This window comes from Halomonas sp. ISL-56, from assembly GCF_018612805.1.
Taxonomy (GTDB): domain Bacteria; phylum Pseudomonadota; class Gammaproteobacteria; order Pseudomonadales; family Halomonadaceae; genus Vreelandella.
Window position 1 is genome coordinate 1 of the sequence record NZ_JAGGRO010000004.1, and the last position, 57,671, is coordinate 57,671.

At 56.1% G+C, this 57,671-nt stretch carries 51 protein-coding genes and 2 tRNA genes (1 of these 53 running past the window's edge); 27 read left to right on the plus strand and 26 right to left on the minus strand.

Annotated features, from left to right (window positions below; genetic code table 11):
• Nucleotides 1-200 precede the first annotated feature (200 nt).
• The gene (gene tyrS, locus J7J49_RS02080) at nucleotides 201-1,400 is read right to left on the minus strand and encodes a tyrosine--tRNA ligase (protein WP_215089848.1); all 1,200 of its coding nucleotides are present in this window, start codon (nucleotides 1,398-1,400) and stop codon (nucleotides 201-203) included.
• Nucleotides 1,401-1,552: 152 nt separating this feature from the next.
• Between tyrS and J7J49_RS02085 the strand changes: the two genes are divergently transcribed.
• Complete coding sequence (locus tag J7J49_RS02085) at nucleotides 1,553-2,692, plus strand: anhydro-N-acetylmuramic acid kinase (RefSeq protein ID WP_215089850.1); 1,140 nt, start codon at nucleotides 1,553-1,555, stop codon at nucleotides 2,690-2,692.
• Nucleotides 2,693-2,738: 46 nt separating this feature from the next.
• Here J7J49_RS02085 and J7J49_RS02090 read toward each other — a convergent pair whose 3' ends face one another.
• The gene (locus J7J49_RS02090) at nucleotides 2,739-3,773 is read right to left on the minus strand and encodes a type IV pilus twitching motility protein PilT (protein ID WP_215089852.1); all 1,035 of its coding nucleotides are present in this window, start codon (nucleotides 3,771-3,773) and stop codon (nucleotides 2,739-2,741) included.
• A gap of 32 nt (nucleotides 3,774-3,805) precedes the next feature.
• Here J7J49_RS02090 and J7J49_RS02095 point away from each other — a divergent pair, with 32 nt between their 5' ends.
• The 6 genes from J7J49_RS02095 (at nucleotide 3,806) to J7J49_RS02120 (ending at nucleotide 8,424) form a co-directional block, all read left to right on the plus strand.
• A complete protein-coding gene (locus J7J49_RS02095; protein WP_215089854.1) occupies nucleotides 3,806-4,522 on the plus strand; it encodes a YggS family pyridoxal phosphate-dependent enzyme in 717 nt (238 codons plus the stop codon).
• Between the two features lie 64 nt (nucleotides 4,523-4,586).
• Complete coding sequence (gene proC / locus J7J49_RS02100; RefSeq protein WP_215089856.1) at nucleotides 4,587-5,411, plus strand: pyrroline-5-carboxylate reductase; 825 nt, start codon at nucleotides 4,587-4,589, stop codon at nucleotides 5,409-5,411.
• Between the two features lie 57 nt (nucleotides 5,412-5,468).
• Nucleotides 5,469-6,062 (plus strand): YggT family protein, encoded by a 594-nt coding sequence (locus J7J49_RS02105; RefSeq protein ID WP_215089858.1) that lies wholly within the window; start codon nucleotides 5,469-5,471, stop codon nucleotides 6,060-6,062.
• A gap of 68 nt (nucleotides 6,063-6,130) precedes the next feature.
• Entirely contained in the window at nucleotides 6,131-7,342 is a 1,212-nt protein-coding gene (gene metX, locus J7J49_RS02110; RefSeq protein ID WP_215089860.1) for a homoserine O-succinyltransferase MetX, read from the plus strand.
• Complete coding sequence (metW, locus tag J7J49_RS02115) at nucleotides 7,342-7,935, plus strand: methionine biosynthesis protein MetW (RefSeq protein ID WP_215090243.1); 594 nt, start codon at nucleotides 7,342-7,344, stop codon at nucleotides 7,933-7,935. Before metX ends, metW begins: the two co-directional genes overlap by 1 nt.
• 27 nt (nucleotides 7,936-7,962) lie before the next feature.
• Nucleotides 7,963-8,424: a DUF4426 domain-containing protein gene (locus tag J7J49_RS02120; RefSeq protein WP_064234898.1), complete on the plus strand. Its 462-nt coding sequence runs from the start codon at nucleotides 7,963-7,965 to the stop codon at nucleotides 8,422-8,424.
• A gap of 7 nt (nucleotides 8,425-8,431) precedes the next feature.
• Here the strand turns inward: J7J49_RS02120 and sfsA are convergent, their stop codons facing one another.
• Nucleotides 8,432-9,175: a DNA/RNA nuclease SfsA gene (gene sfsA / locus J7J49_RS02125; RefSeq protein ID WP_215089862.1), complete on the minus strand. Its 744-nt coding sequence runs from the start codon at nucleotides 9,173-9,175 to the stop codon at nucleotides 8,432-8,434.
• Complete coding sequence (locus tag J7J49_RS02130) at nucleotides 9,175-10,335, minus strand: aminotransferase class I/II-fold pyridoxal phosphate-dependent enzyme (protein ID WP_215089864.1); 1,161 nt, start codon at nucleotides 10,333-10,335, stop codon at nucleotides 9,175-9,177. Before J7J49_RS02130 ends, sfsA begins: the two co-directional genes overlap by 1 nt.
• A 231-nt stretch (nucleotides 10,336-10,566) precedes the next feature.
• On the opposite strand from J7J49_RS02130, the gene dksA reads away from it, so the two are divergent.
• The 14 genes from dksA (at nucleotide 10,567) to J7J49_RS02200 (ending at nucleotide 26,793) form a co-directional block, all read left to right on the plus strand.
• The gene (gene dksA, locus J7J49_RS02135; RefSeq protein ID WP_007111809.1) at nucleotides 10,567-11,004 is read left to right on the plus strand and encodes an RNA polymerase-binding protein DksA; all 438 of its coding nucleotides are present in this window, start codon (nucleotides 10,567-10,569) and stop codon (nucleotides 11,002-11,004) included.
• Nucleotides 11,005-11,091: 87 nt separating this feature from the next.
• Complete coding sequence (gene gluQRS, locus J7J49_RS02140) at nucleotides 11,092-12,003, plus strand: tRNA glutamyl-Q(34) synthetase GluQRS (protein ID WP_215089866.1); 912 nt, start codon at nucleotides 11,092-11,094, stop codon at nucleotides 12,001-12,003.
• A gap of 1 nt (nucleotide 12,004) precedes the next feature.
• Entirely contained in the window at nucleotides 12,005-12,181 is a 177-nt protein-coding gene (locus J7J49_RS02145) for a hypothetical protein (RefSeq protein ID WP_165603383.1), read from the plus strand.
• Between the two features lies 1 nt (nucleotide 12,182).
• The gene (locus J7J49_RS02150) at nucleotides 12,183-15,131 is read left to right on the plus strand and encodes an ATP-binding protein (protein ID WP_215090244.1); all 2,949 of its coding nucleotides are present in this window, start codon (nucleotides 12,183-12,185) and stop codon (nucleotides 15,129-15,131) included.
• Entirely contained in the window at nucleotides 15,109-16,497 is a 1,389-nt protein-coding gene (locus tag J7J49_RS02155) for a sigma-54-dependent transcriptional regulator (protein WP_064234902.1), read from the plus strand. Before J7J49_RS02150 ends, J7J49_RS02155 begins: the two co-directional genes overlap by 23 nt.
• Nucleotides 16,498-17,392: 895 nt before the next feature.
• Nucleotides 17,393-18,775 (plus strand): polynucleotide adenylyltransferase PcnB, encoded by a 1,383-nt coding sequence (pcnB, locus tag J7J49_RS02160; RefSeq protein ID WP_215089868.1) that lies wholly within the window; start codon nucleotides 17,393-17,395, stop codon nucleotides 18,773-18,775.
• Nucleotides 18,775-19,269 (plus strand): 2-amino-4-hydroxy-6-hydroxymethyldihydropteridine diphosphokinase, encoded by a 495-nt coding sequence (gene folK / locus J7J49_RS02165; RefSeq protein ID WP_064234904.1) that lies wholly within the window; start codon nucleotides 18,775-18,777, stop codon nucleotides 19,267-19,269. The genes pcnB and folK overlap by 1 nt, the downstream gene beginning before the upstream one ends.
• Before the next feature lie 446 nt (nucleotides 19,270-19,715).
• Nucleotides 19,716-21,083: an RNA-guided endonuclease IscB gene (iscB, locus tag J7J49_RS02170; protein ID WP_215089870.1), complete on the plus strand. Its 1,368-nt coding sequence runs from the start codon at nucleotides 19,716-19,718 to the stop codon at nucleotides 21,081-21,083.
• A gap of 72 nt (nucleotides 21,084-21,155) precedes the next feature.
• Complete coding sequence (panB, locus tag J7J49_RS02175; RefSeq protein ID WP_064234905.1) at nucleotides 21,156-21,947, plus strand: 3-methyl-2-oxobutanoate hydroxymethyltransferase; 792 nt, start codon at nucleotides 21,156-21,158, stop codon at nucleotides 21,945-21,947.
• Nucleotides 21,948-22,019: 72 nt separating this feature from the next.
• Nucleotides 22,020-22,892, plus strand: coding sequence for a pantoate--beta-alanine ligase (gene panC / locus J7J49_RS02180; RefSeq protein ID WP_064234906.1), 873 nt, complete (start codon nucleotides 22,020-22,022; stop codon nucleotides 22,890-22,892).
• 29 nt (nucleotides 22,893-22,921) lie between these two features.
• Entirely contained in the window at nucleotides 22,922-23,302 is a 381-nt protein-coding gene (gene panD / locus J7J49_RS02185) for an aspartate 1-decarboxylase (protein WP_215089872.1), read from the plus strand.
• Between the two features lie 220 nt (nucleotides 23,303-23,522).
• Nucleotides 23,523-24,701 (plus strand): acetyl-CoA C-acetyltransferase, encoded by a 1,179-nt coding sequence (locus J7J49_RS02190; protein WP_215089874.1) that lies wholly within the window; start codon nucleotides 23,523-23,525, stop codon nucleotides 24,699-24,701.
• A 350-nt stretch (nucleotides 24,702-25,051) separates the two neighbouring features.
• The gene (locus tag J7J49_RS02195; protein WP_215089876.1) at nucleotides 25,052-25,837 is read left to right on the plus strand and encodes a hypothetical protein; all 786 of its coding nucleotides are present in this window, start codon (nucleotides 25,052-25,054) and stop codon (nucleotides 25,835-25,837) included.
• Between the two features lie 38 nt (nucleotides 25,838-25,875).
• A complete protein-coding gene (locus J7J49_RS02200; protein ID WP_215089878.1) occupies nucleotides 25,876-26,793 on the plus strand; it encodes a hypothetical protein in 918 nt (305 codons plus the stop codon).
• Between the two features lie 10 nt (nucleotides 26,794-26,803).
• Here J7J49_RS02200 and J7J49_RS02205 read toward each other — a convergent pair whose 3' ends face one another.
• The 16 genes from J7J49_RS02205 to rlmE all read right to left on the minus strand — a co-directional run bounded on the left by J7J49_RS02205 (nucleotide 26,804) and on the right by rlmE (nucleotide 44,167).
• Nucleotides 26,804-27,973, minus strand: a complete 1,170-nt coding sequence (locus tag J7J49_RS02205) for an MFS transporter (RefSeq protein ID WP_215089881.1) — start codon at nucleotides 27,971-27,973, stop codon at nucleotides 26,804-26,806.
• Between the two features lie 122 nt (nucleotides 27,974-28,095).
• Nucleotides 28,096-30,264, minus strand: a complete 2,169-nt coding sequence (gene pnp / locus J7J49_RS02210) for a polyribonucleotide nucleotidyltransferase (protein ID WP_064234913.1) — start codon at nucleotides 30,262-30,264, stop codon at nucleotides 28,096-28,098.
• Between the two features lie 177 nt (nucleotides 30,265-30,441).
• Nucleotides 30,442-30,711, minus strand: a complete 270-nt coding sequence (gene rpsO / locus J7J49_RS02215) for a 30S ribosomal protein S15 (protein WP_007111823.1) — start codon at nucleotides 30,709-30,711, stop codon at nucleotides 30,442-30,444.
• Nucleotides 30,712-30,869: 158 nt separating this feature from the next.
• On the minus strand, nucleotides 30,870-31,790 hold the full coding sequence (gene truB, locus J7J49_RS02220; protein WP_215089883.1) for a tRNA pseudouridine(55) synthase TruB: 921 nt from the start codon (nucleotides 31,788-31,790) through the stop codon (nucleotides 30,870-30,872).
• Nucleotides 31,790-32,251 (minus strand): 30S ribosome-binding factor RbfA, encoded by a 462-nt coding sequence (gene rbfA / locus J7J49_RS02225; protein WP_215089885.1) that lies wholly within the window; start codon nucleotides 32,249-32,251, stop codon nucleotides 31,790-31,792. Before rbfA ends, truB begins: the two co-directional genes overlap by 1 nt.
• A gap of 18 nt (nucleotides 32,252-32,269) precedes the next feature.
• Nucleotides 32,270-34,864, minus strand: coding sequence for a translation initiation factor IF-2 (gene infB, locus J7J49_RS02230; RefSeq protein ID WP_064234919.1), 2,595 nt, complete (start codon nucleotides 34,862-34,864; stop codon nucleotides 32,270-32,272).
• 27 nt (nucleotides 34,865-34,891) lie between these two features.
• Complete coding sequence (nusA, locus tag J7J49_RS02235) at nucleotides 34,892-36,406, minus strand: transcription termination factor NusA (RefSeq protein ID WP_064234921.1); 1,515 nt, start codon at nucleotides 36,404-36,406, stop codon at nucleotides 34,892-34,894.
• A gap of 72 nt (nucleotides 36,407-36,478) precedes the next feature.
• Nucleotides 36,479-36,940: a ribosome maturation factor RimP gene (gene rimP, locus J7J49_RS02240; protein WP_007111828.1), complete on the minus strand. Its 462-nt coding sequence runs from the start codon at nucleotides 36,938-36,940 to the stop codon at nucleotides 36,479-36,481.
• 316 nt (nucleotides 36,941-37,256) lie between these two features.
• Nucleotides 37,257-37,333, minus strand: a tRNA-Met gene (locus tag J7J49_RS02245).
• A gap of 193 nt (nucleotides 37,334-37,526) precedes the next feature.
• Nucleotides 37,527-37,613 (minus strand) — tRNA-Leu (locus tag J7J49_RS02250).
• Nucleotides 37,614-37,660: 47 nt separating this feature from the next.
• Nucleotides 37,661-38,020, minus strand: a complete 360-nt coding sequence (secG, locus tag J7J49_RS02255; RefSeq protein ID WP_064234924.1) for a preprotein translocase subunit SecG — start codon at nucleotides 38,018-38,020, stop codon at nucleotides 37,661-37,663.
• Nucleotides 38,021-38,024: 4 nt separating this feature from the next.
• Nucleotides 38,025-38,774 carry a triose-phosphate isomerase gene (gene tpiA / locus J7J49_RS02260; protein WP_064234926.1) on the minus strand — a complete coding sequence of 250 codons (750 nt, stop codon included), beginning with the start codon at nucleotides 38,772-38,774 and terminating at the stop codon, nucleotides 38,025-38,027.
• Nucleotides 38,775-38,895: 121 nt separating this feature from the next.
• Entirely contained in the window at nucleotides 38,896-40,245 is a 1,350-nt protein-coding gene (glmM, locus tag J7J49_RS02265) for a phosphoglucosamine mutase (RefSeq protein WP_064234928.1), read from the minus strand.
• Nucleotides 40,242-41,156, minus strand: a complete 915-nt coding sequence (gene folP, locus J7J49_RS02270; RefSeq protein WP_064234931.1) for a dihydropteroate synthase — start codon at nucleotides 41,154-41,156, stop codon at nucleotides 40,242-40,244. The genes glmM and folP overlap by 4 nt, the downstream gene beginning before the upstream one ends.
• 105 nt (nucleotides 41,157-41,261) lie before the next feature.
• Entirely contained in the window at nucleotides 41,262-43,262 is a 2,001-nt protein-coding gene (gene ftsH / locus J7J49_RS02275) for an ATP-dependent zinc metalloprotease FtsH (RefSeq protein WP_064234933.1), read from the minus strand.
• Nucleotides 43,263-43,519: 257 nt separating this feature from the next.
• Nucleotides 43,520-44,167 (minus strand): 23S rRNA (uridine(2552)-2'-O)-methyltransferase RlmE, encoded by a 648-nt coding sequence (gene rlmE / locus J7J49_RS02280; RefSeq protein WP_215089888.1) that lies wholly within the window; start codon nucleotides 44,165-44,167, stop codon nucleotides 43,520-43,522.
• 114 nt (nucleotides 44,168-44,281) lie between these two features.
• Here rlmE and yhbY point away from each other — a divergent pair, with 114 nt between their 5' ends.
• Nucleotides 44,282-44,608 (plus strand): ribosome assembly RNA-binding protein YhbY, encoded by a 327-nt coding sequence (gene yhbY, locus J7J49_RS02285; RefSeq protein WP_064234936.1) that lies wholly within the window; start codon nucleotides 44,282-44,284, stop codon nucleotides 44,606-44,608.
• A gap of 95 nt (nucleotides 44,609-44,703) precedes the next feature.
• Here the strand turns inward: yhbY and greA are convergent, their stop codons facing one another.
• The 3 genes from greA to carA form a co-directional block, all read right to left on the minus strand.
• Nucleotides 44,704-45,180, minus strand: coding sequence for a transcription elongation factor GreA (gene greA, locus J7J49_RS02290; RefSeq protein WP_064234938.1), 477 nt, complete (start codon nucleotides 45,178-45,180; stop codon nucleotides 44,704-44,706).
• A complete protein-coding gene (carB, locus tag J7J49_RS02295) occupies nucleotides 45,177-48,407 on the minus strand; it encodes a carbamoyl-phosphate synthase large subunit (RefSeq protein WP_215089890.1) in 3,231 nt (1,076 codons plus the stop codon). The genes greA and carB overlap by 4 nt, the downstream gene beginning before the upstream one ends.
• A gap of 69 nt (nucleotides 48,408-48,476) precedes the next feature.
• A complete protein-coding gene (carA, locus tag J7J49_RS02300) occupies nucleotides 48,477-49,622 on the minus strand; it encodes a glutamine-hydrolyzing carbamoyl-phosphate synthase small subunit (RefSeq protein ID WP_215090245.1) in 1,146 nt (381 codons plus the stop codon).
• A gap of 428 nt (nucleotides 49,623-50,050) precedes the next feature.
• Here carA and J7J49_RS02305 point away from each other — a divergent pair, with 428 nt between their 5' ends.
• Complete coding sequence (locus J7J49_RS02305; protein WP_215089892.1) at nucleotides 50,051-51,457, plus strand: DNA cytosine methyltransferase; 1,407 nt, start codon at nucleotides 50,051-50,053, stop codon at nucleotides 51,455-51,457.
• Between the two features lie 83 nt (nucleotides 51,458-51,540).
• Here J7J49_RS02305 and dapB read toward each other — a convergent pair whose 3' ends face one another.
• Together dapB and J7J49_RS02315 are read right to left on the minus strand one after the other, a co-directional pair.
• Nucleotides 51,541-52,347, minus strand: coding sequence for a 4-hydroxy-tetrahydrodipicolinate reductase (dapB, locus tag J7J49_RS02310; protein WP_215089894.1), 807 nt, complete (start codon nucleotides 52,345-52,347; stop codon nucleotides 51,541-51,543).
• 121 nt (nucleotides 52,348-52,468) lie between these two features.
• Entirely contained in the window at nucleotides 52,469-52,750 is a 282-nt protein-coding gene (locus J7J49_RS02315; RefSeq protein ID WP_064234949.1) for a DUF2218 domain-containing protein, read from the minus strand.
• 264 nt (nucleotides 52,751-53,014) lie between these two features.
• Here J7J49_RS02315 and J7J49_RS02320 point away from each other — a divergent pair, with 264 nt between their 5' ends.
• The 3 genes from J7J49_RS02320 to J7J49_RS02330 are packed head-to-tail and all read left to right on the plus strand — an operon-like array spanning nucleotide 53,015 to nucleotide 55,981.
• Complete coding sequence (locus J7J49_RS02320) at nucleotides 53,015-54,148, plus strand: ABC transporter substrate-binding protein (RefSeq protein ID WP_215089896.1); 1,134 nt, start codon at nucleotides 53,015-53,017, stop codon at nucleotides 54,146-54,148.
• Complete coding sequence (locus J7J49_RS02325) at nucleotides 54,138-55,238, plus strand: FecCD family ABC transporter permease (protein WP_215089898.1); 1,101 nt, start codon at nucleotides 54,138-54,140, stop codon at nucleotides 55,236-55,238. The genes J7J49_RS02320 and J7J49_RS02325 overlap by 11 nt, the downstream gene beginning before the upstream one ends.
• A complete protein-coding gene (locus J7J49_RS02330; protein WP_215089900.1) occupies nucleotides 55,232-55,981 on the plus strand; it encodes an ABC transporter ATP-binding protein in 750 nt (249 codons plus the stop codon). Before J7J49_RS02325 ends, J7J49_RS02330 begins: the two co-directional genes overlap by 7 nt.
• Here the strand turns inward: J7J49_RS02330 and J7J49_RS02335 are convergent.
• Complete coding sequence (locus J7J49_RS02335) at nucleotides 55,959-56,870, minus strand: DMT family transporter (protein WP_215089902.1); 912 nt, start codon at nucleotides 56,868-56,870, stop codon at nucleotides 55,959-55,961. The genes J7J49_RS02330 and J7J49_RS02335 overlap by 23 nt on opposite strands.
• Before the next feature lie 195 nt (nucleotides 56,871-57,065).
• Between J7J49_RS02335 and J7J49_RS02340 the strand changes: the two genes are divergently transcribed.
• Nucleotides 57,066-57,671, plus strand: partial view of an HNH endonuclease gene (locus J7J49_RS02340; protein ID WP_215089904.1) — the 5' portion only. 342 nt of this gene lie beyond the right edge of the window; 606 of the gene's 948 nt are visible here — the first part of the coding sequence; the start codon lies at nucleotides 57,066-57,068; the stop codon falls past the right edge of the window.

The window sequence follows — 57,671 nt, forward strand, 5'->3', positions numbered from 1 at the left end:
GCGTATTCTACGCATTTCCTGATGTTTGTCAATCGCTGTTTTCTTTAGCGAGTAAAGCGAGCGATACAGCCTGCTCTAACCTCCTGACAAACCAAGGCTTTTACACCTCATGCACCGCTGGTAACGCTTGGCGTCCCCGGCAGCGGATGCGTACTTTACGGATTCGCTACCGAGTTGGCAAGGGCTTTTTGACAGAAAATTCAAATAAGCGTCACACGGGCGTAACGTTTCTTACCCGCTTGGATAACGTAGCTCTTACCTGTCGCCAGCATGGTGTCTTTGGCAACGACGTCGCCGTCGACTTTGACCCGGCCATTACCCAGCATATCTTTGGCCTGGGCGCTGTTGTTCGCAAGCTCAGCTCGATTGAGCACGGCCGCAATGGGTGCTTGTTCACTGCCTTCAAAATCGACCGTGACTTCCGGCAGGTCTTCCGGCAGTTCGCCATCGGCCAGCTGGTTACCCGCTGACTTGTGCGCATTGGCCGCCGCTTCATCGCCGTGGTAGCGGGCGATAAGTTCCCGCGCCAGCTCCATTTTGACGTCGCGCGGGTTGGCGCCCTGCTCAACGCTTTGCTTGAGCGCTTCGATCTCTTGGTTGGATTTTAAAGAGAGCAGCTCAAAGTAGCGCCACATTAAGCTATCCGGCATGGAGACCAGCTTGTTGAACATGGAACCCGGTGCTTCATCGACACCAATGTAGTTACCCAAGGACTTCGACATCTTCTGCACGCCATCTAATCCTTCCAGCAGCGGCATGGTGATGACCACTTGGGGCTCTTGGCCGAAGTGCTTTTGGATTTCGCGCCCCATTAGCAGGTTGAACTTCTGGTCGGTGCCGCCCAGCTCCACATCTGCTTCAAGCGCTACCGAGTCGTAGCCCTGGACCAGCGGGTAGAGAAATTCGTGGATGGCAATGGACTGATTGGCTTTGTAGCGCTTTTCAAAGTCGTCCCGTTCCAGCATGCGTGCGACGGTACTTTGGGCGGCCAGCTCAATCATTTTGGCGGCGGAGAGCTCGCCAAACCATTCGGCGTTAAAGCGCACCTCGGTTTTTTCAGGGTCGAGGATTTTAAACACCTGTTCCTTATAGGTTTCGGCGTTGGCTTTAACGTCCTCTTCAGTGAGCGGCTTACGCGTTACGTTTTTACCGGTGGGGTCACCAATACGACCGGTAAAGTCACCGATCAGAAAGATAACCGTATGCCCTAAGTCCTGAAACTGGCGCATTTTGGTGAGCAACACGCTGTGCCCCAAGTGCAGGTCGGGGGCCGTGGGATCAAAACCCGCTTTAATACGCAGCTTGCGGCCTGAAGCAAGCTTCTTTTTTAACTCATCCTCTACCAGGATTTCATGCGTACCGCGCGACAGCAGCGCTAAAGCCTGACCCACCTCACTCATTGCCTCTCTCCACTATAATAAGAACCGCCCATACCGGGCTCAGGTGATAAATAGTCGACGATGTTACCATGCTCGTTCGCCCTGGTTGAGCCTTGGTTTAGCCTTGTTTTAGCCCTGGCTGGATATTAGCCACGCTTTGTACGAGTTTGCTTATGAAATCACCGACCGCTTCGCCGCTTTATTATATTGGCTTGATGTCCGGCACTAGCCTGGACGGTATTGATGCGGCGCTTATCGCTATCGAAGATGACTTACCACCGCGACTATTAGCAACCCACGCCGAACCGATGCCCGATGAGCTGCATCACCTACTGTTTAAACTGTGCCATGCAGAGCAGGTAAGTTTTGCGCAGCTCGCAGCCGCGGAGCACGCATTCTGCCAATGCCAAGCCCAAGCCGTGCACCAGTTATTAGCGCCGCTCTCAGTGGGTATAGAGCAGGTCAGCGCGATAGGCAGTCATGGCCAGACTATCGAGCACGCCCCCAAAGGCCACGAGGGCGGCCCGGCCTATACCCTTCAGTTGGATAACCCTAGCTTGCTGGCAGAACTTACCGGCTGCACGGTGGTGGCCGATTTCCGTCGCCGCGACCTAGCGGCGGGAGGCCAAGCTGCACCGCTGGCACCGGCGTTCCATCAGGCGCTATTTGGTCGAGCAGACGCGCATCAGCTGGTGCTTAATTTGGGCGGCTTTGCCAACCTCACCTGGCTCTCTAGCCAGCCGAGCGACCCCGTGATCGGTTTCGATACCGGCCCCGCGAATGTTTTATTGGATAGCTGGTTTGCCTTGCACCAGGGCGGCCGCTTTGACCAGGATGGCGATTGGGCCGCTAGCGGAAAGATAGATGACGGGCTGCTAGCTCGGTTGTTATCAGAACCTTTTTTCCAGCAGCCGCCGCCAAGAAGCACAGGGCGCGAGTTATTCCACCTAGAGTGGCTACGGCAACACCTCCGCGGCCAGGAAGCGGCTGCCGATGTGCAGGCGACGCTTGCCGAACTCACCGCCGTCAGTGTTGCTCAAGGCGTAGAACAACTGCAGATCAATGACAGCCCCCTCACGCTGATCACCGCTGGCGGCGGCGCCCACAACAGCTACTTAATGCAGCGCCTTGCCTGTCACATTCCCTACGCAACGTTCACTTCGCCCGCGGCCTACGGCTGGCCTGAAGATTGGATTGAGGCAGGGGCTTTCGCCTGGCTAGCTCACCAGCGCCTGCATCACCTGCCTGGCAACCTACCCTCGGTCACCGGCGCACAGGGCCCGCGGGTGCTGGGCGGCATTTATGCCAGCTAAAAGAAGAACCTTTTACCGTATATGGCGCTTTAAGGATTACTCATCCTTAAAGCGCCAGCGTGCCCTTCGCACTTAGCTGCGCCTCTTCTAAACTCACTGTGCCCTCTTTGACTAGCTGGGTGAGCGCAGCATCGAGGGTTTGCATACCCAAACTGCCGCCGGTTTGAATGGCCGAGTACATCTGCGCCACTTTGTCCTCACGAATCAAGTTACGTACCGCCGAGGTCGCAATCAGTACTTCGTGCGCCGCTACCCGGCCACCACTCTCACGCTTTAGCAGCGTCTGCGACACCACCGCCTGGAGTGATTCCGACAGCATTGAGCGCACCATGGCTTTTTCTTCGCCGGGAAACACATCAATAATCCGATCCACTGTTTTCGCCGCTGAAGTGGTGTGCAGCGTTCCCAGCACCAGATGACCGGTTTCAGCCGCGGTCAGCGCTAGACGAATGGTCTCCAAGTCACGCAGCTCGCCAACAAGAATCACATCTGGGTCTTCGCGCAGGGCGCTACGTAACGCGTCGGCAAAACTATGGGTATCGCGGTGCACTTCGCGCTGGTTAATCAAGCAGCGCTTGCTCGCGTGAACAAACTCAACAGGATCTTCAATGGTGAGAATGTGCTCATATCGATGGTCGTTAATATAGTCGATCATCGCCGCGAGCGTGGTGCTCTTGCCTGAACCCGTTGGCCCAGTCACCAGCACCAGACCACGCGGCAGCATTGCTAAGCGTTCGAACACCTCACCAAGCCCCAAGGCTTGCATGGAGAGCACTTGATTGGGAATGGTACGAAACACCGCCCCCGCGCCGCGCGCTTGGGTAAAGGCGTTGACACGAAAGCGCGCCACCCCCGGCAGTTCAAAGGAAAAATCAATTTCCAGACGCTCTTCGTAGTCGCGCCGCTGACGATCATTCATGATGGCGTAGATCAATTTGCGCACATCGTTATTATCGATAGCGGGCACATTGAGCCGACGAATGTCGCCATCAACACGTATCATGGGCGGCAAACCCGCCGAAAGGTGCAAGTCAGAGGCATTCTGCTTTGCCGAGAATGCTAGCAGTTCGGTAATATCCATCTCTCTTCCCCGCTGCGGTAAGGTGCTTGAGTATGACAGACATCGCGCTTAACGAGTCACTCGCCAGTTCCTATGATCAGGCGCGTGAACGCCTGCGTAACGCCTTAACAAGTGCGGGGCGCTCTCAGGATGCAGCCCAGCTACTGGCAGTCAGCAAAACCAAACCGGCGGCGATGATTCGCCAAGCTTGGCTGCTGGGGCAGCGTGAATTCGGTGAAAACTATCTGCAAGAAGCGCTGAATAAGCAGACTGAGCTCGCTGATCTTGATGGCATTGTATGGCATTTCATCGGGCCGCTGCAGTCCAACAAGACCCGCTCTGCGGCCGAACACTTTGACTGGGTGCACAGCGTTGATCGGCTAAAAATTGCCAAGCGGCTAAGCGAACAGCGCCCAACGCACCTTGCCCCACTGAATATCTGCCTGCAGGTTAATATCAGCCGCGAAGAGAGCAAAGCGGGTGTGCCGCCCGAGGAGCTGGAGATATTGGCCAGGGAAGTTGCCACACTGCCTAACCTGCGCCTGCGCGGTTTAATGGCGATACCCGCCCCGGCAGAAGGTGTGGAGGCGCAGCGCCAGCCATTAGCCGCCCTGCGCAAGGCGTTTAATGCGCTGCAAAACGCCCTCCCCGAAGCGCCGCTTGATACGCTCTCGATGGGCATGAGCGACGACTTGGAAGCGGCGATACTCGAAGGCGCCACGCTGGTGCGCTTAGGTACCGCAATTTTCGGCGCCCGCCAGACGGCATAGACAAATAACGCTATGCTGCAGCCCATACATTACTGAGCCAACGTTTACTAAAGGGACACCTATCATGGCGAACAAGATTACTTTCATTGGGGCCGGCAATATGGCCAGCGCCATTATCGGCGGCCTGATCAGCAGCGGCGTTGAACCCTCGACGATTACCGCCACCGCGCCAAACGACAGCGAACTGGCAGCGATTAAACAGCGCTTAGGCATTAATACCGACACCGACAACAACGCGGCGGTGGCTGAGGCCGACGTGGTGGTGCTCGCGGTGAAGCCGCAAATCATGCGCGGCGTATGCGAAGCCCTGCACGATAGCGTTCAGTGCCAGCAGCCGTTGGTGATCTCGATTGCGGCAGGCCTGGATGCTGACACTATCGACCAGTGGCTAGGTGGTCAAAACGCCATGGTGCGCTGCATGCCTAATACGCCTTCGCTGGTCGGTTACGGCGCCAGCGGCCTCTACGCCAATGCCAAGGTCAGCGGCGCCCAGCGCGACGTGGCCACCCAGTTGATGGAAGCGGTCGGCATTGTCGAATGGGTGGAAGAGGAAGCCCTGTTAGATGCAGTGACCGCCGTTTCCGGCAGTGCCCCGGCCTACTTCTTTTTAATGTTTGAGGCCATGGAAGAAGCGGCAGTTAAGCTCGGCCTACCTGCCGCCACGGCGCGCCGCCTGGCGATTCAAACCGCGCTGGGTGCCGCCACTATGGCGCAGCAAAGTGATAAAGATCCCGCCACATTGAAACAGAACGTGATGTCGCCGGGCGGCACCACCGAGCGTGCCATTCAACATATGGAAGAGGCACAATTGCGCACCACCATTGCCGACGCTATGCAGGCCTGCGCTGACCGTGCCCAGGCAATGGCCAAGGAATTAAGCGGCCGCTAATGACAGCCATTCGGCGAGCGCCGCCGTTAAGCTACGGATCATCAAGGAGACTCTATAATGGGCAACGAACTGGGCAGTGCAGGGTTGATGCTGGTCAACACCCTGATCAATATTTATTTGTTTTTACTCATGCTGCGCTTTCTACTGCAGGCCTCGCGGGCGGATTACTACAATCCGTTAAGCCAATCGGTGGTGAAGATTACCCAGCCGGTGGTAGGCCTGTTCCAAAGCTTTTTAGGCCCTGTGGCTGGCCGCTTCGACCTCGCTACTTTAGCGGCAGGCTTTGTGTTGAAAGTGGTCAGTATCATCGCCATCTTTATGGTCATCGGTGTGGGCATGCCGCCCATTCCTGGCCTGCTCATCGCGGGTGTAGCGGCGTTGGCGAATGCGATTTTAAAAATCTACTTCTTCGCCATGATCGTGATGATTATTTTAAGCTGGGTAGCGCCTAACGCCAGCCACCCAGGCGCGCTGCTGGTGATGCAGTTGGTAGAACCGATTATGGCCCCAGTGCGCAAAGTGATTCCGTCGCTGGGTATGATCGATCTTTCGCCGATCGTGGTGTTTATCGCCATTAATCTGATCGACGGCCTGGTGGTCGGCTCCATGATTCGTGCGGCGGGCATTTCCGGCGCGCTGGTCGGGTTGTGATAATGGCCGTCAAAAGCTACCTAGCAAGATTCATTTAGTTGCACTTTTTAGCAGGACTCGCGCCTTCAATGCCTGATTCAGATACGCTTGCGTTTGCAGACCGGCCGGCGGGTTCCGTCGGCTTGGTTACCCCGCACGTAGCCCGCTTCGACACGCCACTCGCCCTTGCCTGCGGCAAAGTGCTACCTGCCTACGAGCTGATTTACGAAACCTACGGCACGCTGAACGCTGAGCGCAGCAACGCAGTGCTGATTTGCCACGCGCTTTCCGGCCATCACCACGCGGCAGGCTACCACAGCGAAGAAGATCGTAAGCCTGGCTGGTGGGATGCCCATATCGGCCCCGGCAAAGCGATCGACACTAATCGCTTTTTTGTGGTTTCGCTGAACAACCTGGGTGGCTGCCACGGCAGCACCGGGCCAGTCAGCCACAACCCTGACACCGGCCGCCAGTGGGGGCCTGATTTCCCCATGGTCACGGTAAGCGACTGGGTGGCCAGTCAAGCACGCCTTGCCGACCACTTAGGGATTGAGCGCTGGGCCGCGGCAGTAGGCGGCAGTCTGGGCGGTATGCAGGTCATGCAGTGGACAATGACTTACCCAGAGCGGGTGGCCAACGCGGTAGTGATTGCCGCCACACCGCGGCTCTCGGCGCAAAACATCGCCTTTAACGAAGTGGCTCGCCAGGCGATTCGCTCTGACCCGGAGTTCTTCGACGGCTGGTACGCCGAGCACGACACCGTGCCCAAGCGCGGGCTTAAGCTTGCGCGCATGGTGGGCCATATCACCTACCTGTCGGAAGACGCCATGGGCAGCAAGTTTGGCCGCGACCTGCGCAGCGATGATCTCAACTTCGGCTTTGACGTTGAATTCCAGGTGGAGTCCTACCTGCGCTACCAGGGCGACACCTTCTCCACGGCCTTTGATGCCAATACCTACCTGCTGATGACCAAGGCGCTGGACTACTTTGACCCTTCCGCCACCCAGGGAGGCGACTTAGCCAACGCCCTGGCCCCAGCGCAGTGCCCGTTTTTAATTGTTAGCTTTACCACTGACTGGCGCTTCCCGCCCTCGCGTTCCCGTGAGCTGGTCGATGCGCTCACCCGCGCGGGTAAAGCGGTTAGCTACGCCAACATTGACTCGCCCCATGGGCACGATGCTTTCCTACTATCCGAGCCGCGCTATGACGCCATCTTCAGCGCTTTTATGAACCGCGCTGCCCGCGAGCTTAATCTCGCCGAAGCGGGCAGAGATGAAGCGAGCCTGGAGGAAACGCCATGATGCGCGCCGATCTTGAACTGATTTACGACTGGGTGCCCGAAGGCGCGCACGTACTCGACTTGGCCTGCGGCGACGGCGAGCTGCTGGAGACGCTAGCGCGCAATAAAGGCGTGACCGGCTATGGCCTGGAAATCGACCATGAAGGGATCAATGCCTGCGTCGCCCGTAGCGTCAACGTGATTGAGCACAACCTGGATGACGGTTTAAGCAGCTTCTGCGATAACAGCTACGATCAGGTGATCATGACCCAGGCGCTACAGGCGCTTCGCCGCCCGGACAAAATGCTTGATGAAATGCTGCGCGTCGCCGAAGAGGGCATCATCACCTTCCCCAACTTCGCCTACTGGCGTCACCGCGTGCATTTGGGTCTGCGCGGCTATATGCCGGTCTCCAAATCTCTGCCCCATGCCTGGTACGACACCCCCAACATCCACCTCTCGACGTTCAACGACTTTGAGCACCTATGCCGTGAGAAGGGCTTGATGATTGTTGATCGCGCGGTAGGCGTGGGGGATCATCAAGGTCACTGGAAATCGCGGCTATGGCCCAATCTGTTTGGTGAGATTGCCATTTTCCGCGTTCGCCGCCGCTAAGCTTTACGCTAATCAGGAGGTACGACCATGCTACGCCGCCTAATGATGAGTGCCGCCCTTATCGGCATGCTCTTCGCCACTACTTTCGCCACAACGGCTGCCTACGCGGAGCAGTTTGTCAGCGTAGGTGATTACGAGATTCACTACAGCGCAGTGAACAGCAGCTTTTTAACCCCGGAGGTGGCTCAAGCGAACAATCTTCAACGCAGCGCTACCCGCGGCTTGGTCAATGTGAGTGTTCGCGAGCGCCAGGACGATGGCAGCACCCGTCCGGTTAACGCCAGCGTGCAAGGCCACGTTAGCGGCTTAACCGGCGTTCAAGAGTCGCTCAGCTTTCGCACTGTGCATGACGGCGATGCCACCTACCACCTAGCGCCTTTTACCATGCGCGAAGATGAAGGCATGCGCTTTGAGCTAAGTGTTCGCTACGACCGCAACGCGGCTCCCGAAACGGTCAACTTTATTCAGCGTTTTTATATTGATCGCTAGGCACTATTTATATAAAACTCGCGTGCCGCACCGGCAGACTGCGGTTTAACCGTACGCCAATGGGGCGCCCCTGCTCCCGCACCACCTCAATACCGTAGGCCAGCACTTCCACACCGCTGGCCGCAGCTTCCCCCAGAGCCGCTGCGTACGTCGCGTCAATATGCGCAGCGGCGGCCACGTCAGCAATGCCCTCGTGGGCGACACAAAACAGCAGCACCGCTCGCTCGCCCTGCTCCGCCAGCGCCTGAAGTGAACGCAAGTGCTTGGTGCCACGCACGCTGACCGAATCGGGGAAGTAGCCGTGGCCATCCTGCTCTTTGAGGGTGACCTGCTTCACCTCGATATACACCCGCCCCTGCTCTGGATCGTCCAGCCTAAAATCGAGCCGGGCATCGGCGACTTTCACCTCCCGGCGCAGCGTGGCGTAGCCTGCCAAGGGTGCCAACGCTCCCGCCTCCAGCGCTGCCTCCACAATGCGATTCGCGCGGCCGGTATGCACCGAGGCAAGCGCCACCTGTCCATCCGCCTGCGGCAGCTCGATAAACTCCCACGTCCAGGCAAGCTTACGCTTGGGGTTATCGCTGGGAGACAGCCACACTCGGCAGCCTGGTACATTCACCGCTTTCATCGAACCGGTATTGGGGCAATGGGCGACCACCTCGCGCCCATCGTCCAAGCGCACATCGGCCAGAAAGCGCTTGTAGCGTTTGAGTAGCGTGCCCGGCACAAGCTCGGGATAGCCGCCCAGCATCAAAGCCTGCCCACAAAGCGGGCAATCCGCGCCACCGCCTCTTCCAGACGCGCCACCTCATTGGTGAAGGCAATACGCACATGGTGCTCGCCCCCGCGCACGGCGAAATCAATGCCGGGGGTAATCGCCACGTTCTCCTCCTGCAATAAGCGTTCACAGAAGGCTTGGCTATCATGGCTGTAGCGGGAGATATCCAGCCACAGATAAAATGCCCCCTGGGGCGGCAGATCCGGCGCCAGCCCTAGGCTCGCCAAGCCTTCCAACAGCACCTGACGGCGCTCTTTGAGCGTTTCGCGGCGCTGTTCAAGAATTGCCCGGCATTCAGGCGTGAACGCCGCCAATGCCGCATGCTGTGAAGGCGTCGGCGCGGCAAGGAACATATTCTGCGCCAGTCGCGTTAACGGCTCCACCGCATGCTCAGGCGCCACCAGCCAGCCCAAGCGCCAGCCGGTCATACCAAAATACTTTGAGAAGCTGTTGACCACAAAAGCGTTGGCTGAGAGCGAGGTTGCCGATAGCGGCGCATCGTCGTAGTTGAGGCCCTGATAGATCTCATCAACGATCACCTCGCCTTCACGCTCGGCAACTGCGGCTAACACGGCAGAGAGCTGATCAACGCTCAACGTGTGGCCGGTAGGATTAGAGGGCGATGCCAGCATGGCAAGGCTGGTATCCTCGCGCCAATGCTTCGCCACCAGGTCAGCATCCAGCTGCCAGCCGCTCTCACGCCCCACGGAGATCGCATCAATCTCAGCGCCCGCCAGGGCCATAAAGTGACGGTTGCAGGGATAGTTCGGGTCAGCCATCAGCACCCGCGAGCCGCTGGCGACTAACAGCTGACTGGCCAGCAGCAGCGCCCCCGAGGCCCCTGGCGTTACTAAAATACGCGCCGGATCCACCGTGGCGTTAAAGTGCTCCGCGTAATGCCCGGCGATCGCCTCGCGCAGTGCAGGCAAGCCAGCCGCGGGCGTGTAGCGGGTATGGCCTTGAGTAAGCGCCTGTTGCCCGGCCGCGATAACCGGCGCCGGGGTGGCAAAATCCGGCTCGCCCACTTCCAGATGAATCACATCGTGGCCGGCGGCTTCCCGCGCCTGGGCCATTTCCAGCAAATGCATGACCCGAAAAGGGGCAACGTGGTCGACACGCGAATTCCAGGCCATAACGGCTCCTGTATCTAGTCATTATTGAAACTGAGCTATCAGTAAAACTGGGAAATGATTAAAAGTTAACTAAAACATGGCCCTAGTCATATTCGAGGCAAGACCATCATCGAAAAGGCACCATTATGCTTGCAACCCAGCCAATTTTCAGCTAAACAAGCATCCCTTTGGCGTGAGATCGTGACAGTTGCTCATGGTCGATCAGTAGTCACATATGTAAGGGGCAGTCCCATGCCAGTAGCAGAAAAGAAACCGGAAGCGTCCAAGTCCTTCACCCCGTATGAGCCAGCGCCGGGTGAAGAGTATATGAACGAGCAGCAGTTAGCGCACTTCCGGCAGCTGCTGTTGGATTGGAAACAGGATCTCATGGAAGAGGTGGATCGTACCGTACGCCACCTGCAGGAAGATGCGAACAACTACGCCGACCCCGCCGATCGTGCTACCCAGGAAGAGGGCTTTAGCCTGGAACTGCGCACCCGGGATCGTGAGCGTAAGCTGCTCAAGAAAATTAACGAGACGTTGGATAACATTGACGACGACGATTACGGCTTCTGCGAAGCCTGCGGCGTTGAAATCGGCATCCGGCGTTTAGAAGCTCGCCCCACCGCCACCCTCTGCGTGGATTGCAAAACCCTGGCGGAACTCAAAGAGAAACAGCTGGGCGGCTGAGCGCTAAACGCACGTTCTAATGGAACGCGGGCACCTTAGGGTGCCCGTTTTTGTTAACGAATAGGCACTTACTTGCCCGATGCCCCTATGAATGAACCTGCTCACTACCGTGGTCGCTTTGCCCCTACGCCCTCAGGCCCGCTGCACTTTGGCTCGCTGGTTGCCGCACTCGGCAGCTATTTAGATGCCCGCGCGGCCGATGGGCAGTGGCTGGTACGCATTGAAGATATCGACCCACCCCGCTGCCCTGAAGGGGCGGCGAGTACTATCCTGCACCAACTGGAAACCTTCGGCCTGGAGTGGGACGAAGCGGTTATGTGGCAGCACACCCGCAATGATGCTTACCAGCACGCCTTAGACCAGCTTATTCAGCTAGGCCTTGCTTACCCGTGCAGCTGTTCCCGTAAGCAGTGGCAGGCGTTTGATATCTACCCCGGCTGGTGCCGCGATGACGTTTGCGATGCGAATAAACCGCTGGCTTGGCGGCTGCGCAGCGACCGTGGAGAACGCCCTATCCGCTGGCAAGACCGGCTATTCGGCGAGCAGCAGTTTGACCCCGCTGAACTGGGCGATGTGGTATTAAAGCGTAAAGATGGCCTATGGGCGTACCAGCTCGCTGTGGTAGTAGACGATGCCGAACAGCAGATTAGCGATGTAGTACGCGGGCTCGACCTGCTCGACAACACCCCCTGGCAGCGCCAACTGCAGAGCGCGCTTGGGCTAGCGCAACCGCACTATTTACACTTGCCGCTCATCGTTACCGCTGAAGGCCAGAAACTCTCGAAGCAGAACCTCGCCCCCGCCCTGGCGGAAGATGACCACGGTGTACGCCAGCAGCTCTATCAGGCCTTGGAAGCACTAGATCAATCGCCCCCCCAAGACCTTGCAACAGAGCCACCGGCGACTCAGCTACACTGGGCAGTAGCGAACTGGTCACTGGCACGGCTAAGCCCAACACCACACCGGTTAACACCCCTCTTACATCCACCAGGAGATTGATATGTACGTCTATCGCATCATGCTGTTTTTGGTGTTTGGCGGTTACCTGCTCTCTCCGCTGCTGATGAATGGCTGGAGCGATCCTGACGCCGCCTGGTATCGGCCGTTTGCGATTTGGGGTGGCTTGATTGCGCTAACCCTCTGGTTAGAGCAGAAGAGGAAGCTTGATGAACGTTGAGATGTCCGTTGAGATAGTCGGCGTCCTGCTGCTGGGACTAGGCTACTTGGCGCTACTGTTTGGCTGTGGTTTTGCGGTAGAGCGCGGCTGGGTACCGGTGCACATTACCCGCCACCCGATTGTTTACACCCTTGCACTGGGCGTTTACGCCAGCGCCTGGGCGATTTACGGCAGCGTGGAAATGGCTGCCCACGCCGGGTTTGGCTACCTGGCTTACTACCTGGGCGCAGCGGGGGCGTTCTTGCTCGCCCCGGTTCTGCTGGTGCCGATCCAACGCATTACCCGCACCTATCAGTTAACTTCGCTTGCGGATCTATTTGCCTTTCGCTTTCGCTCGCGGTGGGCGGGTACGCTAGTCACCATGGTTAGTCTACTGGCGGTGCTGCCACTGCTCGGCATTCAAGTCCAAACCCTCAGCGAAGCTATCGACATACTCACCGTCAGCCAAGCGGGAGGCAGCATTGCGCTGCTCTTTTGTGCCGTTATTGCCGCCTTTGCAGTGATTTTCGGCGCCCGCCACAGTCAGGCTCATGGCCGCCACGACACCCTGCTGAGTGCTATCGCATTTGAATCCATCGTTAAGCTATTGGCCATGCTGGGGCTGGGTGCTGTAGCTCTATGGATGGTGTTTGACGGCCCTGGCGATCTACAGCTGTGGCTAGAAGGCCCCGGCGCTATCCTCCAGCAGCAAACACCCAAGCTTGACCCAGCGCAGTGGCGAACCCTGCTGCTACTGTTTTTTGCTGCAGCCTTTATGATGCCGCACCTCTTCCATATTAGCTTTGCCGAAAGCCTGTCACGACATACCCTGCTACAAGCCAGTTGGGCACTGCCGCTGTTTCTACTCTTAATGGCGCTGCCGGTGCCGCTGATCTGGTGGGCCGCTCAGTCGGTTAATCCCGACATCCCCATCGCCGCTTATGCCGCCTACCTGATGACCGAGCACTGGTGGGTGGGGGCGCTGGCGTTTATCGGCGGATTGGCCGCCGCCAGCGGCACCATGATTATGATTGCGCTAGCCCTTTCCGGCATGGTGTTGAACCATATTGTACTGGTAGCGAGGCCCCCCGAGGCGCGCAGTGACCTCTACGGCTGGCTGCTATGGCTACGCCGCGGCTTAGTCGTTGCGGTGATTATCGGTGGCTGGTTATTTTACCAGTGGGTAGGGCGCCACCACGGCTTGATCGGCCTAGGGCTTGCCGCGTTTGTCGGCATGGCCCAATGTCTGCCCGGTCTGCTGGCGCTGCTCTACTGGCCCGGCGCTAACCGTAAAGGCATGATTATTGGCCTGAGCGCAGGTGTCGGCGTATGGCTGTGGGGCCTATGGCTACCGCTGATGCTGTCGCTCCCCGTACCGACGCTACCCTTTACCCCGTTTATGCCCGCCAATGCGCCGGTTTGGTATAACGTCACGCTGCTTTCGTTAGCGGTCAATATCCTGCTGCTGATTGTGATATCGCTGTTCACGCGAATTTCTGAAGGAGAGCAGTCCGCCGCGGAAGCGTGTTCGGTAGATGCGGTGATCCGCTCGAAGCGTTTTCCGCTGGAAGCCGCGACGGCGAGTGATTTTTCTAACCATTTAGCCCAAGCGCTGGGCGATGAAGCTGCTCAGCGTGAAGTCGCCCGCGCCTTAAAGGCGCTCAACTTAACGCCCCAGGAGCGCCGCCCCTACGCATTGCGCCGCCTGCGCGACCGCATTCAAGCCAATCTCTCGGGTTTAATGGGGCCTTCGGTAGCGCGGGATATCGTGGATCGCTACCTGCCCTACCGCCACGACGACGCCCCGGAAACCGACGATATTCACTTTGTTGAAAGTCGCCTGGAAGCCTACCGTTCGCGGTTAACGGGGCTAGCCCGGGAACTCGACGGCTTGCGCCGCCACCACCGCCAAACCCTGGCCTATTTGCCCGTGGGCCTATGCGTGCTAGGCGATGACGATGAATTGCTGATGTGGAATCAGGCGCTCTCGCAGCTCTCGGGGATTAGCGGTGAAAGCGTGATCGGCTCGCGCCGCGATAGCCTGCCAGCTCCCTGGCCTAGCCTGCTGGGCAGCGTGTTAGACGCGACGCCAGGCCCGCTCTACAAGCAAGCGGTGACGCTGCATGGCAAGGATTACTTTCTGACCCTGCACAAAGCGATCCTCAGCGGCCACGACAGCCGTGGCGGCAGCGTAATTCTGATTGAAGACCATACCGAAATGAAGTGGCTGGAAGACGAACTGGTGCATGCGGCGCGTCTCGCCTCCATCGGCCAGTTGGCCGCTGGTGTTGCTCATGAAATTGGCAATCCAATTACTGGCATCTCATCGCTGGCACAAAATCTTCGTTACGACACCAACGACCCTGTGCTGCTGGAAACCGCCGATCAGATCCAGCAGTTGACCCAGCGGGTGACTAAAATCGTCAATTCATTGGTCGGCTTTGCCCACGGAGGCCGCCAAACGGTGCCGCTACCGGCCTCGCCCGTGGCGCTTGCATCGATTAGTGAAGATGCACTGCACTTGATCCACCTCGCCCGCTCGGGAGAGGATGTCACCTTAACCAATGAGACGCCCGATGACTTGGTCGTGCGTGGCGATGCTCAGCGGTTAACCCAAGTGATGGTCAACCTGCTGAGTAACGCCCGGGATGCCTGCGACCAAGGGGGAGAAGTTCATATAACCGCTGGGTGCCACCAGCAGCTCGCTTGGTGGCGGATAACCGATAATGGTCAGGGTATCGATCCACGGGTACGCGACCACCTGTTTGAGCCCTTTACCACCACTAAGCCAGCAGGCGAAGGCACTGGCCTGGGCCTTTCACTGGCTTATCAGATTATCAATGAGCACCAAGGTAAAATAGAGGTGGCCTCGCCACCGCCCGGACAGCCTCGCGGCACAGCCATTACCTTATGGCTGCCGCTTTACCAACAGGATGATCAGCCAGCCTATGCCCAGGATTCTGATTGTTGAAGATGAAGCGATTATTCGCAGCGCGTTAAAGCGCCTGCTGGAACGCCACGACTATGCGGTCAGTGAAGCAGGCAGCGCTGAGGAGGCCAGCCAGCTTGAACTCAAAGGGTTCGACCTCATCATCAGCGACCTGCGCCTGCCGGGTGAGCCAGGCACCATGCTGATCGCGGCTTCAAGCCCCGTGCCGGTGCTGATCATGACCAGCTACGCCAGCATGCGCTCTGCCGTGGAGTCGCTCAAACAGGGCGCCGTGGACTATGTTGCCAAACCCTTCGACCACGCCGAGCTGTTGGAAACCGTTGAGCGAATTCTGCACAAGCAGTCAATGCAGCAGATCCCACCGCCGGATATCACCGACGCAGGCGGTGGCCGCCAGACCATGATCGGCAACTGCGTTGCCATGCAGCAGGTCTACACCCGTATTAGTAAAACCGCCCCCGCCGATGTCACCGTGCTGGTACTTGGCGAGTCGGGCACCGGTAAGGAGCTGGTGGCACGCGCTATTCACCAGCAGAGCAAGCGCGCCAAGGCACCGCTGATCTGTGTCAACTGCGCAGCGATTCCTGAAACACTGATCGAATCCGAACTGTTTGGCCATGAGAAAGGCGCTTTTACCGGCGCCAGCGCCGCGCGCACCGGGTTAGTTGAAGCTGCCGACGGCGGGACGCTGTTTTTGGATGAAATTGGCGAACTGCCGTTGGACGCCCAAGCACGGCTGCTACGTGTGCTCCAAGAGGGCGAAATCCGTAAAATTGGTTCAGTGGAAACCCGCCACGTGAATGTCAGGCTGATTGCAGCCACCCATCGCGATCTGCGTGCGCTGTCAAAAACCGGCGAGTTCCGCCTTGATCTCTACTATCGCCTGAACGTGATGCAGATCGAGCTGCCGCCTTTGCGCGAGCGCGAGGATGACGTGCTTGAGATCGCCGATATTCTGCTCGATAAAGCATGTAAGCGTCATGAACGACCCGGTCTACGTTTATCACGTGCTGCCCGTCAAGATTTGCGCGACTACCCTTGGCCAGGCAACGTGCGCGAGTTGGAGAATGCGTTGGAACGCGGGGTCATCCTTGCCGAAGGACATCTCATCCACCCGGACGATTTAGGTCTAGCACCCATTACCGCTCGTCCTCATGCACCCTCAGCGAACACTCCCGCCACCTCTGGCAGTGCGGATAATGCCGCTGAAGACAATGAAGACGACCTTTCCTTAGAGGACTACTTTCAACATTTTGTGCTTGAGCACCAAGATCAAATGAGTGAAACCGAACTGGCTCAAAAATTGGGTATTAGCCGTAAAAATCTGTGGGAACGCCGCCAACGACTTGGCATACCACGCAAAAAGACTGCCCGGCGCCCAGGCTAAGCGCCTGGGCGCGCCCGGCTGACCCGGCCCCACGGCGACCTCTACGACCATTGTCTAATACACTGATTTAAATAAGAAATATCCCACTCTCCGCCACCCTGACACTGTTACCTTCCCACACAAAGCCGCGCACAAACGGACGCAGAAGAGGTAACACTTTCTGTGCTGCAAAGTTCCACCGCGTCCAAAAAAACGCCAACCTTCTGAAATTTATAATGTATTAAATAGGTGGCACAGCGTCTGCAGTATTACTGGGTAAGAAAAACAAACTGGGCATAGCGGTAGGTCACCAACAAAAACAACACGACCTCACCCCACCTGAGCCACAACAAAAACAACAGGGCCAGGTAGAGATAACAGTACTAACAATAACAACAGGCTTGAGTCTCATTACTTGCTTGCGTAGGCAGCACAGGCGCAGCGAACAATAACAAAAGCAGCAAGTGGCCCGATAAGGACGCGACGTACAACGTGACTTGGCATCCTAACAAAAATAATAGCTGTCAGTGTGTACACCCCGGCGCTAATAATAATTCCCCGGGGGGAGAAAAGTTCGCGGTTGGATTATTGTTTTGAATACGAGGCGGTCGGAACGATTGCGATCCTTACGCCTACCGACTGCGGTGCGTATTCAGGGCGATGTGCCATCATGAAGAAAAACAGCAGCATGGACGCTGATTAATCGCTTAACAGGGGAGGCTCTCTTAGCCTCCCCTTTCCGTGTCTGGTCACTTGAGTTTACGCAAACCAGCGTCAAATGCTTTGCAAGCCTTAGGGGGTCGGATACACTCAGGGATTAACTGTCTATGTTAGGTACTCATTTGACGCGCTTTTCACATAGCCATGTTACGCACTTGTTGATTTTTTTATGTACCCTGCGAGTTGAAATCGTCGCATGTTTAAAGGATTTACCCGTTTCCTACACAGCCCGGGGGAGCAATTGAAAACCTTGCTTGAACCCCAAGAGAGCAGCACCAGCGCCCTTACGCCGCGCACCATCCCTCGGTCCGAGCACCCTGTTTCTCGCCAGCATATTAGCGATGCCGCGTTAAAAGTGCTTTATCGCCTTAGCGGTGCAGGTTACGACGCCTATCTAGTGGGCGGCTGCATACGCGATGCGCTGCTTGGCAAAATGCCCAAAGATTTTGATGTGGCCACCAACGCCACTCCCGAGCAGGTGCGCGATCTATTTCGTAACTCGCGCCTGATTGGTCGGCGTTTTCGGATTGTCCATGTGCGCTTTGGCCGTGAGGTCATTGAGGTCACCACCTTCCGCGGCAAACCCCAAGACGAGCATGGCGATCACATTGCCCACCAGTCCGATGAAGGGTTACTGCTGCGCGACAACGTATGGGGCAATATTGAAGAGGATGCGCTACGACGCGATTTCACCGTAAATGCGCTCTACTACAATATCGCCGACTTCAGCATCACCGATTTTGCCAATGGTGCCGAGGATATTAAGACCCGCACCCTGCGCCTGATTGGCGACCCGGCGACGCGCTATCGCGAAGACCCGGTAAGGATGCTGCGGGCGGTGCGCTTTGCGGCTAAGCTCGACTTCACCCTAGACCCCGCCACCGAAGCGCCGATGTACGACCAGGCGCCATTGCTGCTGCAGATTCCGCCTGCGCGGCTATTCGATGAAGTGCTCAAGCTATTTATGTCGGGCCACGGTTTGGTCACCTTCCGGCTACTCAGCCACTACGGCCTGTTCGGCATGCTGTTTCCCGAGGCTGAAGAAGCCATGGCCGACGCTGCCTGGGCCGAAGAGCTGATTGAGCAAGCGCTTACCAATACCGACAAGCGCATCGCAGAAGAGCGTCCGGTCACTCCGGCGTTCCTGCTGGCGGCGTTCTTATGGGCACCCGTCAAACATCGCCAGGAAGCATTGGAGCAGGAGGGCATGCCCCCCATTCCCGCGCTTCAAGCGGCGGCTCAGCAGGTGGTTTCGCGTCAGTTAGAGTTCACCTCAATTCCCAAGCGTTTCGGCATCCCCATGCGGGAAATTTGGGAGCTCCAGCAGCGCCTGCCCCAGCGGCGCGGTAAAAAAGCCTTTCAAACCCGTGAACATTCGCGCTTCCGGGCGGGCTATGACCTGCTCCTGCTCCGCGAGCAGGCGGGTGAGATACCCAGTGGCTTAGGCGAGTGGTGGACGGCGTTTCAGCGCGGCGATGAGCACGAACAGCGGCGTTTGCTACAAAAAGTGGGCGGCGACCCCGCCAGCCAGGGTGATCGCCGTCGCAAGCGGCGGCGTAAACCAAGCGCGCCAGAGTAGTGAGTGCTCCTCCCCAGCTCGCCTATATCGGCTTGGGTAGCAATCTTGAGTCGCCTATTGAGCAGGTTCGCGAGGCGCTTAATGAACTGGCAATGCTGCCGCTAAGTCGACTAGTGGCAGCGTCCTCGCTCTACGCCAGCCGCCCCGTTGGGCCGCAGGATCAGCCAGACTTTATTAACGCCGTGGCGGCACTGGAAACCCGACTCTCACCGCTGGCGCTACTCGACCAACTCCAGGCGTTAGAACAGCAGCATCGCCGCCGCCGCCAGCGCCACTGGGGCCCGCGCACACTCGATCTAGACCTGCTGCTGTACGCCAACGACCTTATCGATACTCCCCGTTTACGCGTACCCCACCCGCACATGACTGCCCGGGCCTTTGTTTTAGTCCCGCTTGCTGAGATTGCCCCCTCGCTCACGCTTCTCCAACAGCCGCTATCCACCTGGCTTGAACGTGTTCAGAACCAAGGTCTGGAACGCTTACCTAACGCCTAGTGTGCGGCTAACGCTACCATTTGACACAAATCTCGACACTGACACCCCATTCAGGTAACAATTGCCGGTTAAGCCACTTCGCGCCTGCAGGGATGCAGCTTTAATAATGGTCGGCTGCCTATGTCGCAACGGCCTCACGTAAAACATGAGAGCACGCCGTCAATCACCTCCGGCTGAAGCCGGAGGCTTGTGAAAGCAAGCCCGGTTGACCAGGGAGAGCGGGCTGTACTGCCGCTACGTTGATAACAGGTCGCCAAAACTCACCAGTGGATGCTTCCTCAGTCCGCTGCTCTGAAAGATCAGGATCATGCTAGCGAAAGGTAAAGCGCCGAAGGTTCTGACCGCTGCCTCAAGGCAGGAGCCGGTTATCGACATTCCCGAGGGGAGACGGGGCGCAAGCCCCGCGACACAAGACCCGTAAGGGTACGTTTTAAGGAGGAAGTCGCTTGGCGGTTTTCGTATTGGATAAACAAAAGCGGCCGTTGATGCCCTGCAGCGAAAAACGCGCTCGGTTGCTATTGGAACGCGGTCGCGCCGTGGTGCATAAACGCTACCCGTTCACGATCCGGCTAAAAGATCGGGTGAGCGGTGACACGCAACCGCTACGCCTCAAGCTCGATCCGGGCAGTAAAACCACCGGCTTGGCGGTGGCGCGCGAGGCCGATAATGGGCAGCACGTCCTGTGCCTGTTTGAGTTGGTGCATCGAGGCTTTCAGATTAAAAAAGCGTTGCAACAACGCGCTGCCTTTCGGCGTCGGCGCCGTTCCGCTAATTTGCGCTACCGTGCCCCGCGCTTTGATAACCGCACCAAGCCGAAGGGCTGGCTGGCGCCCAGCCTGCAGCACCGGGTGGATACCCTGATGGCGTGGGTGGATAGACTGTGCAAACTTGCGCCCATCACCGCCCTGGATCAGGAGCTAGTGCGCTTTGACACGCACAAGCTAGAAAACCCCGAGATCAGCGGCGTCGAGTATCAGCAAGGTACCCTGCTAGGGTACGAGGTGCGCGAATACTTGCTGGAAAAATGGGGACGCGAGTGCGCTTATTGCGGCGCCACCGACACGCCGCTGGAAGTGGAGCATATTGAGCCACGTAGCCGAGGCGGTTCCAACCGGATCAGCAATTTGACCCTGAGCTGCCACGACTGCAATAAGGAAAAGGATCGGTTGCCGCTTGCCGACTTCTTTGCCACGTCGACAGGGTTGCGGCACCGTTTGAAAAAGCTTGGTCACACCGCCGAGGCGCGGCTTGAGCGGGTGCAGCGCCAGCAACAACGCCCACTGCGCGACGCTAGCGTGGTCAATGCCACGCGCTGGGCACTGTTTAACGCCCTCAAAGCCACCGTCTTGCCGGTGGCCGTGGACACGGGCGGTCGTACCAAATACAACCGCCAACGCCTTGGCATTCCCAAAACCCACGCCCTGGATGCGGCATGCGTCGGCCCGATAGACGCCTTGCACGATTGGCAGGTGCCAACGCTAACTATTAAAGCCACCGGGCGTGGCCGTTATCAGCGCACACGGCTCGATAGGTTCGGCTTTCGCCGGGGCGTTTTAATGCGCCAAAAGCAGGTTAAAGGCTTTCAGACCGGCGATATGGTCAAAGCCATCGTGCCAACCGGCAAGAAAGCCGGTACTCATACAGGCCGTGTCGCGGTGCGTAAAACGGGCAGCTTCAACATTCAGATGGAACAGGGTGCCGTACAAGGCATTTCGCACAACTATTGCACCGTGATCCAACGCGGTGATGGCTACGGCTATCATCTCTCACCCTCTATTAACCTGAAAGGAGAAGCGGGTCAGGCGGTGGCGTAATCCAGGTCGTGCTTCGCACGACGCGCTATCCCTCCCGGCACTCAAAGTACCGGGTATCCCGCGCAAAATCTGATGAAAACCGTCACCCTAAGCACGCTGCGGGCCTATAAGCAGGCTGGCGAGACGTTTAGCTGCCTGACCGCGTATGATGCCTCCTTTGCCCACGCGGCAAGCCAAGCAGGCATTGATGTCCTACTGGTCGGTGATTCGCTGGGCATGGTGCTACAAGGCCATAGCAGCACCCTCCCCGTCACCATTGACGATATCGTTTATCACACCCGCTGCGCGGCGCGTGGTAAAGGCCATAGCCTGCTGATGGTCGATCTGCCGTTTATGAGCAATGCCACCACCGAGCGCCTACTTGAGGATGCCGGTGCCGTGATGCGCGCGGGGGCGGAACTGGTCAAGCTGGAAGGCGAAGCGTGGATGGCCGACGGCATTCGCGAATTGACCCGCCGCGGCGTACCGGTATGTGCACACTTGGGGTTAACCCCGCAGACCGTTCATCAGCTAGGTGGCTATAAAGTGCAAGGCCGTGACGCCGCCCAGGCTGAGCGGATCATCAATGATGCCAAAGTGCTGGTGGACGCGGGTGCCTCGGTGATTCTGCTTGAGTGCGTGCCCGCTAGCCTAGGCAAAGCGGTCACCGAAGCGCTGGAGGTGCCGGTGATTGGCATTGGCGCCGGCCCGGATACCGATGGCCAGATTCTGGTGATGCACGATGTGCTGGGCGTTACACACGGCCGCACGCCGCGCTTTGTGAAAAACTTTATGGTTGAGGCGGACAGCATTCAAACTGCTTTTCAGCGCTACCATGACGCTGTCAAAACCCGCGCTTTCCCGGCTCAAGAGCATTGTTTTTAGCATCGGTTTTTAACATCGGTTTTTAAGACAGCTCGACTATCGCCCCTTTTTTGTTATTGGCACGAAACGACTATGCGCACTTTGCGAGACATTGATGAGCTACGCAGCATGCTGCGAGATTACCGCCAACGCGGCCAGCGTATTGCCCTGGTGCCCACCATGGGCAACCTGCATGCCGGGCACCTAGCGCTGGTCGCCTGCGCGCGCCAGCACGCCGATATCGTGGTCTCGAGCCTGTTCGTCAATCCCATGCAGTTTGGCCCAGGTGAAGATTTAGACGGCTATCCGCGTACCTTTGATGCCGACCAAGCGCAGCTTATCGAGGCTGGCTGCGACATCCTATTTGCTCCGGCGGTAAGCTCGCTCTACCCCAACGGCTTAGACGCCCAGACCCGAGTGCATGTGCCCGTGGTGGGCGAAGGACTGTGTGGCGGCTCGCGCCCCGGTCATTTTGACGGTGTCTCCACCGTAGTCAGCATGCTGTTTAACCTAGTGCAGCCAGACGTCGCCTGCTTTGGGGAAAAGGATTATCAGCAGCTTGCGGTGATTCGTAAGCTGGTGCGCGATCTGCACATGCCCATCGATATTATCGGCGTGCCTATCGTGCGTGCAGAGGATGGCCTGGCACTATCATCGCGTAACGGCTATTTAAGCACCGAGGAGCGCGCCACTGCCCCTGTACTTTACCAAACGCTGTGTACGTTGCGCGATGCACTGGAGCGCGGCGACGCTATCGAAAAGGTACTACACCAGGGCAAAACCGCACTGTATGATGCGGGCTTTACGCCGGATTACCTGGAGCTACGTGATGCGACGCTCGCCTCGGTCAGCCCAGCGACTCGTCAGGCGGTACTGCTAGCCGCCGCCAAGTTAGGCCCTGCGCGACTAATCGACAACCTCACGATTCAGCTCCCGGCCAGCGCTACTAATGCTATTGGCGAATAAACAAACAACGGGTAATACAGGAACTCACAATGCACACCATTATGCTCAAAGCCAAGCTGCACATGGCGCGCGTCACTCACGCGGTACTCAATTACGAAGGCTCTTGCGCCATCGACGGTGACCTGCTGGATATGGCGGGTATTCGTGAAAATGAACAGATCCAGATTTACAACGTCGAGAATGGCGAACGCTTCACTACTTACGCTATTCGAGGCGAGGAGGGCTCCAAGCTCATCTCGATCAATGGCGCTGCCGCTCATCTTGCATCGCCGGGCCATCGCATCATTATCTGCAGCTACGCCCACTACTCAGAGGCAGAACTGGAACACCATCAGCCTGCGCTGGTGTATCTCCAGGAAGGTAACCACGTCAGCCATACCAGTAATATTATCCCGGTGCAGTTGGCCTAATCATAATTGACCTAGTCTTAGCGGCTCTACCACTTTTTCCTGACGGGCCACATGTTGGCCCGTTTTTATTTGCCCATAAAGGTTTATTGCCGCAACGCATCACCTTCCCCTATGCTGAAGAGACGGCTGACAGAGCTCGAATAAAAGAGAACGGCTGACAGAGCACGCCTATCGGGCATCTGGCATCAGACTGTCTGTTAATCACTTCAGGAGTCATTTTATGCAAGAAGTAGTCATTGTTGCGGCGCGCCGCACCGCTGTGGGCGCTTTCGGTGGATCCCTCGCAGGTATTCCCGCGAGCGATCTCGGCGCTTTGGTAATCAAAGATATCCTCGCTTCCACCGGCGTTTCTCCCGATCAAGTTGACGAAGTACTGCTGGGCCAGGTGCTCACCGCAGGCGTTGGCCAAAACCCAGCGCGCCAAGCGGCCATCAAAGGCGGCCTGCCAGACTCGGTACCGGCCATGACCATCAACAAAGTGTGTGGCTCAGGTCTTAAAGCGCTACATCTCGCCACTCAGGCCATTCGCTGCGGCGATGCCGAGCTGATTCTGGCAGGCGGTCAGGAAAATATGTCCGCCTCGCCGCACGTACTTCCCAACTCCCGTAACGGCCAGCGCATGGGCGATTGGAAAGCGATTGACTCCATGGTGCATGACGGCTTATGGGACGCTTTCAATAACTACCATATGGGCATCACTGCCGAGAACTTAGCAGAGAAGTACGGCATCACCCGCGAAGAGATGGACGAGTTCGCTGCGGCATCGCAGCAAAAAGCCGCGGCGGCGATTAAAGAGGGCAAATTCAAAGGCCAGATCGTGCCGGTTGAAATTCCCCAGCGCAAAGGCGACCCGGTGGTGTTTGATACCGACGAGAATCCTCGCGAAGTCACCGCTGAAAAACTCAGCGGCATGCGCCCCGCGTTTAAGAAAGACGGCACCGTTACCGCCGGTAACGCCTCGGCACTCAACGACGGTGCGGCGATCGTCATGCTCTGCTCCGCCGAGAAAGCCAAGCAGTTGGGGCTAGAGCCGCTGGCCCGTATCGCCGCTTATTCCAACGCAGGCGTTGATCCCGCCATCATGGGTATCGGCCCCGCACCGGCTACACGCCGCTGCCTGGAAAAAGCCGGCTGGAGCCTGGATGACTTGGATCTGGTGGAAGCCAATGAAGCGTTTGCCGCTCAAGCGCTATCCGTCAACAAAGAACTCGGCTGGGATGTCAGCAAGGTCAACGTCAACGGCGGCGCCATTGCCATTGGTCACCCCATCGGTGCCTCCGGCTGTCGCGTACTGGTCACCCTGCTCCACGAAATGATCGCCCGTGATGCTAAAAAAGGCCTCGCCACGCTGTGTATCGGCGGCGGCCAGGGTGTCGCGCTGGCGATTGAGCGTCCTTAAACGCCCCTCACCCTGGTTTGCTTAGCTAATAGCTAATGGAAAGCCCTCGTCAATTGACGAGGGCTTTGTCGTTTTAGGAGATGTGCACACTAGACGAATAGCAAATTTATCAGCGCTCATTACAGGCTTACCTCACCCTCATACCCTCTGCGACTAATGATGAAATCACCAATGGCTAGGCTATTCATGCATGTCATTAAGAGCATGCTTACATAAAAATACAATATTTAATTAATAATTCGGATTAGGCTGCCGATATTAACTATTATCATTAATAGGCACATTGGGCTTCTACATAGTGCATCTACACACGTAATGGTTATTAAGCAAAACCACAAGGAGGTATCGCAATGGCAATCGGTATTGGTTCATCTCCCCCAGCAACGTCGCAAACGACGTCTGGTAGCCGCACCCAGGACGTATCACCCAAGGGAACCGAACAAGGCGGAAGCACAACGCCTGCTCCGGGCTCACCAAAACCAACAAGCCAACTTTCCACGCTGGCACAGCAGTTAAGTGATAGTGCGCTGCGTGCTGAAGAGCGTGATGGCAGTTTGGATCGTAAAGCACTAGGCCAAAAAGCCAGTGCACTGCTCAGCCAGGTTACCGGCCAGGGCTACCATAATAACCGAGCACGATACGACTCCGAAGTGCCCAACACCGATGACCCAGAACTCTTGGAGCGAGCAAAACAGGCTACTTCCTATGTTAATGGCAGAGGTAGTAATCCCTTTAGCGGCTTGTCTCAAGATCAATTAGTACTGATTATTTATGACGATAGCGGAACATTTACGGCCAATGAGCGACGTGCAGCTTGGCAAGAAGATTATGATCAGCGGCAAGTATGGAAACAGGCCGTTGTAGCCCGCGGCCAGCTGGAATACAGCCAAACCGGCAAGATGACCAACTTCTTCAAAGAAGTGTTGGGAAATTACAACGAGCTGCCCCCCATCATGCAGGCACAATACCCCGACTTCTATGCCCCACGCCTTGAGCACCTGATCGAGATGGACTTCAACTTTATGACCCACCGCGCCGAAGGCAAAGGGGCCCCTGAAGATATTTTTGAAATATTAATGTCCAGTGAAGACTTCGCTAACCTTGGCAAACGCTTTGCTAACTCATCGGTTAGTTGAATCAATAACAAGAGAGCCTAGGCATCGGGATAATGTATATGAAAGTCGAAGGCCAGATTTCTTCATACAATCAAGGTGCTAGGCAAGTAACCAACCCCCAGAATGGTAGCGGTGCTGCTAATGGTAGCAAGCGTGCTGATGGTGTTATGACGCCCCAGTCTAGCGAGAGCACTAGTGTCTCCATTAGTGGCAAAGCCTTACTATTGTCTCGGCTCTTTCTGACTGAAGACATCACCAGTGAGCCATCTGTGCTACCTGGCACTAAGGGTATGAATGAATACGGGATGATGCTCCCTCATCATTTCCTGACTCAGGATGATCGAACCCTACTGGCGGATATGTATGAGTTTGCTCAGGAGCAAGGGGCAGATTTGAAGCATGTGGATCGACTTGCTTGGGATATGGGGCTGTATCGTCAGCGTAATAATGGCGAAGCGGTAGCAAATTTTAACGATGGCCGTAGCTATGATCTCGAAGGCCGAGTACGAACCGCCAGCTTTACCGATGCAGATGCTACTACTGTAGAACGCATCCAGAGCAGTGGCGATATTAGCTCTACACGGTTAGACCAAGGCTTTTTGAATTACATTCTTGACCCTGGCTACGGTTTTACTCACAGCAGTGATTTTGAGTTTCTTGAGCAGATGGTTTCTAGATTCTCAACTAATGGCAACGACACCACCCCGCTCGACTCCAAGTTCTCTACTTTTGTGTATAAGGCGAACAACTACATCATACATACCTCGGATGAGCCAGCAGCTGAATTTGTCCGAAATACGTCCAATATTGAAGAAGACACTTCACGCGAAGCGCTCATGGCCGATGCCAAAGCTCTCCCTCAACGGATTAATCAAAGCTTGCTTGAGGCTTTTATGGGCAAGAACGATGAAAAAGCCACTGAACGTAGCTTTATAACGAAATTGTTTGATTGGCTGAAACCATCGGCGAATAAATAATTTAATTGGCTCAGCGCGTCTTCTGACCAACGACCTTGGCTGGCGTACTTAGTACCAGCAGCGCGCCCAGCAGGAATAATCCCGATGCCGCCCACATGGCGATAGGCAGGCTAGTGCTATCAACGATACGCCCGCCGACCATGGCTCCCAGTCCAATCGACATATTGAAGGTAAACGCCATCAACGCCGTGGCAGCTTCGGTATTGGGTGCGGTACGCAAAATCCAGGTTTGAATGCTCACGGATACACTGCCGAACACGGCACCCCAAGCCATGAGCAGCAACACGCCGCTGCTCGGCTGAACGCCCAGTAGTGGGAACACGGCCACAACAATAAGCAGCAGGCTGGGAATCGCCAATACCGCGCGGTAGGGGTGCCGCCCAGCGAACATACCCGCCGCAATATTGCCCATAATGCCTGCCGCCCCATAAAGCAGCAGCAGGCTGCCTACATGGCGTTGGGAAATACCACTGATCTCTTGCAGGATAGGGCTAATAAAGGTGTAGGCGGCAAAGTGCCCCACCACGACAAAGGCCGTGGTTAGCACCGCGACGCGCACCCCACGATTGCTAAACTGCTGCGCCAGTACTCGAAGACGAACGGGTTCACGTGGTGGCAAAGGCGGCAGCCAACGCCACAGCGCAATGGCTGTTAATAGGCTAAAACCGCCCAGCGCGCCAAAGGCTACCCGCCAGTTGCTGAAATCCCCCAGTAGCGTTCCCAGCGGTACGCCCAGCACTGAGGCCGCCGCGACCCCACCAAAAATCATCGTCATGGCTTTAGGCACTTGTGCCTCCGGCACCAGGCGCGGGGCAATGCTGCCCGCCACCGCCCAAAAACCACCAATACTAAGCCCCACTAACACGCGGGCGGCAAGCAACAGGATAAAGCTGCTCGCCAATGCTGAGAGCACACTTCCTGCCACCATCACGGCCATCAATACCGTGAGCATGATGCGCCTATCCAAGCGCCCCACCGCGACCGGTAACAGCGGGGCTGAGAAAGCCGCAACAACGCCGGGCACAGTCACCATTAAGCCCGCCATGCCAGGGGTAACGCCCATCGATGAGGCCACCTGAGACAATAAGCCAATCGGCAGTTGTTCTGCGGTTACCAGTAAAAAAATGCCGATCATCACGGCCACCACCGCCCACCAGCGCGGCGCTTGCTCCTGCTCCATCGCGATTTACTCCCTGATTCTTTAAAGTCCCGACGATCAAACCTTACAAACAACACCGCCCTCGCAGCCATAGGCGACGAGGGCGGTATCAGAAACCTGACTAACGCTTTAAATCATTCTGTTTAAATCGTAGCTTCGGCTTCCGCTGCTTCTGCAGAAAAAGCAGTTTTCTCTTCTTCAGTAATCTCTTTCATCGACAGCTTCACGCGGTTGCGGTTGTCGATATCCAGCACCTTAACGATCACGTCATCGCCTTCGTTCAAGAAGTCGCGAACGTTGTTAACACGCTCGGCAACGATTTGCGAGATATGCACCAGGCCATCGGTACCCGGCATGATATTAACAAACGCGCCGAAGTCAGCAATGCGTACCACTTTACCCATATACAGCTTGCCAATTTCCGCTTCAGCGGTAATCGACAGTACGGTGTCAATGGCGCGCTTGGCGGCGGCTTTATCTTCCGCGTAAATGCGAACGGTGCCGTCATCGTCGAGATCGATTGAAGCGCCGGTGTCTTCGCAGATTTTACGAATCATCGCGCCGCCTTTACCGATCACATCGCGGATCTTGTCGGGATCGATTTTGATCGTCGCCATTGAGGGGGCGTTGTCAGAAACATCGCTACGGCTCTGGCTGATCACGACATTCATTTGCTCAAGAATACTCAGTCGCGCGGTCAGTGCTTGCTGCAGCGCGAGCTCCATAATCTCTTCGTTGATGCCTTCGATCTTGATGTCCATCTGCAGGGCGGTAACACCCTCTTCGGAACCGGCAACTTTAAAGTCCATATCGCCAAGGTGGTCTTCATCACCCAGGATATCGGTCAGTACCGCAAAGCCGTCCGGGTCTTTGACCAGACCCATAGCGATACCGGCAACCGGTGCTTTTAGCGGCACGCCCGCATCCATCAAGGCCAGCGAAGAACCACACACAGAGGCCATCGAGCTTGAGCCGTTAGACTCGGTGATTTCCGAAACCACGCGGATGGTGTAGGGGAAAGCGTCTTCAGACGGCAGCATCGCCTGCACGCCACGACGCGCTAAGCGGCCATGGCCAATTTCGCGACGCTTCGGGCCACCCATAAAGCCCGCTTCACCCACCGAGTAGGGAGGGAAGTTGTAGTGCAGCATAAAGCGGTCTTTACGCTCGCCTTCGAGTGATTCGATTAGCTGTGAATCACGCAGCGTGCCCAGCGTAGCTACAGCAATCGCCTGGGTCTCACCACGCGTGAAAATCGCGGAGCCATGCGCTTTCGGCAGCACACCAACTTCGATGGCCAGCGGACGAACGGTCTGGTTGTCACGACCATCAATACGCGGCTCGCCTTTAACGACCCGTGAACGTACAACGCGTTTTTCCAGGCCAGCAAAGGCACCTTTCACGTCATCTTTACTGAACTTATCGTTAACCGGTTCGCCTTCATCGGCGGCCAGTTGCTCAATTGCTTGGGCTTTCAATTCAGCTAGTGCGTCTTGGCGAGCCATTTTGTCGGTGATGCGGTAAGCATCGCCCACTTTAGCTTCGAAGGCATCGGCCATAGCGGCTTTAAGCGCCTGGTTCTCTTCGGCGGCCTGCCACTCCCAGCGCGGCTTACCGGCTTCAGCAACCAGTTCGTTAATCGCGCTGATCGCTACCTGCATCTCCTGGTGGCCAAACAGTACGGCACCCAGCATTTCGTCTTCGAGCAGCTCTTTGGCTTCAGACTCAACCATCAGCACGGCTTTTTCAGTACCGGCGACGACCATGTCCAGTTCAGAGGTGGCCAGTTCTTCAACCGTAGGGTTGAGGAAATAGCCTTTCTCTTCGTTAAAACCAACGCGGGCCGCGCCAATCGGGCCACTAAACGGCACGCCAGAGATGCTCAGCGCCGCAGAGGTGCCTAGCAGAGCGGCGATATCCGGATCGTGGTTACGGTCGGTGGAGAGAACGGTACAGACGACTTGCACTTCGTTCATAAAGCCTTTAGGAAAAAGCGGACGGATCGGGCGATCAATCAGCCGCGAGGTCAGCGTCTCTTTCTCAGTAGGGCGCCCTTCGCGCTTGAAGAAGCCGCCAGGAATCTTGCCGACTGCGTAGGTTTTCTCTTGGTAGTGAACCGAGAGAGGGAAAAAGGGTTGGCTCGGATTTGCGTCTTTTCGAGCGACAACGGTACACAGCACGACGGTGTCATCCATGGTAACCATGACAGCGCCGGTAGCTTGGCGAGCAATACGCCCGGTTTCGAGCGTGACGGTACTACGACCGTACTGGAACGTTTTCTTTACCGGATTCACAGCGACTTCCTTCAGCATTATCAATATCTACTTGTCTATTCGTTTAGGTCGTTTTGACTCGTTACCATTCTAGGCGCTGGAGCGCGATAGGGCTACCTGTTCCTTCTTGCCCCCAGCACTATTGAAGTAAACTCGAAACAAAAAAAACGGGCAGCTCACAAGGAGCTGCCCGTTTCGAATCGTTGCCGTTAACGCTTAACGACGCAGACCTAAACGCTGAATCAGGGACTGATAGCGTTCGAAATCTTTACGCTTTAGGTAGTCCAGCAGCTTACGACGCTGGTTAACCATGCGGATCAGACCACGACGAGAGTGGTGATCCTGTTTGTTGGTCTTGAAGTGATCCTGCAGGCCATTAATGTTGGCGCTCAGCAGTGCAACTTGCACTTCAGGGGAACCGGTATCGTTATCGCCGCGGCCGTATTCGGTGACGATCTCGGCCTTCTTCTCAGCGGTTAAAGCCATCTGTCTCTCCAGTAAGCAATATGCCTAAAAATGAATGGTTGAGACCACGCATATTTGCAGTCTCAGGCTACTATTTTTTACTAGCTAGTTTCTTTCCACTAACTATTTTCTTTCCACCAGCTAGTTTCACGCAGACGGCTGCATCCTTGCAACGCGGTTTACGAGATAGCGACGGTACTTAACAGTCGCTTAGGCGCTACTTCCTGAGCACCTTTCACTACGCCAAGGCCGATAAACGTCTCGGCGTAATAAAGTCTGGCTAACGCATCCGGCGCTAACGTGCCGGTCGTCAGATTGGCAGACTGACCATGGGCCAAACGGCTGTGGGCAGCATCGTCTACCGTCAACGACGGTAAATGATCTACCAACACGTCCGCTGGCATTAGCTCAGCTTCCAGTGCCGCTTGGTCGGCCAATGCCTCCAAGGCCTCTAGCGTCCACATCGCGTCGGCTAAAAAAGGCCCCGTTTTGAGCCTTCTTAGTTGACTGATGTGCGCACCACAGCCAAGCGCTTGACCAATATCTTCGGCTAACGTGCGGATGTAAGTGCCTTTACTGCAGCTTACTTCCAGCTCAAAAGCAGTGCCTTCAAACGATAGCAGGCGCGCATCATACACGCTTACGCGCCGAGCTGCACGTTCTACGTGCTTGCCTTCGCGGGCCAGCTCGTAAAGTTTTTTGCCCTGATGCTTGAGGGCCGAATACATCGGCGGCACTTGGTCAATCTCACCGCGAAAGCGAGTGAGCACAGCTTCCACGTCATCGACGCTTAGGCTAGGAACCTCATGCTGCTCAATCATCGTGCCTTCCGCATCGCCGGTATCGGTGATCACCCCTAGCTCTATCCGGGTGCGATACACCTTGTCGGCTTCCAGCAAGTGCGACGAGAACTTGGTCGCTTCGCCTAGGCAGATCGGCAATAAGCCGGTGGCCATCGGGTCTAGCGTGCCGGTGTGTCCGGCTTTTTGAGCCTGGAACAGCCGACGCACACGCTGCAGCGCATGGTTGCTGGAAACGCCCTTGGGTTTATCCAGCAGCAGTACGCCATTGACCGGCAAACCGCGACGTTGACGCGCCACTAGCGAGTTTCCTCACTTTGCTGGGCGTCGCCGTCTTGGTCACTACTGCCTTGGTCACTGTCTTGGCCAACGCCTTGATAATCGTCATCGTCTTGATAGCGTGCACGATCCGTCGTCACCGCTTCATCAATCAGTGAAGACAGATGTTGACCGCGCACCACGCTTTCATCGAAATGAAAACGTAGCTCCGGCACATGACGTAACTTAATGCGCTTAGCAATCTGGCTTCTTAGAAAACCGGCAGCGCGCTTAAGCACCTGCAGGTTCTCTTTAATACGCTCAGGCTCTTGCTCACCCAACAGCGTGACATAGACGTCAGAGTAGCCAAGATCACGGCTAACAGTGACACCGCTGACCGTGACCATGCCCAAACGTGGGTCTTTCACTTCGCGTTGGATCAGCACCGCCAGCTCCTTTTGGAGCTGGTCGGCTACCCGGTCGGTACGCTTAAATTCGCGCATGTTTAGCTCCTCGCAGCCTTACAGGCTACGCTCGACCTTCACTTGGTCGAAGACTTCGATCTTATCGCCGACTTGGACATCGTTGTAGTTCTTCACGCCGATGCCACACTCCATGCCGTTGCGCACTTCTTGCACATCGTCTTTGAAGCGGCGCAGCGATTCGAGCTCGCCTTCGTAGATCACCACGTCATCACGCAACACGCGGATCTTCTTATTACGATGCACGCTGCCTTCAATGACCATACAGCCGGCGATCGCACCAATCTTCGGCGCCCGGAAGACATCGCGCACTTCGGCAATACCGACGATCTCTTCTTTCCACTCAGGTGCGAGCATACCGCTCATCGCCTGTTTGACCTCGTCGATCAGCTGGTAAATAACGCTGTAGTAGCGCAGATCCAGACCTTCACGTTCGATGATTTCACGGGCTGCGGCGTCAGCGCGGACGTTAAAGCCGACCACGATGGCTTCAGAAGCAAGCGCCAGGTTGGCATCAGTACCGGTAATACCACCGACACCTGAGGAAACCACAGCCACTTCCACTTCATCAGTGGAAAGCTCTTCCAGGGCGCCTTTGATCGCTTCCAGCGAGCCTTGCACGTCGGCTTTGAGGACGATGTTGACCTTGGCCACTTCGTCTTGGCCCATCTGGCTGAACATGTTCTCCAGCTTGGCCTTCTGCTGACGCGCCAAGCGCACTTCGCGGTATTTGCCTTGACGGAAGTTGGCCACTTCGCGGGCTTTCTTCTCGTCGGCCACGACCATAAAGTCGTCACCGGCATCCGGCGTACCGCCCAAGCCTTGAATCTCGACCGGCATCGCCGGACCAACCGCATCGACTTGCTGGGCAAGTTCGTTAGTCAGCGCACGCACGCGGCCGTAGTGCAGGCCAGCAAGGACAATATCGCCCTTTCTCAGCGTACCGTTCTGAACCAGTACGGTAGCGACCGGGCCACGGCCTTTATCAAGGCGTGATTCAACCACCACACCTTTACCCGGCGCGGAAGGCACGGCTTTCAGCTCAAGCACTTCGGAGGCCAGCTGGATCGCTTCCAGCAGCTCTTCCATACCTTCACCTGTCTTAGCAGACACGTGAACAAACTGGGTATCACCGCCCCACTCTTCAGAGATCACGCCGTGCTGGGAAAGCTCATTCTTGATGCGGTCAAGATCGATGCCATCTTTATCAATCTTGTTAACCGCTACCACCATGGGCACTTCGGCAGCTTTAGAGTGCTCAATCGCCTCGATGGTTTGCGGCATAACGCCGTCATCCGCCGCGACGACCAGGATGACCACGTCGGTCGCCTTGGCACCGCGGGCACGCATGGCGGTAAACGCCGCGTGGCCAGGGGTATCCAGGAAGGTAACGCCACCATGGTTATCTTCCACGTGGTAGGCACCGATATGCTGGGTAATACCACCCGCTTCACCGGTTGCCACCTTCGCTTTACGGATGTAATCGAGCAGCGAGGTCTTACCGTGGTCGACGTGACCCATTACCGTGACAACCGGTGAACGGGTAATCTCTTCGCCTTCGTAGGAGATGCCTTCGAGCATTTCCGTTTCCAGCGCGTCATCTTTAACCAGCTTCGGCGTATGGCCCATCTCTTCCACCACGATCGCAGCCGTATCCTGATCGATGGTTTGGTTGATGGTCACTGCCGCGCCCATGTTAAACATGGCTTTGATCACTTCATTGGCCTTGATCGACATTTTGTCGGCCAATTCCGCCACGCTGATAGATTCAGGGATCGACACTTCACGCACGATCGGCTGAGTCGGCTTCTGGAAAGCGTGCTTGCCATTGCCGGTCTGGTTGCCACCACGGCGACCACCGCGACGCTGCTCGGCACGTTTTACCTTCTTACCGGCGCCACCGCGCTTACGCTCTTCGCGATCACCACGATCGTCATCGTCACGACGGCCCTTGGCCTTCGCCGCAGCAGCCTTCTTAGGCGGCGCAGTACGACGGTCAGAGCGGCCTTCTTTAGGCGGCGCTGGCGGCATATCGTCACCGGACGGCGTATCGTCGATTTCAAGATTCGGCACCGCGACATCAGCTGTCGCTGGCGCTTTGGCTGTTCTAGGCCTTGAATCAATCTCTTTTTTACTACGCGCTGCTTCAGCTTCTTTATTACTACGCTCGGTGGCTTCAGCTACCTGTGCCGCGCGGGCTTTCTTCGCAGCGGCTTTTTCTTCAGCTTCACGCGCATCCGTTACTTTGCGCTCGGCTTCAGCTTCCGCCATATCGCCAACTAACTGACGTGGGCCAGTGTAACTAGGCTCTGCGGCTTTCGGCTTCTCATCTTCAGCGCTTTTGACGTACGTTTTCTTTTTACGTACCTGCACTTCGATGGTTTTGCCACGTTCGCCGGTATTGATACGGCTACGGGTTTTGCGCGTCAACGTGATGCGATTTTTACCCGCTTCAGGGGCATCGCTACCACCATGGCTCTTCTTCAAGAAGCTCAGCAGCTTCTGCTTATCTTCTTCAGACACCGCATCGCTTTCAGAAGCGTGCTTTAAACCAGCTTCTTTCATTTGCTCTAGTAGGCGAGGCACATCACGGCCCACCTTTCCTGCGAAATCTTTAACTGTCATATCTGACATATTGACCCTCCTCAGCCCGTGACCTGTTTACTGTGTGTTCGAATCCGATGCGTCATCGACTTCAAACCAGGGCGCACGGGCAGTCATGATCAGTGCCGCTGCGCGCGCTTCGTCCAACTCCTCGATATCGACCAGATCGTCGACAGACTGCTCGGCGAGATCTTCCATGGTGACAATGCCGCGACTGGCCAGAATGAAGGCCAGGTGGCGCTCCATGCCATCCATCTCCAGCAGATCAGCTGCTGGCTGGGCACCGTCTAGCGCTTCTTCCGAGGCAATTGCCATCGTCAGCAGCTCGTCTTTCGCCCGTGCGCGTAGCTGCTCTACTAAATCTTCATCAAACTCTTCGATTTCGAGCATCTCTTCCATCGGCACGTAGGCGACTTCTTCTAGGGTAGTGAACCCCTCTTCCACCAACAGGCGAGCGACATCTTCATCCACTTCAAGGTGCTGGATGAAGGAGTCCACCAGGCTATCAATTTCTTGATCGCGCTTAGACTCCGCTTCCTCTTCGGTCATCACATTAATGCGCCAGCCGGTGAGTTCAGAGGCCAAACGCACGTTCTGACCGCTCCGACCAATCGCCTGAGCAAGGTTATCTTGCGCCACCGCCACATCCATTGCGTGGGCGTCTTCGTCCACTAGGATAGACCCAACGTCGGCAGGCGCCATGGCGTTAATCACCAATTGGGCAGGATTATCGTCCCACAGCACGATATCAACACGTTCGTTCTGCAGCTCCGAAGAGACCGCCTGAACGCGCGAACCGCGCATACCGACACAGGCACCGACAGGATCAATGCGGCGATCATTGGTTTTTACCGCAATTTTAGCCCGTGAACCGGGGTCGCGAGCAGCACCTTTGATCTCAATCAACTGCTCAGCGATTTCAGGCACTTCGATTTTGAACAGCTCAATAATCAGTTCGGGACACGTCCGCGATAGCTGGAGCTGAGCGCCACGAGCGTCTGGGTCGACTTTGACCAATAGCGCGCGCACCCGCTCGTTCATGCGGTAACGCTCACCGTGAATCATTTCATTGCGCGGTAAAAACGCCTCAGCGTTTTCGCCCAAATCAATGATCAAGCCATCGCGTGTGGTCTTTTTAACAATGCCAGCCACCAGCTCGCCTTCGCGATCGGCATATTGACGTACCACTTCGGCCCGCTCAGCTTCGCGTACTTTCTGTACGATCACCTGCTTAGCGGTTTGTGCCGCGATACGGCCAAACGACGCATTTTCGATACTTTTTTCTACCACATCGCCCAATTTAAGCGGTGGATCGCGCTGCTCGGCGATGCTCTCTTTAATTTCATAATCTGGCGTTTCGAATTCGTCATCTTCCACAACCGTCCAGGTGCGGAAAGTTTCGTATTCGCCAGTGCGACGGTCAATATGCACGCGCACATTGGCTTCTTCTCTTTCAAAACGCTTGCGTGACGCGCTCGCAAGAGCGGCTTCGACCGCTTCGAAGATGACATCACGCGGGACGCCCTTCTCATTGGAGATCGCGTCAACGACCATTAATATTTCTTTACTCATGCGTATGCCTCGCCAGAAAACCTATCCTTATGTGCATCACCCCGGCAGCCTGCCGGCAGCGCCGCCACTCGGTCAATCGTCGAACTGCGGTACAATGTGAGCAGAATCAATACTCTCAATTGGAAAGCAGTACTCTTCGCCATCCAGTTGCAGCAGTACTTCATCCCCCTCAACACCGACCAGAAGCCCTTGATACTTGCGCCGCCCGTCAAAGGCTGTACGCAGTTTCAGCGCGACGTGATGACCTTGAAAGCGGGTAAACTGATCCAGGGAATACAAGGGACGTGCCATGCCCGGCGAGGAGACTTCCAACCGGTACTCACCGGCGATGGGGTCTTCTACATCCATGACAGCACTGACTTGGCGACTAATATCTGCGCAGTCTTCCACGCTGACACCACTCTCGCGCTCGATATAGATCACCAGCCGCGAATTTTTGCCCTGGGAAAGATGGTCGATGCCCCATAGCTCAAAGCCCATGGCAGCAACAACAGGTTCGATCAGCGCGTGAAGCGCAGCGTGTTTAGTGGCCACAGACAAAGCTCCTATAGCCGTTGCATCAGGCACCTGGCCAGGAGTTATTAGAAAAGCTAGGTGGCTGATTGGCGTTACTCGGGAATGTGTCTCCGGTTATCCGGACGACATCCGCTATTAAGATATTCTTGCTAGCCAAAAGCTGCTAACAAAAAGCCCCTTCACTGGAAGGGGCTTTTAAAAAGAAACCTTGGTTACCATTTCTTAAGTACCATTACAAGTACAATCTTAGCAACATGTAGCAGGCTGCACCTGTAAAACTGGTTATTTTCTGACTCTCATCAAAGAAAACAATCCATCACATGCTACTAGAAAATGGTAGCGGGGACCGGATTTGAACCGATGACCTTCGGGTTATGAGCCCGACGAGCTACCAGACTGCTCCACCCCGCATCAATCTAGGTCGACGATAATAGACACTAAAGCTACTTACGTCAAGAACTACTTGCTTCAAGAACTACTGGCTTCAGAAACGACTTACTGAAAAAAGCCACTTACTTAAAGCTGTCTTTTTCGTCTCAGGTGCCAAACTTGGCATTCTGGTAACAAAAAACACTCTGGGAAGCTGGCAAGCCAGCAAAACAGATGGTGCCGAAGGCGGGACTTGAACCCGCACGACCATACGGTCACTACCCCCTCAAGATAGCGTGTCTACCAATTCCACCACTTCGGCATCAGGGGAGGCTAAAGAAACGTTATCTGTCTAAACAACGAGACTACTTACTCGCTGCTTTCCTCTAGCACTGGCGCGGTATTATCCACATCCGCAGGCCTGTCGTCAAGCGTAGGGATGCTTTGCTGCTGCTCGATCAGACGCGAATCGGGGATGCCCGCTTCGGGTGCCTGGCCTGCCTGGGTGGCAAAATAAGCCAGCGCCATCGAGGTGACGAAAAAACCCGCCGCCAAAATAGCTGTTGTACGCGACAAAAAGTTACCACTGCCCCGCGATCCAAACACTGTTTGTGATGCACCACCCCCGAAAGCCGCACCGGCTTCGGCACCTTTACCCTGCTGAAGCAGGATGAGTACCACCAGGGCGACCGCAATCACCACATGAATCATAAGAATTGCAACTTGCATGGCGTTATCCTGCTGACTGACAAATGGCATAAAAATCATCGATCTTGAGTGAGGCTCCGCCCACTAGACCGCCGTCGATATCTGGCTGAGCGAGCAGCTCAGCCGCATTGCTTGCGTTCATGCTGCCGCCGTAAAGCAAACGCAGTTGTTCAGCGAGCCCCTTATCGAAACCCGCCTGATAGGCGCGAATGCCGGCCATAACGTCCTGGGCTTGCTCAGGACTAGCCGTGCGCCCAGTGCCAATTGCCCAAACGGGCTCATAGGCAATCACAACTTGCTTGCGCTGATCGGGCTCTAAGCGGGACATTACATAGCCCACTTGACGAAGCACCACATCCATCGTGCGACCTGCGTCACGCTCTTCAAGAGACTCACCCACACACAGGATCGGTTTGAGATCGACACTTAACGCTGCCAATAGACGCGCGAAAATTTGTTCATCGCTCTCTTTATAGAGCTGGCGTCGTTCGGAGTGGCCCACCAATACATAAGAGACCGCAAACTCTTTTAGCATGCGGCCACTTACTTCACCGGTATGCGCCCCAGAGTGAATGGGATTCAACGTTTGTGCGCCTAATGACAGCACCGTACCTTCAAACGCATGGCGCGCCGCATCCAAATAAGGGAACGGCGGAATAATAACCACATCCACGTTCGCTGGCGATACGGCGGCGGAGAAGGCTTGGCCGAATTCATTGATCAATGCCACGGAACCGTTCATTTTCCAGTTACCGGCAATTAAAGGCGTACGCATCGACTCTCCTCACTCAAGGTGGAGCGAAATAGTATAGGAGCGGCCTTGTCAAGACAACCGCTGTTGTAAATACACGTCTATTTTAATGAACCAGCTTACGATGCCAATTCGTTGTGTCCACTTATTGAATTAATGCCTGGACTTGATCTGCCAAACCACGCGCTAATTGATCGACATCTAAATGGGCACGCCCCTCCACCATCACACGAATCAATGGTTCAGTGCCTGACGGGCGTAGCAACACTCGGCCCTCATCGCCCAACTCATGCTCTAACGCGGCGACTGCCTGCTGAAGTGGCGAAGATGCCATTACTTCTTTTGCGCTGGCGCTGGCAGGCAAACGCACATTTACCAGTGCCTGCGGTACTTTCTCAAGATCCCTCAACAGGATCGGCAGGCTCTTCTGCTCGCGCATCATCAGCGCGAGCACCTGCAGCGCAGAGACGACGCCGTCACCGGTGGTCTGCACATGGCCGCAAACAATATGCCCCGACGACTCACCGCCTAGCTCCCAACCATTGGCAGCCATGCGCTCCATCACAAAGCGGTCACCCACCTTGGCTCGCTCAAAAGGAATCCCCAGCTTATCAAGCGCCATCGATAAGCCAAAATTGGACATTAGCGTGCCAACCACGCCGCCTTGCAGCAAACCACGTTCGTGGCGGTCGCGGGCAATCAGATACAGGATATCGTCGCCGTCGACTTCACGCCCATCGCCATCAACCAGCAGCACGCGGTCGCCATCGCCATCAAAGGCGATTCCCAAATCTGCATTTTGCTGAATAACAGCAGCACGCAGAGCCGCGGGGTGCGTTGAGCCCACCTGCTGGTTAATATTTAACCCATCAGGCGAGGCACCAATGGTCGTCACGTCAGCCCCCAGCTCGCGAAACACGTTGGGCGCAATATGGTAAGTAGCACCGTGAGCACAATCCAGCACGATTTTGAGGCCGTGCAGGCTCAGCCGATCAGGCAGTGTCGATTTGCAAAACTCAATATAACGGCCTGCGGCGTCGTCAATGCGGGTTGCTTTACCTAACTGTGCGGCTTCCGCGGTGGTCAGCGGCGCCTCTAACATTGCCTCGATACGGTCTTCCGTCTCATCGGGGAGCTTTTTGCCCTCGGCGGAGAAAAACTTGATGCCATTATCGTCAAACGGGTTATGCGATGCCGAAATGACGATGCCCGCATCGGCACGAAACGTCCGCGTTAAGTAGGCAATCCCAGGCGTGGGCATAGGCCCCAGCAATGATACATCGACACCCGCCGCGGAAAGCCCTGCCTCTAAGGCGGATTCAAACATATAGCCAGAGATCCGTGTATCTTTGCCGATCAACACTCGAGTCCGGCCTTTCTCACGGCGCAGCACCTGGCCCGCCGCCCAGCCCAGCTTGAGCATAAAGTCAGCGGTAATCGGTGACTTACCCACCGTGCCGCGAATCCCATCCGTCCCAAAATAGCGTCTTGTCATGCGTCAAATTCCTTGTTAAGCGGCGGCTCGCAGCCTTCTTGTAGTACCGCCCATGCCATATTGACTGCATCGACCGTTGCAGCCACATCATGCACGCGCAGAATATTCGCGCCACGCTCCACCGCCATGGCAGCGAGCGCTAAACCACCGCTAAGGCGCTCCTCCACCGGGCGGCCCAACACCTTGCCAATCATACTTTTACGCGACATACCCACCAACAATGGAAGCTCCAACGACTGTAGAGACTCCATATATTTAAGTAAGCGTAGATTGTGTTCGACGGTTTTGCCGAAGCCAAAGCCAGGGTCTATCAATAGGCGATTGCGGCGTAAACCGGCCGCCTCGCATTCAGCAACCCGACGCGCCAGATAGTCAGCCACCTCTTCCTCAATAGGGCGCTGATAGGCGGGCGATTGCTGCATATCTTGCGGCTCGCCCTGACGATGCATCAAACAGACGGGGAGACCGCTGCCCACCGCGGCCAACAGCGCACCCTCCCGCTCAAGGGCGCGCACATCGTTAATCATTCCAGCACCCAGCTCACTCGCCTCGCGTATGACCGCCGGGCAGCTGGTATCCACCGACACTAACGCATCCAGCTCGCGCACCAAGACCTCCACCACCGGCGCCACCCGATCCAACTCTTCCTGGGGGCTAACCGGTGTCGCCCCGGGGCGGGTCGACTCGCCACCGACGTCTATCATCGCCGCCCCTTCAGCCAGCATCCGTTCGGCGTGGCGCAAAGCATCATCCAATGCCACGTGCTGTCCGCCATCGGAAAAAGAGTCCGGCGTCACATTAAGTATGCCCATCACCCGGGGAAAGGAGAGGTCTAGCAAATGGCGCCCGCAACGCAGCTGGAATGCATTTTCTGCGGTTCGTGTAGAGGACGTGTCCAGAATTGATTTCATGCTGCAGCCTGATCAAGAAAATAAACATTGCAGTGGTATGTACACAGCATAACAAAAAAGGCGCCCCTGACGGGGCGCCTTTTGCTCATTCGGCAGTGCTGGCTGTTATGGGCCTGCGGGACCGCCTAGCGGGTCTGAGGGGCGGCGACGCGGCTCATCGTCGTCCTCTTCACCATCATTTCCAGAAGCGTTAGAAGAAGCGTCATCTTCGGCCTTCACCTGCGGCTTGTCATCGTTGACAGGCGTGCCGCCACCGGGCGAGTCTCCATCATCCCAGCCTTCCGGCGGGCGTGGGTCACGGCCTTCCATGATGTCCTTCAGCTGCGCGGCATCAATGGTCTCGTACTTCATCAAGGCTTCTGCCATGGCATCAAGCTTATCGCGATTGTCGGTCAGGATTTGACGCGCCTGCTCGTAGCAATCGTCGATGATTTTGCGAACTTCCTTATCAAGGCGAGTGGTGGTATCACCTGACTTCATCTTGCCGCCACCCTGGCCCGGGCCGCCGAGGAACTGATGAGACTCGTCCTCGTCGTACATAATCGGGCCCATTTCGTCCGACAAGCCCCACTTGGCAACCATGTTGTGGGCCAGCTCGGTAGCACGCTTAATGTCGTTGGAGGCGCCCGTCGTCACACCGTTCGGGCCTAGAGTCATCTCTTCGGCAATACGACCGCCAAACAGTGAGCAGATTTGCCCCAGAATTTGCTGCTTCGACAGGCTGTAACGATCCTCTTCCGGCAGGAACATGGTGACACCCAGCGCACGACCACGCGGAATAATCGTTACTTTATAGACCGGGTCATGGGAAGGCACGACCAAGCCGATAATGGCGTGACCAGACTCATGGTAAGCCGTGTTGAGCTTCTCTTTATCGGTCATGACCATCGATTTGCGCTCAGCGCCCATCATGATCTTGTCCTTCGCGAGCTCAAGCTCTTCCATGCTCACCAGACGCTTATTACGACGGGCTGCAAACAGTGCCGATTCGTTCACCAGATTGGCTAGATCCGCGCCGGAGAAGCCTGGCGTACCGCGCGCAATCAACTGCGGTTTGACGTCATCCGCCAGCGGCACTTTGCGCAGGTGAACACCCAAAATGTGCTCACGACCACGAATATCCGGCAAGCCGACCGTTACCTGACGGTCAAAACGGCCCGGACGCATCAGCGCTGGGTCGAGTACATCAGGACGGTTGGTCGCGGCGATAACAATGACACCTTCGTTGGCTTCAAAGCCATCCATCTCAACCAGCAGTTGGTTCAACGTCTGTTCGCGCTCGTCATTACCACCGCCCATACCAGTGCCACGCGAGCGACCAACCGCGTCGATTTCATCAATGAAGATAATGCAAGGCGCCTGCTTCTTGGCCTGTTCGAACATATCGCGCACACGAGATGCGCCGACACCGACAAACATTTCAACGAAATCAGAACCTGAAATCGAGAAGAACGGCACTTTAGCTTCGCCTGCAATCGACTTGGCTAACAGCGTTTTACCGGTACCTGGCGGGCCCACCATCAACACGCCGCGCGGGATGGTGCCACCCAAGCGTTGGAATTTGGTCGGATCACGCAGGAAGTCGACTAGCTCTTCTACTTCTTCCTTGGCTTCATCACAGCCCGCCACATCGGCAAACGTCGTTTTGATCTGATCTTGAGAGAGCAGCTTGGCCTTCGATTTACCAAAGCTCATCGGGCCGCCTTTACCACCACCGGCTCCGCCCTGCATTTGGCGCATGAAGAACATGAAGATGCCCAAAATTAGCAGAATCGGGAAACTGGCAATCAGCAACCGCGTCCAGATACTTTGCTGTTCTGGCTCCTTGCCCACTACTGTCACGTTGTTGCTCAACAGATCGTCCATCAGCTTGGGATCTTCCGCCGAGGGGCGGATGGTCTGGAACTGAGAGCCGTCCGTGCGCTCACCCGTGATGGTATAGCCATCAATGGTCACGCTACGCACCTGTTGATTTTGCACCTGCTGCACAAACTGGGAATAGTTGGTGTTTTGCGGTGCACTTTCGGTACTGAAATTGTTGAACACTGTCAGTAGGACGGCCGCGATGACCAACCACAGAATCAGGTTCTTCGCCATATCGTTCAAGGGGCTACCCTCATTACAAGAATCTGTCAGTTAAACCCTGATGCTAAATAAAGCCTTCTACTAATTCGCTTAGTAATACGACATTACATCAGCATCAAGCGTTCAACCATTGCCAAAGCGTCTTATGCCTCGGGCCATCTGTGTCACGCGCACTTATAGCGACTAATGTGACACACGTTGCGCTTGCCTGTCTGGCAATCGCGCTGATAAATCTTGGCTATTAACCACGCCAGCAACTGCTGAACCAGCCTAACCAGTTACCCGCGAAACCCTTCGGCCAGGAAATAAACTTCCCGGGAGCGTGCCCGAGAAGCATCCGGCTTACGAGTCACCACTTTGCTAAAGCTGCCACGCAGCTCTTTCAAACAGGCGTCAAACCCTTCCCCCTGGAATACTTTAGCTAAAAATCGACCACCAGGTGACAACGTTTCGCGCGCGAGTTCTAACGCAAGCTCCACTAAGTACATCGCCTGAGGCTGATCAATCGCCGCCATACCACTCATATTGGGGGCCATATCCGACATCACAAGGTCTACACGGCGATTATCTAGGCGTTTCAGTATCGCCTCTAGCACTGCCTCTTCAGTGAAATCACCCTGGATAAAGTCTACACCGGCCAGCGCATCCATCTCTAAAATATCAGAGGCAATCACCACACCTTCAGGCCCCACCCTCTCCGCAGCGATTTGACTCCACCCGCCAGGCGCTGCGCCCAGATCAATCACCGTCATACCTGGGCGCAGCAGTTTATCCTTTTCATCCAACTCGATCAGCTTATAGCTGGCGCGGGAGCGGTAGCCATCTTGCCAGCTCTGCTTCACGTACTGGTCGTCGAAATGCTCTTTCTTCCAGTTATTGCTGGTCTTGCTGACGGAATGTTTTCGATTTGGGGGCTTTTGCTGCATGTAGGAATCTAACACTGGAATAAGAGATGGGCGCATTCACGCGATCGCTTTCACTCGGTGACGTTTCACCGTAAGATGGAGCGTTAAGCGCTAACCGGGATACCGCAAGATACCATGAGCTTGTCACAGGCACAAAAGAAAGCATTTCGTAGCATTGGCCACCATCTTAACCCAGTGGTCACCGTTTCTGAGAACGGCGTCTCCGAAAATTTGCTCGCAGAACTTAACCGCGCACTCACCGATCACGAACTGATCAAAGTGAAACTCGCCCTTCCTGAGCGTGACGATCGTGCGGCGATCATCGCCGAACTGACCGCCAACAGCCGTGCCGATCTGGTGCAAACCATTGGCAAAATGGCGCTGCTCTACCGTAGAAACCCGCAGGTGAACCCGAAGCTTTCTAATGTTACCCGCTTTGAGAACCACCACGGTCGGTACTAACCGCTAGACGGAACTCGCGTTAAATCGAGCGTCGCTAGACTAGAACGCCCCTTCAACCGACCTAATGCAGGCCAATTGAAGGGGCGTTTTTTTTATCAGATGTACTCGACGCTACCTATTTCGTACTCAACATCGCCGCCGGGTGTTTTCACCACCACCACATCACCCTCTTCCTTGCCGATTAAAGCACGGGCGATGGGAGAAGTGACCGAGATACGGCCGGACTTAATATCCGCCTCATCTTCGCCGACGATACGATAAGTGACTTCCGCATCGGTATCCAGATTCATTAGCGTCACGGTAACGCCAAAAATCACTTTGCCCGTTTTCGGCAGCTTGGTGACATCAATTACTTGGCAGACGGAGAGCTTACTTTCAATCTCCTGAATACGCCCTTCGATAAACCCCTGCTGCTCGCGAGCGGCGTGGTACTCGGCGTTCTCTTTGAGATCGCCGTGCTCACGCGCTTCGGCGATGGCCGCGATCACCTGCGGACGCGCTTCGCCTTTGAGATGATTCAACTCTTCGCGAAGACTTTTCTCTCCCGCAACCGTCATCGGGACCTTGTTCATTGACTTGCTCCTGCATGCAGATCCTGAAGGCGCCGCACCGTAATCTCCCTACCGTACTCAAGCGCCATGCAAACAGCATTAGCGCCCGCCAAGGTGGTCGCATAGGGCACCTTGCGCGCGAGAGCAGTACGGCGAATTACCGAAGAGTCGTTAATAGCCTGACGACCTTCAGTGGTGTTCACAATGTAGGCGATTTCGTCGTTCTTAAGCAGATCGACGATATGGGGACGACCTTCGTAGACTTTATTGACGTGCTCCACAGCAAGCCCAGCAGCTTCCAAAGCAGCCGCTGTCCCCTGTGTTGCACATAGCGTAAAGCCTAATGCTAACAGAGAACGACCCACTTCGATAATCCCCGCCTTGTCAGGTTCGCGCACAGACAAAAACGCTTTACGCTCCCCCGTTAGCGCAGGAATCGCCTCGCCAGCGCCTAATTGGGCTTTGAAAAAAGCCTCTGCGAAGGTGTCACCAGAGCCCATTACTTCGCCGGTCGACTTCATTTCCGGTGAGAGAATCGGATCGACACCGGGGAATTTATTGAACGGGAAGACCGCCTCTTTAACGCTATAGAAGTGCGGCACGATCTCCTTCTCAAAGCCCTGCTCAGCCAGGGTTTTACCGGCCATGCAGCGGGCAGCAACCTGCGCCAGCGAGGTACCAATGCATTTAGAGACAAAAGGCACTGTACGCGAAGCGCGGGGGTTAACCTCGATCACGTAAATTTCGCCATCTTGCCAAGCCAGCTGCACGTTCATCAAGCCTTTAACGCCCAGCTCAACGGCCATCTGTTTCACCTGATGGCGCATTTCGTCCTGCACATCGGCAGGCAGCGAGTAAGGTGGCAATGCACAAGCGGAATCACCGGAGTGAACACCCGCCTGCTCGACATGCTGCATGATGCCGCCAATCACCACCTGCTGACCGTCTGACACTGCATCGATATCGATCTCGATCGCCGCACTCAGGAAGTGATCCAGCAGCACCGGTGAGTCGTTGGAGACTTTCACCGCGTGGGTCATGTAATTTTCAAGCTCGGAGGCGTCGTAGACGATCTCCATGGCCCGACCACCCAGTACGTAGCTCGGGCGTACCACCAGCGGGTAGCCAATCGCTTCGGCTTTATCAAACGCTTCGGCAAAGCTGCGCGCGGTGGCGTTGGGCGGCTGCTTGAGACCCAGCTTGTCGATCATCACCTGGAAGCGCTCGCGGTCTTCGGCCCGGTCAATGGCATCTGGCGTGGTACCAATAATCGGCACACCGGCGGCCTCTAGCGCGCGGGCCAATTTCAGCGGCGTTTGGCCACCAAACTGAACGATCACGCCCACCGGCTTCTCTTTGTCGGCGATTTCAAGCACGTCTTCCAACGTTACCGGCTCAAAGTAGAGGCGATCAGAGGTGTCGTAGTCGGTGGAGACGGTTTCCGGGTTGCAGTTAACCATGATGGTTTCATAACCGTCGTCGCGCATGGCGAAGGCGGCGTGAACGCAGCAGTAGTCAAACTCGATACCTTGGCCGATCCGGTTCGGGCCACCGCCTAGCACCATAATTTTCTGGCGGTCAGAGACATCCGCCTCGCACTCCTCTTCATAGGTGGAGTACATATAGGCGGTATCAGAAGCGAACTCAGCAGCACAGGTATCGACGCGCTTGTAAACCGGGCGAATACCGGCGGCCTGACGGGTTTCGCGGAAGTCTTTTTCGCTGACGTTCAGCAGCTTAGCCAGGCGCGCATCGCCAAAGCCTTTGCGCTTGAGCTGATAGATTTCCTTGGCCGAGAAGTCAGCCAGCGAGCGCTTGGCGACGGCGTTTTCCGTCAGCACCAGATCTTCCAGCTGAACCAAGAACCAAGGGTCAATATTGGTTAGCGTAAACACATCCTCAACACTCATGCCCGAACGCATGGCATCAGCGATATATAAAATACGCTCGGCACCGGCGGCCTGCAGCTCGCCCTGGATAATCGCCATGTTGTCTGGGGTAAAGTCGGTAATGATCGGATCAAGACCATCGTTACCCGTTTCCAGCCCACGCAGCGCTTTCTGCAGCGACTCCTGGAAGGTACGCCCAATCGCCATCACTTCGCCCACCGACTTCATCTGGGTCGTCAGGCGGTCGTTGGCCTGGGGGAATTTCTCGAAGGTGAAGCGCGGAATTTTGGTGACCACGTAATCGATAGACGGCTCAAACGATGCCGGGGTACGCCCGCCGGTAATATCGTTCTGCAGTTCATCCAGGGTATAGCCCACCGCCAGCTTGGCGGCGATCTTGGCAATCGGGAAGCCGGTGGCTTTCGAGGCCAGCGCCGAGGAGCGCGACACCCGTGGGTTCATTTCGATGACCACTAGGCGCCCGGTTTTGGGATCCATACCAAACTGAACGTTGGAGCCACCGGTCTCTACACCAATCTCGCGCAGTACCGCGAGGCTGGCGTCACGCATGATCTGGTACTCTTTATCGGTCAGCGTTTGCGCCGGGGCTACGGTGATGGAGTCGCCGGTGTGCACCCCCATGGGGTCGAAGTTTTCAATCGCGCAGACGATGATGCAGTTGTCGTTTTTGTCGCGGACAACTTCCATCTCGTACTCTTTCCAACCCAGCAGCGACTCGTCGATAAGCAGCTCGTGGTTGTTGGAGAGCTCGAAACCACGGGTACAGATCTCTTCGAACTCTTCCTTGTTGTACGCCACGCCGCCGCCGGAGCCGCCCATGGTGTAGGAAGGGCGAATAATGGTCGGGAAGCCTAGCTCAGCCTGAATTTCCCAGGCCTCATCCATGGTGTGGGCGACTTTCGCTTTCGGGCACTCTAAGCCAATGCGCTTCATGGCCTGATCGAACAGATCGCGGTCTTCGGCCATGTTAATCGCATCGGCGTTGGCACCGATCATCTCGACGCCATGCTTTTCCAGCACGCCATGCTTTTCAAGCTCAAGGGCACAGTTCAGCGCCGTTTGGCCGCCCATCGTCGGGAGAATCGCATCGGGGCGCTCGGCTTCGATGATTTTTTCCACTGTCTGCCAAGTAATCGGCTCGATGTAAGTGGCATCGGCCATGGCCGGGTCGGTCATGATGGTGGCAGGGTTGGAGTTAACCAAAATAACCCGGTAACCCTCTTCGCGCAGCGCTTTACACGCCTGGGCGCCAGAGTAGTCGAATTCGCAGGCCTGGCCGATCACGATCGGGCCAGCGCCAATGATCAAAATACTGTTAATGTCGGTACGCTTAGGCATAACGGTTCCCGCAAAAAATGGTGACGATGAGCGACAAAAGACGGCGATACAGTGATACGACTGAGCGCGTTAGCGACGCGCCTGCATCATCGCGACGAAGCGATCAAACAGCGGCGCCACGTCGCGCGGGCCGGGGCTCGCTTCCGGGTGGCCTTGAAAGCTGAACGCCGGTCGGTCGGTGAGCTCAATCCCTTGCAAGGTGCCGTCAAACAGCGAGCGGTGCGTGGCACGAACGTTGGCCGGCAACGTTGCTTCATCTGCCGCAAAGCCGTGGTTCTGGCTGGTGATCATTACCGTGCCGGTATCCAGATCCTGCACCGGGTGGTTGGCACCGTGGTGGCCGTGGCTCATTTTGACCGTCTTCGCACCGGAAGCCAGCGCCAGCAATTGGTGGCCCAGGCAGATACCGAATACCGGAATCTCAGTTTTCAGCACGTCCTGGATCGCTTTGATGGCGTAGTCGCAGGGCTCCGGGTCACCAGGGCCGTTAGCTAAAAATACACCATCCGGGTTCATCGCCAGCACCTCAGCGGCTGGGGTTTGTGCGGGCACCACTGTCAGGCGACAGCCACGCGCGGCCAGCATACGCAGGATGTTGAATTTCACCCCGTAGTCGTACGCCACCACATGGTAGGGGCGCTCACTTTTAGACGCATCGGCGTAGCCTTCACCCAGCGTCCACTCACCTTCCGACCATTCGTAGGCTTGCTTACACGACACTTCTTTGGCCAGATCCATACCCTTCAGACCCGGGAAAGCCTTGGCGGCTTCCAGCGCCCGAGTGACCGCGTCGCCACCTTCCGCATCAGCACCTGCCAAAATCGCCCCGTTTTGCGCACCTTTATCACGCAAAATGCGCGTTAGGCGACGGGTATCGATATCGGCAATGCCCAGCACGTTTTGGCTTTTCAGGTAGTCCGAGAGCGACTGCTCAGAGCGGAAGCTGCTGGCCATTAGCGGTAAATCGCGAATCACCAAGCCTGCTGCGGCAATAGAAGCTGACTCAATGTCTTCAGCGTTAACGCCGGTATTGCCGATATGGGGATAAGTGAGGGTGACGATTTGTCGGGTGTAGGAGGGGTCGGTGAGGATCTCTTGGTAGCCGGTCATGGCCGTATTGAACACCACCTCACCGCTGGTTAATCCGTCCGCGCCAATGGCGATACCGTGGAACACGCTGCCATCTTCCAGGGCCAATATTGCGGGTTTGCTCAATGCGGGGTTATTCAAAACAAGATCCTCCCATGCTGGTGGGAGCCTGTGGGGCGCAGGCTCAGCAATTTCTTGATTAATCCACGACGCTAGATATCAAAACTGTCTGTTTCAAAAGTAGGGTCGTAAAAAAGCGGGACGAAGCCGATAAAAAGAATCGGTTTCATCCCGCTTGTTGTTCGATGCCTTTCTGAGTTGCTTCGCTTTTCGGTTAACACTTTTCGCTTAAGCACAGCAAACTCAAGGGCAGGCTTTGGGCTGGCCAACGCAACAAGCGCGCCGTCTAGAGATTTTTCCAGGCCACCCGGCCAAAATTTTTGAAATGTTACAGGATTTGATTGCCCAAAACTACCCCCTACAACACCTATTGACACCAATCAGCCAGGCATCGACCATAGGTACCTGCCTAACGTTTCGCAAGGGAAACAAAAGTGAGTCCCCACATCAGCATTGAAGATGCCGCGCTAAAGCTTGGGGTTAGCCCTCAGCACGCAAGAACCCTGTGCCGGAAACAGGCGCTAAAGGCAGAAAGAATCGGCAGCACTTGGGTGATCAATGCCCAAAGTGTCAAACACTACCAACAAGCGTTAGAGCAGCGTATCGCAAAAGATCACCCAGCCTACTTTGACGCCTCGGGCGATACTGATAAGCCAATCGCCTTAAGTTTTTTCTCAGGTGCAATGGGGCTGGATCTTGGCATCGAAGAAGCCGGGTTTGATATCCGTTTAGCCTGCGAACTCGACAAATACTGCCGTCAGACGATTCTGCTTAATCGCCCCAATACCGCCTTGCTCGGCGACATCAATGACTACTCAGCCTCACAAATTTTAGCAGCGGCGCAGCTAGAGGCGAACGATGTTGACTTGATGGTAGGCGGCCCGCCCTGCCAAGCGTTTAGCACCGCGGGCAAACGAAAGGCTTTCAATGATGATCGCGGCAACGCCTTTCTAACGTTTATTAATTTGGCCATTGAGATACAGCCACGCTTCCTCGTCATTGAGAACGTACGTGGACTGCTTTCATGCCCGATGGATCACCGGCCCCATAGCCAGCGCGGCCCCGGCTTCCCCGACCTCTCGCTGGACGAGATGAAAGGCGGAGCGCTTAATTTCGTATTGTGCCTACTGAAAAAAGCCGGTTACTCATGCACCTTTAATCTGTATAACTCGGCGAACTTTGGCACCCCACAAACCCGCGAAAGAGTCATCATCGTTTGCTCTCGTGACAGTAGCCCTGCGCCTTTTTTGCAGCCAACCCACTCAGAGCACGGCAGCCACGGGCTTCCGAAGTGGAAAAACTTCAAAGACGCGGTTGCAGGCCTGACAAGCCACACGCACCTTAATTTTCCAGAAAAACGCTTGAAGTATTATCGTCAGCTAAAGGCCGGACAGAATTGGCGTGCGTTAGCCCCTGCTATGCAGCAAGAAGCCTTAGGAAAGTCTTATTTTTCCGGCGGCGGCAAAACAGGCTTTTTGAGACGCCTAAGCTGGGATAAACCCTCCCCGACCCTGGTGACCCACCCAGCCATGCCCGCGACAGATTTGGCGCACCCTGAAGAAGATCGGCCCTTATCCATAGAAGAGTACAAACGAATCCAAGAATTTCCCGATAGCTGGCAACTGGCAGGGCCGTTAGTGCAGCAATATAAACAAGTGGGCAACGCCGTACCCGCCAGCTTAGGTTACGCGGTCGGCAAACTGGTGAAAGACCTGCTCGAAAACAAAGCAACGACACCGCCTGAGGATTTTAAGTTCTCACGCTATCGGGAGACCTCTCACTACGAGTGGAGCCAAGCCTTTGAGCGGCAGCAAAAGGTACCGCAGCCCAGCCTGTTTTAAGGCACTTTTTTAAATACGCAGAAGGGGCTTTCACCCCTTCTCACGCACAAACGCTAACTGTGGTTTTATCAATCGCGTTCAAACTAGATAAGGCCCAACACATCCTGCATATCGTATCGGCCGTTCTGTTTGCCAGCGACCCAGCGCGCCGCTCGTACCGCCCCCTTGGCGAAGGTCATGCGACTGGAGGCTTTATGGGTGATTTCGATACGCTCGCCTTCAGTGGCAAACATCACCGTATGTTCGCCGACGATATCCCCCGCGCGCACGGTGGCAAAGCCGATCTCTTTATCGCTACGCGGGCCACACTGCCCTACTCGTTCGAACACGCCGTGCTCTTTCAGGCTGCGGCCCAGGCTATCGGCAATCACTTCGCCCATTTTGATCGCGGTGCCGGAAGGCGCATCGACCTTATGGCGATGGTGAGACTCGATCACTTCAATATCGTAGCCTTCATCGCCCAGCGCCTTGGCAGCGGTTTCGAGCAGCTTCAGGGTTAAATTAACCCCGACACTCATATTGGGCGCGAACACCATGGCCACCTTATCGCGGTAGCTATCAAGCTCGGCCAGCTCATCATCGCTCATGCCGGTGGTGCCAATCACAATACGCTTACCGTGTTCAGCGCAGAACGCCAGGTTGGCCAGCGTGACCTGCGGAGCAGTGAAGTCGATTAACACATCAAAGTCATCGACAATCAACGCCAGAGAATCCACTGCGACAACGCCGCGCTTACCCACCCCGGCAAGTTCGCCAATGTCGGCGCCCGCCAAGGAGCTGCCTGGCTCCACAATCCCACCGGCTAGCGTCGCCTCAGCCTCTTGCTCTACAGCGTTTACCAATGTCCGGCCCATGCGGCCAGCCACGCCTACTATGGCAATTCGGGTCATGCGAACTCCTGCGCTCTGCGTTTCAGTTGCGTGCAAAAAAAGCGAGATCAAAATTTGCCGCGATTATAGCAGACACCCCCGAGCATTCGACGCTGGCCTTTTACAACTCGCAAAGGGCAACTCAGTTCTCCCAGACGATCGCCAGCTCTTCATCGCCTGCCATTCGGATCAGATGACGCTCGACCACGCCTTCAAGCTCATCCAAATGCTCCTCTTCGAGAGTTTCGAGGGCCACTACTAACTTATCGGCCTCCGCCACCATTAAACAGGTGCCGGTGGCAAACGTAATGGTAGCTTGCTGATCACTCTGCTCGACCTCCAACTTGTGCGCCCAGTGTTTGCAGAGTCGATTCATTAAACGTTCGGCGGAAGGCGTGGCGATTTCAACACGAGATAAAGGCATAGCGGCCTCTCCATAAATGTAAGTACTTGCTAACTAAAAAGCGTCAACAACCCATTGCCGTTCAGAGCCCAAGACGTGAAGCCGTCGCCGAAGAATAAATGGCAAGAGCAAAGCTTAGCATGTGAACTATTAAGTGCTGTACCCCCAGTGATGCCGCACAAACGCTAATCAGTTACAATAGCAATTGCATCTCTATGCTATCAATCGTCATAACGCATCAGCGATGCCAGCCCTGTTAACCAATATCGACCAACGAGTAAAAAAATGCTCAGTTCTCCGCCTGTAAAAATTCTGCTTGGTATGCTTATCAGCTTTGCTTGCTGCGCCACTGCTGTGGCTGACGATATCTCCATCACCGATGTCGCTGGCCGCCAGGTCACTCTGGACGCCCCTGCCGAACGGGTTATTTTAGGCGAAGGGCGGCAAATTTATCTGCTCGGGTTACTCGAACCTGAAGACCCTTTTGCCCATGTTGTGGGTTGGCGCGAAGACTTCTCTCAGGCGGATCCCGACAACTATGCTCGTTACGCCGAGCGCTTCCCAGAGATTGAAGACATCCCTACCTTTGGCGGTTTCAAAGACGGCACCTTCGATGTAGAGCAGGCCGCCGCGCTTAATCCCGACGTAGTGCTGATGAACATCGAGGCAAAAGCTGCCACCGAAGACGCCGCCTACGACGACAAATTGGCGCAATTGGGCATACCGATCGTTTATGTGGATTTTCGTGAAGACCCACTTGAGCACACCATTCCCTCCATGCGCATCATCGGCCAAATCATGGACGATGAAGAGGCCGCAGAAGCGTTTATCGAATTTGCCGAGACTGAACTGGCACGGGTAACCGATGTGATTGCCGAGGCCAACCCAGAGCGCCCCAGCGTTTTTATCGACCGGGCAGGCGGCTACTCCGACGAGTGCTGCATGAGCTTTGGCCCTGCCAACTTTGGCGATTATGTCACCCTGGCAGGCGGCAGCAATATTGCTGAAGGCATTATTCCCAACAGCTTCGGCAACCTGAACCCTGAACAGATTATTGCCGCCAACCCCGACCACGTCGTTGTCACTGGCGGCAACTGGGATGCCTACGTACCTGGCGGCGACTGGGTCGGCGTAGGCCCTGGGTCTGATATGCAACAGGCTCACGCCAAGCTGGAAGCGCTGACAGAGCGCACCGCGATGACCGGCATTAAGGCCGTTGAATCAGGCAACTTCCACGCCATTTGGCACCAGTTTTACAACAGCCCCTACTACTTCGTCGCCGTGCAGCAGCTAGCCAAGTGGCTACATCCTGAGCTGTTTGAAGACCTGGACCCCAACGCCACGATGGAAGAGTTGCACGAACGCTTCCTACCCATCGACTATGAACCCGGCTACTGGATATCGCTGCATGACGACTGATACGCAAGTCTCGGAAACAAAGGTATCGGAAGCAGAGGTGTCAGAGCGCGTCTCACAGGGACGCGCCTTCTACCATAGCCAGGTTTTCCGCCGCCAAATGATATTGGTAGCACTGGTGTTAGCACTGTTTTTTAGCCTCTGCGTTGACCTGGCACTAGGGCCTGCCCGTTATAGCCTGGGCGAGGTGATTGCGGCGCTGTTTACGCCGGGTAGCGTTAGTCAGCAAGCGCGGGTAATTCTTTGGGAAATCCGCATGCCGGTGGCGCTGATGGCACTGGTGGTAGGCGCCAGCCTGTCGGTGGCCGGGGCGCAGATGCAGACCATTCTGAGCAACCCGCTAGCCAGCCCGTTTACCCTGGGGATTTCCGCCGGGGCCAGTTTTGGCGCTGCTCTGGGCCTGGCGTTTGGTGTAGCCATTGTGCCGGCAGCGATTGAGTTTGTGGTGCCCATCAATGCCTTCGTGATGGCCATGTTCACCGCCTTCTTAATTCATGCCTTGAGCCTTAAGCGCGGCGTGACGGTAGAGACCATTGTGCTGCTTGGCATCGCCATGGTGTTTATTTTCAACTCGCTAATGGCGCTGATTCAGTTCTTTGCCAGCCAAGAGGCAGTTTCCGCGGTGGTATTCTGGACCATGGGCAGTTTGACCAAAGCCACTTGGCCCAAGTTCTGGATCGCCCTCAGCATTCTCGCCTTGTCGATGCCGCTGCTTGCCCGCCATGGCTGGGCGCTGACGGCTATGCGCCTAGGCGATGCCAAAGCCGAAAGCATGGGCGTCAATCCCCGCGCGCTGCGCTTGGAAGTGCTGGTGCTGGTGTCGCTACTCGCCGCTATCGCGGTGGCGTTTGTAGGCACTATTGGGTTTATTGGCTTGGTGGGGCCGCATATTGCGCGCATTTTGCTGGGTGAAGATCAGCGCTTCTTCCTACCCGGCTCAGCGCTGTGCGGCGCGCTCATCCTCTCCGTTGGCTCGGTTATCTCCAAGATCATTATCCCTGGCACTATCATCCCCATTGGCATTATCACCTCGCTGGTGGGCATTCCCTTCTTCCTATTTCTGGTGCTTAACCACAAGAAGGCCTCATGGTAACGCTACAACTAAACCGCGTATCCGCCCGCTATGGGCGGCACCCTATTCTGCAAGAGATCACCACGCCCTGCTTTCACGGTGGCCAAGTGGTCGCGCTACTGGGCCCCAACGCAGCGGGTAAATCGACGCTTTTTCGGCGCGTGTTAGGGCTATTGAAAGGCGAAGGTGAGGTGATCATCAACGGCACCAGCGCCGAGCGGCCAGTCGGCTATATGCCCCAGGACACTGGCGCCAAGGCGGTGCTCACGGTCTATGAATCGGTGCTTTTGGCGCGCATGCAGGGGCGCGGATTAAAAGTACAGCCAGAGGATTTGGCCCAAGTGGATCGCGCGCTGGAAGAACTGGCGATAACGGCCCTTGGCGAGCGCGATATCGGCGACCTCAGCGGCGGCCAGCGCCAACTGGTCAGCGCCGCTCAAGCGCTGGTGCAAGAGCCAGAGATTTTGATGCTGGACGAGCCAACTTCGGCGCTCGACCTCAACCGCCAGATCAGCCTGTTGACGGTGCTGCGCCGGTTGGCCGACGAGCGCCAGATGCTGATTCTAGTGGCGCTCCACGACCTGGGACATGCGCTACGCTTCGCCGACGCCGCCATGCTGCTGGAAAATGGCCGCCTGATTGCCTGCGGCCCCACCGCTGAAGTGATTACGCCAGCGCTATTGCAGCAAGTATATAAAGTCACGGCCCGAATTGAGCCGTGCTCGAAAGGCCAGCCGCAGCTTATCGTCGAAGCAGCCATTTAGCCGTTAACCTAAGCCGTCGCCCTTCCATCGCCGCTAGCGCTACCCCGCTTAACATCAGCGGTAGCGCTAGTAGAAAGCCGCTGGAGACCGGTATGCCAAACAGCACCCAGTCGGCGAGCACAGGCCACACCAGGGCAATATATTCAAAAGGCGCCAAACGTGACGCCTCGGCGTAGCGCAGCGCTAATGTCATTGCGATATGGGCGGCGCCGCCAAACAGGCCCGAGAGCACCAACAGGGCAAACTCAGCACGTGTGAGCGCGGCCCAGCCCAGCGGGAGCGTGGCAAGCCCAGCCAGCGCTGCCACCACAATAAAGTAGAAGGCGATAGAAGCTGCCGTCTCAGTGCGCGAAATACGCCTCACGGTCAGTAGCGCCCCAGCGGTTAACAGGGCACCCAGCGCCCCTAACGCGTACCCGGTTATTTGCCCATTACTGGAACTGGCATTGAGCCCAGGCAAGATCAGCACTGCCACTCCAGCAATCGCCAATATTATGCCGCCAGCGCGGTAGAGCGAGAAGCGCTCCCCCAACAGCAGCACACCGCCTATCGCCATAAACACCGGCGTTAGCTGGGCTAATAGCGTCGCCTCGGCGACGGGTAGCAGCGCCACCGCCGCAAAGGAGGCAAACATCGCCGCCGCCCCCATCCCCGAGCGCAGCGCATGCCCCAAGGGGCGCCGCGTAGCCAACCCGTGGGGAAACTCCCGCCGCAGCAGCAGAAAAATCACGATAGGCAGCAGCGCAAACAATGAACGAAAAAACACCGACTGCCCTACAGGCACCGCGTCGCTCACGGCTTTAATGCACACCAGCATGCCAGTGAACAGAGCGCCTGAGAGCACCCGGAGCCAGATGCCCAACCCCGGGCGCGCGTCTTCATCCAGCATCGTTTCTCTTGTCCTTTGCACAAACAATCCACTTCTAAACAGAGCATTAAATAGCGAGTCAGGCTTGTGCAAATCACCAAGCTGATATTTGAGATACTAATAAAGACCTACCATTTTACATTATGTAGCACCCTGCTTTACCTAAAAGCCGTGCTAACCTTCGCAGCAACGTAAAGTACCGCCTAGAGACACAACATGATGGATGAAACGCTAAGCTGTCTGGCCAAGCTAAGGGTGGGTCACAGCCGTGGCCGCTTGGCCCCCAACAAGCCCTGCCTTTTGTTGGCGATTATTTGTGAAGTCCAGAGTGGGCATATCACAACGCCAACTATAGCTATTGATGACAGACTTATTTCTCGCTACTTCGACCTCTACGAGGCCATTACCGGGCAACGCCAGCCAGCGAATCCTCAGCTTCCCCTTTGGCACCTCAAAAGCGATCAAGGCCGGTCAGGGCCTCTTTGGCAACCACTGTTTGCCGCAAATATTGCCACCCTTGCACCGCGGCTAGGCCAACCAAAATCCATCGCCGCCTTACGGGAGCTTTTCACCGAAGCCCTATTTGATCCCGAGCTGTTTAAAATATTTCAGAACAGTCAGAAGGCTCACGACGCCAGCGCACTCCTGGTAACCAAATATCTCTATGACGAGCAATACCACCAGAAAGACATTCACCGCTACCTGACGAGGGCGTTAGACAGCAGTGAATATGAAAAACACCCTGAAGCACTGATCGGCAATGTCATAGAAGAGCGCCAGCAACAGGCCCGCTCGGCCGCCTTTCGCTCCTTGGTACTTGAA

Excerpts from the sequence above, each read along its gene's own strand:
- J7J49_RS02190 (WP_215089874.1), top strand. The coding sequence starts at position 23,523 with ATGCAAGAAGTAGTCATTGTTGCGGCGCGCCGCACCGCTGTGGGCGCT.
- J7J49_RS02120 (WP_064234898.1), top strand. The coding sequence starts at position 7,963 with ATGCTACGCCGCCTAATGATGAGTGCCGCCCTTATCGGCATGCTCTTC.
- dksA (WP_007111809.1), top strand. The coding sequence starts at position 10,567 with ATGCCAGTAGCAGAAAAGAAACCGGAAGCGTCCAAGTCCTTCACCCCG.
- glmM (WP_064234928.1), bottom strand. The coding sequence starts at position 40,245 with ATGACAAGACGCTATTTTGGGACGGATGGGATTCGCGGCACGGTGGGT.
- J7J49_RS02195 (WP_215089876.1), top strand. The coding sequence starts at position 25,052 with ATGGCAATCGGTATTGGTTCATCTCCCCCAGCAACGTCGCAAACGACG.
- pnp (WP_064234913.1), bottom strand. The coding sequence starts at position 30,264 with ATGCTGAAGGAAGTCGCTGTGAATCCGGTAAAGAAAACGTTCCAGTAC.
- gluQRS (WP_215089866.1), top strand. The coding sequence starts at position 11,092 with ATGAATGAACCTGCTCACTACCGTGGTCGCTTTGCCCCTACGCCCTCA.
- J7J49_RS02330 (WP_215089900.1), top strand. The coding sequence starts at position 55,232 with ATGGTAACGCTACAACTAAACCGCGTATCCGCCCGCTATGGGCGGCAC.
- sfsA (WP_215089862.1), bottom strand. The coding sequence starts at position 9,175 with ATGCTGGGCGGCTATCCCGAGCTTGTGCCGGGCACGCTACTCAAACGC.
- folP (WP_064234931.1), bottom strand. The coding sequence starts at position 41,156 with ATGAAATCAATTCTGGACACGTCCTCTACACGAACCGCAGAAAATGCA.
- J7J49_RS02335 (WP_215089902.1), bottom strand. The coding sequence starts at position 56,870 with ATGCTGGATGAAGACGCGCGCCCGGGGTTGGGCATCTGGCTCCGGGTG.
- nusA (WP_064234921.1), bottom strand. The coding sequence starts at position 36,406 with ATGAGTAAAGAAATATTAATGGTCGTTGACGCGATCTCCAATGAGAAG.
- panB (WP_064234905.1), top strand. The coding sequence starts at position 21,156 with ATGAAAACCGTCACCCTAAGCACGCTGCGGGCCTATAAGCAGGCTGGC.
- proC (WP_215089856.1), top strand. The coding sequence starts at position 4,587 with ATGGCGAACAAGATTACTTTCATTGGGGCCGGCAATATGGCCAGCGCC.
- panC (WP_064234906.1), top strand. The coding sequence starts at position 22,020 with ATGCGCACTTTGCGAGACATTGATGAGCTACGCAGCATGCTGCGAGAT.
- rpsO (WP_007111823.1), bottom strand. The coding sequence starts at position 30,711 with ATGGCTTTAACCGCTGAGAAGAAGGCCGAGATCGTCACCGAATACGGC.
- J7J49_RS02105 (WP_215089858.1), top strand. The coding sequence starts at position 5,469 with ATGGGCAACGAACTGGGCAGTGCAGGGTTGATGCTGGTCAACACCCTG.
- J7J49_RS02145 (WP_165603383.1), top strand. The coding sequence starts at position 12,005 with ATGTACGTCTATCGCATCATGCTGTTTTTGGTGTTTGGCGGTTACCTG.
- yhbY (WP_064234936.1), top strand. The coding sequence starts at position 44,282 with ATGAGCTTGTCACAGGCACAAAAGAAAGCATTTCGTAGCATTGGCCAC.
- J7J49_RS02130 (WP_215089864.1), bottom strand. The coding sequence starts at position 10,335 with ATGGCCTGGAATTCGCGTGTCGACCACGTTGCCCCTTTTCGGGTCATG.
- J7J49_RS02085 (WP_215089850.1), top strand. The coding sequence starts at position 1,553 with ATGAAATCACCGACCGCTTCGCCGCTTTATTATATTGGCTTGATGTCC.
- secG (WP_064234924.1), bottom strand. The coding sequence starts at position 38,020 with ATGCAAGTTGCAATTCTTATGATTCATGTGGTGATTGCGGTCGCCCTG.
- metX (WP_215089860.1), top strand. The coding sequence starts at position 6,131 with ATGCCTGATTCAGATACGCTTGCGTTTGCAGACCGGCCGGCGGGTTCC.
- tpiA (WP_064234926.1), bottom strand. The coding sequence starts at position 38,774 with ATGCGTACGCCTTTAATTGCCGGTAACTGGAAAATGAACGGTTCCGTG.
- J7J49_RS02095 (WP_215089854.1), top strand. The coding sequence starts at position 3,806 with ATGACAGACATCGCGCTTAACGAGTCACTCGCCAGTTCCTATGATCAG.
- pcnB (WP_215089868.1), top strand. The coding sequence starts at position 17,393 with ATGTTTAAAGGATTTACCCGTTTCCTACACAGCCCGGGGGAGCAATTG.
- J7J49_RS02320 (WP_215089896.1), top strand. The coding sequence starts at position 53,015 with ATGCTCAGTTCTCCGCCTGTAAAAATTCTGCTTGGTATGCTTATCAGC.
- rbfA (WP_215089885.1), bottom strand. The coding sequence starts at position 32,251 with ATGCGCGAATTTAAGCGTACCGACCGGGTAGCCGACCAGCTCCAAAAG.
- J7J49_RS02315 (WP_064234949.1), bottom strand. The coding sequence starts at position 52,750 with ATGCCTTTATCTCGTGTTGAAATCGCCACGCCTTCCGCCGAACGTTTA.
- carB (WP_215089890.1), bottom strand. The coding sequence starts at position 48,407 with ATGCCTAAGCGTACCGACATTAACAGTATTTTGATCATTGGCGCTGGC.
- tyrS (WP_215089848.1), bottom strand. The coding sequence starts at position 1,400 with ATGAGTGAGGTGGGTCAGGCTTTAGCGCTGCTGTCGCGCGGTACGCAT.
- greA (WP_064234938.1), bottom strand. The coding sequence starts at position 45,180 with ATGAACAAGGTCCCGATGACGGTTGCGGGAGAGAAAAGTCTTCGCGAA.
- rlmE (WP_215089888.1), bottom strand. The coding sequence starts at position 44,167 with ATGCAGCAAAAGCCCCCAAATCGAAAACATTCCGTCAGCAAGACCAGC.
- dapB (WP_215089894.1), bottom strand. The coding sequence starts at position 52,347 with ATGACCCGAATTGCCATAGTAGGCGTGGCTGGCCGCATGGGCCGGACA.
- panD (WP_215089872.1), top strand. The coding sequence starts at position 22,922 with ATGCACACCATTATGCTCAAAGCCAAGCTGCACATGGCGCGCGTCACT.
- metW (WP_215090243.1), top strand. The coding sequence starts at position 7,342 with ATGCGCGCCGATCTTGAACTGATTTACGACTGGGTGCCCGAAGGCGCG.
- J7J49_RS02200 (WP_215089878.1), top strand. The coding sequence starts at position 25,876 with ATGAAAGTCGAAGGCCAGATTTCTTCATACAATCAAGGTGCTAGGCAA.
- J7J49_RS02155 (WP_064234902.1), top strand. The coding sequence starts at position 15,109 with ATGCCCAGGATTCTGATTGTTGAAGATGAAGCGATTATTCGCAGCGCG.
- infB (WP_064234919.1), bottom strand. The coding sequence starts at position 34,864 with ATGTCAGATATGACAGTTAAAGATTTCGCAGGAAAGGTGGGCCGTGAT.
- J7J49_RS02205 (WP_215089881.1), bottom strand. The coding sequence starts at position 27,973 with ATGGAGCAGGAGCAAGCGCCGCGCTGGTGGGCGGTGGTGGCCGTGATG.
- J7J49_RS02325 (WP_215089898.1), top strand. The coding sequence starts at position 54,138 with ATGACGACTGATACGCAAGTCTCGGAAACAAAGGTATCGGAAGCAGAG.
- J7J49_RS02150 (WP_215090244.1), top strand. The coding sequence starts at position 12,183 with ATGTCCGTTGAGATAGTCGGCGTCCTGCTGCTGGGACTAGGCTACTTG.
- J7J49_RS02090 (WP_215089852.1), bottom strand. The coding sequence starts at position 3,773 with ATGGATATTACCGAACTGCTAGCATTCTCGGCAAAGCAGAATGCCTCT.